This window comes from Stenotrophomonas sp. 05N37 (assembly GCF_056397365.1).
Map to the genome: position 1 here is coordinate 110,987 of NZ_JBFTNG010000003.1, position 54,369 is coordinate 165,355.

Here is a 54,369-nt window from a genome sequence, read left to right on the forward strand (position 1 = left end):
CCGGCTTGCTGGCGGGGGAGGCGACGGTCCCTGGGGAGGGGGCCATCGTGGGGTATCGGGCCTGCGGGCACCGCCGTGGCGAGGCGGCGCTGCCGGCAGCTGCATATCCGGGGCTCGCCGCTGCCGCGACGCGGGGTCAGTCGCAGCGCACCTGGAATACCGGGCCGGCACCGATGAGCACCAGGGCCATGTAGTCGCTGTCCTTGGCCTTGCCCTTGAGCGTGGCGCCGGGAGTGAGGTGGAAGAGGCCGAAGCCACCGGTGGGCCGCACCAGCGCCTTGTCGATCTGGTCGGCATCGTCCTTGAAGAACCGGCCGATGTCGGCGCGGGTCGATACCTGCAGGGCGGTGTCGTCGCGCTGCCAGTGCGCGTCACGGCGGAAGGCGACGTAGTACTGGCCCTGCTGGTGTTCGATGCGGAACTCGGCCGGCGTGCGTGGACGGGTGGCAAAGCAGCCCAGCAGCGGGTCGGCGGAGAACGTGCCCACGCCACTGTCGCCGTTCCGGCAGGCGCTGAGCAGGAGCGGGGCGAGCAGCAACAGGCAAAGGCCGGGGCGCATGGCGGGCATCCTGGGCGGGTGTCGCCGGAGTGTAAGGGCGCCTCGCGCGGGCGGGCGTGTAGAGGTCGCGGGCCCGCGCGGGGTGTGCAGGCGCGCGCTTGAACTCGGCGGACAAGTGAACGAGGCTGGTCCACGGGATGTACCCGTCAGGAGCATGCATGCACAACGACAGCGACATGGGCACGGTCGGCCGGCCTCCGGTGAAGGCCACGGCGGCACGCGCGCCGTTGTTGGGGCTGCTCAGCTTCGCGGCACTCCCGCTGGGGGCCGCGGTGGCGTACGGCGCGCAGTGGGCCAACCACGGGGTGACTGCCGGCGCGAGCACCACCGGCGTGTCGATCGGCGTGCTCGCCTCTGCGGCAGTGGCGCTGCTGGCGGCGCTCGGATCGCGGGTGCGTCAGGAGCGCTGGGCGTGGCTGGGAATCGTGGGCGCGGTGGTGGGTGCCGCACCTCTGGCGCTGTTCATCGGTTCGATGCTGCTGCACCGCTGAGCGGGGCGGGGAGGCGGTTCACTTCCACGGTGACGTGGACCAGTTCCTCATGGATGGAGAGCGCGGCGCGCAGCTGATCGGCGCTCACCTCTGCCGTGGTGACCACGCTGGCCACCACCGCGTACTTGCCGCGGCCCACCTGCCACACGTGCAGGTCGGCCAACTGCGCCGGCCACGGCCCCTGCTCGATCACCTCGCGCACTTCGGCCACCACCGGTGCATCCATCTGCGCATCCAGCAGCACGCGGCCGGTATCGCGCAGCAGGCCGATGGCCCACACCGTGACCAGCACGGCACCGACCAGTCCCATCACCGGGTCCAGCCAGGCCGCGCCCCAGAACTTGCCGCCGACCAGTGCGGCGATGGCGAGCACCGAGGTGGCAGCGTCGGCGAGGACGTGCAGGTAGGCCGAGCGCAGGTTGAGGTCCTGCGCATGCGCGGCGTGGCCGTGGTCATGGGCATGGTCATGCGCGTGATGCCCGTGGTGGGCATGGCCGGTGTGCGCATGGCCGTGATCGTGGCCGTGGCCGTGGCTGTCGCGCAGCCACCACGCGCACAGCAGGTTCACCGCCAGGCCGACCACCGCGATGGCGATGGCCTGGTCGTAGTGGATGGCGCTGGGGGAGAACAGCCGCTGCGCCGATTGCACCGCCATGAGCAGGGCGACACCCAGCAGGGCGATCGCGCTGGTGTAGCCGCCGAGGATCTCGATCTTCCAGGTGCCGAAGGCGAAGCGCGGGTCCTGCGCGTAGCGGCGGGCACACGCATAGGCGAACACGGCCAGGCCGAGGGCGAGTGCATGCGAACTCATGTGCCAGCCGTCGGCCAGCACGGCCATGGAGTTGAACCACCAGCCGCCCACGATCTCCACCCCCATCATGGCGGCGGTCAGCCACAGGGCGCGGCGCGTGTTGCGCTCGGCCAGCGGATTGCCGTCGTCGAAGCGGTGGCTGTGGCTGCGGGCATCGGCGGCAGCGGCGAGGGACATGATGGCGACTCGGTTGAGGTATACCCCCGTAGGGTATATTCTTCTGCCCCATGTCGCACGTCCAACACCAACGAAACCCGCTGCTGGCCCGGGTCCGGCGCATGGCCGGCCAGGTGGCCGCGCTCGAAACCTCGCTGCAGTCGACCGATGCCGATTGCACGGACGTGCTGATGCAGGCCGCGGCGGTACGCGGCGCGGCGCATGGCCTGCTGATGGCGCTGCTGGACGAGCACCTGCAGGAACACGTGGTCAGCCCGACCGACCCGGCCGAACGCGCCGCCGAGGCGCAGGTGCTGGTCAGGCTGCTGCGCGCCTACGGCAAATAGCGCGCCCGCTCAGTGGCGATGACGGCGCCACGCATTCCACGCATGGGTGGCGGCCAGCAGCAGGCTGCCGGCGACGGTCATCGGGGTTTCGCTGTCGTGGCTGGGCCAGCCGGCAGCGCCGGCCAGTAGCAGCAACAGCCCCACTACGGCGCTGGTGACCGCGGCCGCGGGCAGGCGCTGCTGCCGATGCGCGCGCCACAGGGCGAAGCCGGTCATGGGCGCGGCGACGGCCACGAACAGCCCGTGCACCCACTCGGCCTCTGCCCACACGCCCAACAGCGGCAGCGCCGCGGCCAACAGCGGCAGGGCCAGGCAATGCAGCAGGCACAGGCTGGAAAGGGCGATGGCGCTCGCATCGAGCAGGGTGGACGTACGCTTCATGGGTGGGGGCCCGGGATCAGTTAATGTTATAGAGTAACATTTCTAATGCGTGTCCGATGCCCGCCTTGCCATGCTGGCCAACCGCGTGGACCGGGTGGCGCGCTGTCCGGCGTGGACGCGGCCCCCGGACCGCACCGGCCGGCGTCGGGCATGTCGCGCGCACGCGGGTGGCGGCCGGGTTGGAAGACACCTCCCCGCTGCTGCCGGCACCGCGGGTGCCGTATACCGAGGTGGGCTGGGTACGCCAACCGGCAGATTGCTGGACCGCGCCGATGCCTGGCATGGAGAAGATGGACGACGCCGGCCAGGACCAGGCGATGCGCCGGATGTGGCACCCCTGGTTGGGCGATCGCCGCCCGTTGATCGGGGTGGAGATGGATGAGCGCACGGTGCGGCGGCGTTCGACGCCTGTCTGCTGATCGATGCGGAGATGCAGGCCGGGCCGATGCTGTGGCAGTTGCTGCCCGATGCCGTCCCGGCGTGGTCGCGCGGGTAACCCGACCACGCCGACATACTGCCTACACCACCGTCAGCGCCCAGCCTGCCTCGGCCGCGTCCAGGTAGTGGCTCACGCCGACCGCATCGAGCAGCGCCGGGTCGTGGGACACGATCATCAGCGTGCCGGGGTATCGGGTGAGCATCTGCTCCAGCGCGGCCAGCGAAGGCAGGTCGAGGTGGTTGCCCGGCTCATCCAGCAGCAGCAACTGCGGCGGATCGCGGGCATACAGCACGGCGGCCAGCGCGGTCTTCAGGCGCTCGCCGCCGCTGAGGGTGGACAGCGGACGCAGGCAGCGATCGCCCGCCAGGCCGAGCAGGGCGAGTTGGGTGCGCAGCGTTGCCTCGCTGGCGTCGGGATGCGCGTCCTGCAGCAGTGACAGGGCCGTGGCCTGGGCCGGCAACGCGGACAGCGACTGGTCGAGCAGCGCCGTGCGCGCAGCCACCGTGCACTGGCCGGCCTCGGCGCCGAGCTGCCCGGCAAGCAGCCGCAGCAGCGTCGACTTGCCGCTGCCGTTGCGGCCCCGCACGCCGATGCGCTGGCCGCGCTGCACGCACACGCTGATGCGCTGCCACGGCGGGGCCACCCACGGCAGCTGCACGTCGACCAGTTCGGCCACGCGCTGCGGACCGGGATCGGCCAGGGTGGGCGCCAGCAGCGCGATCTCCACCGCCTCCTCCACCTGTGCGGCAGCGTCGCGCACGCGCGCGTCCACGCTGGCAGCGCGCTCTACCTGCCGGGCCTGCCAGCGCCCGGTGCTGTTCTCGCTGCGGTTCTTCATGCCACCGAGCAGGATCGGTGCCTGGTTGGCGGTGCGGGCCGTACGCTGCGCGCGTGACTGGCGGTGCTCGATGCGCTCGCGTTGTTCGCGCTGATCGTCCTGCAGTTGGCGACGCTCGCGCCGGCGCAGCGCAAGCACCGCATCGGCAGCGGCGCGTTCGTCCTGTTTCTGGCCTGCATACAAGGCGTAGTTGCCGCCATAGCTGCGCAGCCCGGCCGGGGAGAGTTCGACGATGCGCTGCATCGCGCCGAGCACGCTGCGGTCGTGGCTGATCACGATCAGGCCACCGCGCCACCCGGCCAGGGCGTCGAGCAGGCGGGTGCGGTGGGTACTGTCGAGGTGGTTGCTGGGCTCGTCGAGAATCAGCGCATCGGCGTTGGACAACAGCGCACCGGCCAGCGCCACCTGCATGGCCTGGCCACCGCTGAGCGAGGCCGCCGGGCGTGCCGGATCCAGCGCGGGCAGGCCCAGCCGCGTCCACTGCGCCTGCAGTTGGTCGCGGATGTCCCAGCGCTCGCCGACCGTGGCGAAATCGTCCGGATCGACGCTGCCGGCCTCGATGCGGGTCAGGGCGTGCAGCAGCGGGGCGACCCCGGCGAGGGCGGCAATGCTGCCGGCCGGTGGCCCGGCGTGCTGGGCCAGCAGGTGGACCCGGCCCTGGCGTTGGACCTGCCCGCTGCTGGGTGTGCGCTGGCCCGCGAGCAGGCCAGCGAGCACGCTCTTGCCCACACCGTTGCGGCCGACCAGGCCGGTCGGAGTGGTATCGAACTGGGTGCTGATATCGGAAAACAGGACCCGCCCATCGGGCAGGGTGCAGGTCACGCGGTCGAGCGTGAGCGAGAATGCGGTCATGCGACCTCCATGGATGCCGTGGATGCTCCCCGCGAAGGCGGGAAGGTCACTGGCCGTCTGGCGACGGCGGGGCATCAATGGCGCATGCGGGCATACCTCATTACACAGGCGACTGGCTGTCGCGCGGCCAGTATAGGTTTGCCGTGGCCGCAGGCGGTGAATGGCGGCTGTTCAGCAGCTCACGCCGGTGAGCCGGGCGCTGACGAAATCGATGAACACCCGCAGCTTGGGCAGCACGTGGCGGCCCGAGGGCCACAGCAGGTGGAAGGTGCCACAGGCATGGATCTGCTCGGGCAGCACCCGCGCCAGGCGGCCGTCGGCCAACGCCTCGCGCACCGAGTGCTCGGGGATGTAGCCGATGCCGCGCCCGGCCAGGGCGAACGCCAGGCGCGCTTCGATGGTGTTGGAGACCATCGCCACCGGCAGCTCCAGCGCGGGCGCGCCGGGTTCGCGCGGGAGCGGCCACGGTTCCAGTTTGCCGCTGGTGGGAAAGCGGTAGTGCAGGCAGTCGTGCTGCAGCAGGTCCGACGGTGTCTGCGGGATGCCGCGCCGCGCCAGGTAATCCGGCGAGGCGACCAGATAACGCGGGAATACCCCGAGCCGGCGTGCGCTGAGCCGCGAGTCGGAGGGCTCGCCGACCCGCAGCACGGCGTCGAACCCCTCTTCGATCACATCGACCATGCGGTCGTCGAAATCCAGTTCCAGGCGGATGCCGGGGTAGGCGGCCATGAAGTCGGACAGGATCGGCAGCGACAGGTCGCCGACCAGCGGCAGGCTCAACCGCAGCGTGCCGCAGGGAGCGGCCGCCTGCTGGGCCAGTTCGGTCCGGCCGGCGTCGAGCTCGTCGAGGATGCGCCGGCAGCGCAGCAGGAAGCGCTCGCCCTCGGCGGTGAGAGTGACGCTGCGCGTGCTGCGGTGGAACAGGCGCACGCCCAAGGCCTGTTCCAGCCGGGTGACGGTCTTGCCCGTGGCCGAGGCGGACACGCCGAGCAGGCGCCCGGTCTCGACGAAGCTGCGGGTGTCGGCCACGTGCACGAAGGTTTGCAGGTTGCCCATGTTTTCCAGCGCGGACATGGCCGTACCAAGGGGGAAAGCGGCCACTTTAGCCGCCCTGGGGCCGCTGGCGCCCCTCGAGATGGGACGCAGTGGTGCGTCGGGACGGCCCTCGGCCGGATCCCTTGCTGGTATGGGGTTGTCCATCATTGCGGAATCTGGTGTCCGGAATGTCTGGAGCGCTGCCTGGGTGTTTGCCGGGGCAGTGAAGGCCGAGGATGGCGCTCCCCTCCTGCTGGACCGTCCCCCATGTCCTCCGTCCTGGACCTCCCTGCCGTTGCCGCTGCCGATCCGCGCCTGGCGCCGGTCGATGCCGTGCTGTCTGCCGCCCATGCCCGCCACCAGATCGTGGGCGCGGTGGTGCTGGTGCGCCGGCACGGCCAGCTCGTCCACGCCAGCGCCAGCGGTTGGGCCGATCGCGAGCGGCAGCGGTCAATGTCGCGCGATGCGCTGTTCCGGCTGGCCTCGGTCAGCAAGCCGATCGTGACCGCCGCGGCGATGCGGTTGGTGGCGCAGGGCCTGCTGTCGCTGGATGCGCCGATCACCGACTGGCTGCCCGACTTCCGCCCGGCGCTGGCCGACGGCCGCCGCCCGGACATCACCCTGCGCCATCTGCTCAGCCACAGCGCGGGGCTGGGCTATCGCTTCCTGGATGCCGACGCCGACGGCCCGCATGCACGGGCGGGCGTCAGCGACGGCATGGATGACAGCCCGGTCAGCCTGCGCGAGAACCTGCAGCGGATCGCACGGGTGCCGCTGCTGTTTGCGCCGGGTACGGCGTGGCGGTACTCGCTGGGCGTGGACGTGGCTGGCGCGCTGCTGGAGGCGGCCACCGGCGTGCCGCTGGCGCAGGTGGTGCGCGAGCAGGTGAGCCTGCCGCTGGGGATGCAGGACACCGGCTTCCATACCGACAGCCCGGCGCGGTTGGTCACGCCTTATGTCACCGACACGCCGCAGCCGCACCGGCTGGCCGAGGGCGAGGTGGTGGCGCCGTTCGAGGGCAGCGCCGGCATCCGTTACAGCCTGGCCCGTGCAAGCGATCCGGCGGCGTTCGCCTCGGCGGGCGGCGGCATGGTCGGCACGGCCGACGACGTCATGCGTCTGCTCGAGGCGTTGCGTGGGGAGTCGCGCCGCGATTGGTTGCCGGCGACGGCCGTGGCGGCGATGGCGCGCGCGCAGGTGGGCGAGCAGGGACCGCCGGATGCGCCGGGCTGGGGCTTCGGACTGGGCTTTGCGGTATTGGACGATGCCGGTCCGACGGCCACGCCGCAGGCGCCCGGCAGCTGGCGCTGGGGCGGCGCGTACGGGCACAGCTGGTTCGTGGACCCGGCGCGTGGGCTGAGCGTGGTGGCCCTCACCAATACCTTGTACGAAGGCATGCACGGCGCGTTCGTCGAGCAACTGCGCGATGCGGTGTACGCCGCGCTGGAGGTGTCGGCATGAGTGGCGCAGGCATGCATGGAGACGCTGGCACCGCCGCACTGGCGGTCGAGTCGGCCGCGTCCGCGCGCCTGCCGCTGGCGGGATTGCTGGCCCTGGCCTGCGCGGGCTTTGTGACCATCCTGACCGAGGCGTTGCCGGCCGGCCTGCTGTCGCCGATGAGCGCCGACCTGGGCGTGAGCCGCGCGCTGGTGGGCCAGTTGGTGACCATCTATGCGATCGGCTCGCTGGTGGCGGCCCTGCCGATGACCGCGCTGACCCAGCGCCTGCCACGTCGCCCGCTGCTGCTGGCCGCGATCGCCGGCTTCGTGGTGGTCAATACCCTCACCGCCTTCACCCACCAGTACGCGGTGATGTTGGTGGCGCGCTTCATCGCCGGGATCAGCGCAGGCCTGCTGTGGTCGCTGGTGGCCGGCTATGCCAGCCGCATGGTGGTGCCGCGGCTGCAGGGCCGCGCCATCGCGGTGGCGATGGTGGGCACGCCGCTGGCGTTGTCGTTGGGCATCCCGGCCGGCACGTTGCTGGGCCAGACCATCGGCTGGCGCTGGGCATTCGGGTTGATGTCGCTGCTCAGCGTGGGCCTGCTGCTGTGGGCGCGGTTGGCATTGCCGGCGTTGTCGGCACCGGGCGCGGGGGCGCGGCAGCGGCTGGGGGATGTGTGGCGGCTGCCGGGCATGCGCGCGGCGCTGCTGACGATGTTCCTGTACGTCCTGGCGCACAACGTGCTGTACACCTACATCGAACCGTTCGCCGCGCTGGCCGGTGCCGCGCCGTGGCTGGACCGCCTGCTGCTGGTGTTCGGCGTGGCCGCGCTGCTGGGCATCTGGATCACCGGGATCTGGGTGGACCGCTGGCTGCGCGTGCTGGTGATCGCCAGTACGGTGGCCTTCGCCGTGGCGGCCACGGCGTTCGCGCTGTGGCCGACCTCGCCGTGGGTGCTGGTGCTGGGCACGGTGCTGTGGGGCGTGGCCTTTGGTGGCGTGGCGACCCAGTTCCAGACCGCCGTGGCACGCCGCGCCGGGGCGGCGGGCGACATCGCGCAGTCGTTCGTGGTGACCGGTTGGAACCTGGCCATCGCCATCGGTGGCGTGGTGGGCGGGGTGATGCTGGAAACCCTGGGCGAACGCTGGCTGCCGGGCGTGCTGCTGGTATTGCTGGTGATGACGCTGATGGTGGTGGTGCGGCGGCCGCGTGCCTGGGCGCCCGCCGTGCATTGACAGGGAAAGGCCGCCGGGCATGGCCCGGCGCTATCGCCTTGCGTTGAAAACAACGGGTCGGGATGGGGCGCTATGCTGGGATCTGGATGAGGGGTTGGAGTCTGGCGTGCGCCGTACCGTGTTGCGATGGATGGGAATGGGCATGCTGGCCGTGGCCGGCGTGGTGCAGGCAGCGCCGGACCAGCGCATCGCGCTGACCATCGACGATCTGCCCTGGCAGCGGCTGGATGAGCGCAACGACCCGGAACTGGCGCAGCGCTATGCGCAGCTGCTGGCCGCGCTGACCGCCGCGCAGGTGCCGGTGGTGGGCTTCGTCAACGAGGTCAAACTGGAGCAGGGCGGCCAGGTGCAGCCGGCACGCGTGCAGATGCTGCGCGACTGGCGCGATGCCGGGTTGGAACTGGGCAACCACACGCGTGGCCATGTCGACCTGCACGCGATCGGGCTGGAGGCCTACGAGCAGGACATCCTCGACGGGGAGAAGACCCTGCGCCCGTTGTTGGCCGAGCGCGGCCAGGCGCCGCGCTGGTTCCGCCATCCTTACCTGCGCGCGGGGCGCACGCCACAGCAACGCGCCGCGCTGGCGACCTTCCTGGACCAGCACGGTTACCGGATCGCGCCGGTCACGGTGGACAACAGCGAATGGATCTGGGCGTTCGCCTACGACCACGTGCGCGATACCGAGACCGATCCGGCGCTGCGCGAGGCGCGCCTGCGGCAGCTGCGGCGTGGCTACGTGCCCTACATGCTCAACAAACTCGACTACTACGAGGATCAGTCGCGGCAGCTGTTCGGGCGCTTGCCGGCCCAGGTATGGCTGATGCACGCCAATGCGTTGAACGCCGACAGCATCGGCGAGCTGATCGCGGCCACCCGGCGCCGCGGCTATACGTTCATCACCCTCGAACAGGCGCTGCAGGACCCGGTCTACGCGCATGCCGATGGCTACAACGGCGCCGGCGGCATCAGCTGGATCCACCGCTGGGCGATGGCCGAGGGCAAGCCGCGCAGTTTCTATGCCGGCGAACCCAAGGTGCCACGCTGGGTATTGGCGTTGGCGGGCATCGCCGACGAATGAAGGCGCGCGCGCTCAGTCCTCGACGGCGTTGTTGGGGTTCTGCATGTTTTCCGGCGCCTTGCCGTACTGCTGCAGGCGCTGGTGGTGGAAGGCGATGAAGGCGTCCGGTGGCAAGGGCCGGGAGAACAGCCAGCCTTGGCCGAAGTCGACCTGGCGCGCCTGCAGGTAGGCCAGCTGGGCCGGGGTTTCGATGCCTTCGGCGACGATGGACAGGCCCAGCGTCTTGGCCATGTCGATGATGTGCGAGGTGACCGGGCTGGTGGCGCTGTCGGTGCCGATGGCATCGATGAAGGACTTGTCGATCTTCAGCGCGTCCAGCGGCAACTGCTGCAGGTACTGCAGGCTGGAATAGCCCACGCCGAAGTCATCGATGGCCACGCAGTGCCCGGCGCGGCGCGCGACCGCCAGGGTGTTGCGCGCGCGCTGTACATCGATGAAGCCCCGCTCGGTGGCTTCCAGCCAGATCTGCTGGGGATGGATGTCGGTGCCGGCCAACTGGCGCGTGAGCACCTTCAGCGCCCGCCCGCTGCTGACATCGCTGGCGGACAGGTTGATGGCGATGTGCACGCTGCGGTCCTGGACCAGCAGATCGCGCATGTCCTCGATCACCCGCTCGATCACCTGGTCGGTGAGCGCGTCGATCAGGCCGTGTTCTTCGGCCAGGGGGATGAACAGGTCCGGGCGCACCTGGGTGCCATCGGGGCGGGCCCAGCGCACCAGCGACTCGGCGCCGATGCAGATGCCGGTGTCCAGCTCGATGATGGGTTGGTAGTGCATGAAGAACTCGCGCCGGCGCACCGCGGTGGCCAGCTCGGCCGGCAGCGACAACCGTCGGCGCGACAGCCAGACCACCCCGCCCACCGCTGCCAGCGCGCCCAGCACGCCCAGCGGGATGAACTGGCGGAACTGCTGGCGGAAGCTGGCGATCAGGTCGGTACGCGGCGCGGTGGCGATGGCCAGCCACTCCTGGTCCTGGGCGGTGGCGTACAGGGTGTGGCCGTCCATGCCGCTGTGCGGTTCGCGCAGCAGGCGCTGCAGAAGCTGCTGGTCGAGGATGGCCTGCTGGGCGATCAGGCGCCCGTCCGGGCTGGCAACGGCCAGGCGGACGTTCGGGTCGGTGATGACATCCACGAAGCGTTCGGGATCCATCAGGATGTCGTACCGGTCCAGCTTGACCGCAATCAGGGCGGTGCCATCGCCGGCGATCGGGTGCACGTCCAGGGTGATGCCGGCGCCATCGGCGGTGATGTGGTCCGGGGTCGGCTCGGGCACGTGGTTGTCCATCATCCCCCACGAGGTGCAGCGCAGCCGCCCGTCCTCGAAGTAGCCGATCTGCTCGGCCGAGCGGGTGCCCAGGGTCAGGCTGCGCATGAGCTGCAGGTGCTCGGGCGAACACGGCGGCAGGGTGCTCTGGTTGAGCCGGCGCAGCGCCACCAGCCCGGTCTCGTACGCGCGGTGGGCGCGCAGCAGGGTGCGTTCGGCGGTGACCTGCAGGCGGTCGTGCTCGGCATCGGTGGCCCGGCTCCAGGTGGCATAGGCCACCGAGGCGATCGGCACGAGCGCGCCGAGCAGGGCGAACAGCACGGTGGCGGCGATGATCCTGGGGCGGTTCAAGCAGACCTCGATGCCGGGAGGGTGGGGGACGTCGAACGCCATGGCCGGCGGCGGCTGATCGATGCCCCCGGTGCGCTATATCACCATTTGTGGGCGGCGATGGGAATCGGAATACCCCGCACGCGTCCGCCCGGGCAGGTCCGGCCGGGCCGGCCGGTGCCGGGCGCCGGGGCAAAGCCGACGCTGCCTGCACGCGGCAGTGGTCAAACCGGCGGCGCTCTTCTATGTTCCTAGCCATCGCCCTGCTGGCCCGCATCCATGTCCGATCCGACCGTTCCCCCCGACCACCTCCGGCGCAGCCTCTCCAACCGACACCTGCAGCTGATCGCCATTGGCGGGGCCATCGGCACCGGGCTGTTCATGGGATCGGGCAAGACCATCAGCCTGGCCGGCCCGTCGATCATCCTGGTCTACCTGATCATCGGCGCGATGCTGTTCTTCGTGATGCGCGCGATGGGCGAGCTGCTGCTGTCCAACCTGGCGTACAAGTCCTTCATCGACTTCTCCACCGACCTGCTGGGCCCCTGGGCCGGGTTCTTCTGTGGATGGACCTACTGGTTCTGCTGGATCATCACCGCGATCGCCGATGTGATCGCCATCGCCGCCTACGCGCAGTTCTGGTTTCCCGACCTGGCGCCCTGGATACCGGCGCTGCTGTGCGTGATCCTGCTGCTCAGCCTGAACCTGGTGACGGTCAAGCTGTTCGGCGAAATGGAGTTCTGGTTCGCGCTGATCAAGATCATCGCCATCTGCGCGCTGATCATCACCGGCTTCGGGCTGGTGGCGTGGGGCTTCACCGCGCCGTCGGGCCACCAGGCCTCGTTCGCCAACCTGTGGAATGACGGCGGCATGTTCCCGATGGGCCTGGCCGGCTTCTTCGCCGGGTTCCAGATCGCGGTCTTCGCCTTCGTCGGCATCGAGCTGGTGGGCACCACGGCCGCCGAAACCGCCGACCCCGAGCGCAACCTGCCCAAGGCCATCAACTCGATCCCGATCCGCATCATCGTGTTCTACGTGCTGGCGCTGATCGCGATCATGGCGGTCACCCCGTGGCGCGAGGTGGTGCCGGGCAAGAGCCCGTTCGTGGAGCTGTTCGTGCTGGCCGGCATCCCGGCCGCGGCGAGCCTGATCAACTTCGTGGTGCTCACCTCGGCCACCTCGTCGGCCAACAGCGGCATCTTCTCGACCAGCCGGATGATGTACGGCCTGGCCGAGGAGGGGCACGCCCCGGGCATGTTCGCGCGCCTGTCGCGGGCGGCGGTGCCGGCGCGCGGGCTGTTGTTCTCCTGCGTCTGCCTGCTGCTGGGGGCGATGCTGATCTACCTGATCCCCAACCTGGTCACCGCCTTCACCCTGGTCACCACGCTGGCGGCGGTGCTGTTCATGTTCGTATGGTCGCTGATCCTGTGCTCGTACATCGTGTACCGCCGCCGGCGCCCGGACCTGCATGCGGCCTCGCGGTTCAAGATGCCCGGCGGCATCGCCATGTGCGTGGTCTGCCTGGCGTTCTTCGGCTTCGTGCTGGTGCTGCTGACCCTGCAGCCGGACACCCTGTACGCGCTGGCGATCAGCCCGCTGTGGTTCCTGCTGCTGGGCTTGGGCTACGCCGGCAAGCGCCTGGCGGGCGGCGGTCGCTGACGCGCCCCCGGGCCCGCCATGGCGGCGGGCCCGGTATTCACCTTCGGTTCGCGGCCACCGCCGGATGATCGCGCCGCACGACCTGCGTGCCCCGAACCGAGCCCATGAAACCGACCCTGCCTGCCGCGTTGGCCCTGTTGTCGTTGCTGCTGCCCTGGCCGGTGGCGGCGCGCACGGTGTACCGCTGCGTGCAGAACAACACGGTCAGCCTGGCGACCGCGCCGGAACCCGGCTCGCGCTGCACCGCCCAGCAGGTGGATGACAACGCGGTGCAGACCCCCAACCTCTGGGGCAACATGGGCGTGTTCAGCGGCACCTTGTACGAGCGCGAGCAGGACGGGGCGATGGTGTATTCCACGCGCAACCTGCCCGGCTCGCGGGTGTTCCTGAAGTTCACCGTGGCCACCCCGCCGGGCGAGCCGGCCCATGAAGGGCTGGGCAAGGTGGGCACGCCGCAACTCAACCGCCACGTCAGGCAGTTCAAGGCCGCGGCCAAGGCCACCGGCGTGGACGATGCATGGCTGCGCGCGATCGCGCATGCCGAAAGCGGCTTCGATGCCGGCGCGGTGTCGCCCAAGGGCGCCCAGGGCGTGATGCAGCTCATGCCCGACACCGCCACCGAATTCGGCGTGGCCGACCCGCTCTCCGCCGAACAGTCGATCAACGGCGGGGCGCGCTACATGAAGGCGCTGCTGAAACGCTACAAGGGCGACCGCACCCTGGCCGCGGCGGCCTACAACGCCGGCATCGGCGCGGTGACGCGCTACAAGGGCGTGCCGCCGTATGCCGAAACGCTCGCCTACGTGGAGAAGGTCAGCGCGTTGTACCAGCGCTACCGCGAGGCGATGGGGTTCAAGCTGGAGACGCCGGCGAAGTAGTCGGGGCGCGGTGCCGGCTCAGCGCGTGTCGTCGTCGCCGTACAACGCATAGCGTTCGATGCGCCCGACCTGCCGCACCGCGGCCTGCACGTCGGGGCGCTGCTTGAGCTGGCGCCAGCGCGCGGTGCGCGCGGCATCGCCTGGCAACGCCGGCACGGTGCGCATGTCCTGCAATGACAGCAGCGCATCGACGCGCGTACGCGGCGAGGCCAGCATCGCCATCAGCGCGGTCGCCGCGTCGTCCATGCGGTCGTCGGCCAGCAGGCCTTCCAGTGGGTTCTGCGGGGCCTGCGCACGCACCGCGGCCAGGGCCGTGCGCGCGCGATCGGCCCTGGCCGCGTCACGCAGTTGCAGCGCGCTGACCAGCTCGACCAGTGCGCGGGTGCTTTCGCCATACGCGCTGACGTCGCCGAGCCCGCTGACCTCGGCGAGCGCCGGCTCGGGCTGCTCCAGGCCGGCCAGCAACACGCCCAGGTTCAACCGTTGGCTGACGGTATCGCCGGTCGGATCGGCCGCGCGCACGGCCAGCCGCAGGGACGCGACGGCCTGCGCATGCTCGCCACGCCGGCGCAGCGCGGTGGCGCGCTGGTCCAGCAGCCAGGCCACGCTGCGGCGCTGCTCCGCCGGCAGCGCCTCGGGCCCTGCAGCGATGGCGAGCAGCGGTTCGGTCAGGGTCAGCACCTCCTCCTCCCGCCCGGCGACCAGCAGCAGCCGGCCGAACTCGGTGGTGAGGTCGTTGAACTGCGGGGTGCGCCGGAGGGTGTCGGACAACGACGCGATGCGCGCATGCACGGCGCGGACCGGGTCCAGGCGCGGATCATCGCGCTTCAGGTACGGATCGAAGCGCTTGTCGCTGCGCAACGCGATCAACTCACGGGGGCCGTCGATGCGGGACAGCGTAGTGGCCAGCGCCTCGGCCTCGCCGGCGTCGGCCTGCAGGGTGGCCAGGCTCAGCCACAGGTCGTCCGGTTCCACGCCATCGGACGTCCAGCCCTTGTCGAACAGCGCCTGCAGGAAGGGGCGCAGGCGCGCAGGCTGGTCACGCAGGTGCGCGGCCAGCGCCCATGCGAGTGCCGTGCGCAGGGTGGGCGTGCCCGGTTCGGTCTGTACCGCCCGGATGATGCTGTCCGCGCCCTGGTCGAGTTCGCCCGCATCGATCTGCAGCGAGCCGAGGAAGTAGCGCGCCAGGCTGTTGGACGGGTCCAGCCGCAGCGCTTCCCGCACGCGCTGCCTGGCCAGGGTCCACTGCTCCAGCGTGCCGGCCGTCCAGGCCGCCGCCATCCACACCGCGCTGCGCTGCGTGTCATCGAGCAGGGTCAGGCGCGGGTCCTGCAGCAACCGGTCGAACGCTTCGCCCGCACCGCGCGCATCGCCCTGTTGGCCCTGTTCGGCCGCGGCATCCAGTGCGGCGGCCAGGTCGGCCGGTACCGGCACCAGTGGCCGTGCGGCGCTGGCCGGGGCCGGGGCATGCGGCGCGGCGTGCACGCCGGGTGCGGCGTGCAGCGCAAGCAGAAGGGCGAGGGTAAGGCCGGCACCTCGGGTCATCGTTGCATCCTTGCCTCCATGGCGGTGGCCCGATTGAACCCCGGAAGCACGGCGCGCACAAGCCGCGCCGCTACGCCTCACCGCCAGGCGCTGCGACCGTAGATCGGCTGGGTTTCGATGCGGCCGACGGCCCGTGCCGCGGCCAGCACGTCCGCGCGCCGCAGCAGCTGTTGCCAGCGTCTGTCGTTGGCCACGTCGCCGGCCATCGGTGCCAGCATGCGGAAGTCCTGCATCAGCAGCAGGGCGTCCTGGCGGTGCGCCGTGGTCTGCAGGTCGGCGATCAACTGCCGCGCTGCATCGTCGATGCGGTCTTCAGTGAGCAGCACGTCCACGTAAGCGGCGCGGCCTTCGCCCTGGTTGGCCTGCAGCCAGGCGCGCGCCTGCGCCGAGCGGTCGGCATCGCCCAGGGTGCGGTAGGCACTGAAGCGGATCCACTGGCGCATGTACTCGCCGAACATCGGCGCAGGGTCCAGGCCGGCGATCGCCTCCAATGCGCGCTCGGGCTGCTCCCGTGCCAGGTACCAGCTGGCCAGGTAGAGCTGCAGCAGCGGGTTGCCGGGGGCCTCCGCCTCGCCAAGGCTCGCGGCCAGCAGCAGCGTGGCCTCCGCGGCGTCATCGCGGCCCAGGCGGTGTTCGGCCGTCGCGCGATGGCTCAGCACCCAGGCCGCGTAATCGGCGCCGACGAAGCTGCGCGGTGCGTTCGGCGCGGACAGGCGCGTGTACAGCGTCTCGCTGGTGGACAGCACCTGTTCGTGCTCGCCGATCAGCAGCAGGGTGTCGGTGAAGTCGGCGACGCGGTCACTGCGCTCGGGCCGCAGCAGTCCTTCCACCCGCAAGGCATCGGTGTAGCGGCGGGCGGAGTGCAGCGGATCGAAGCGTGGGTCGCGGCGGTCGACCACGGCGTCGAAGCGCTTGTCGGTGCGCAGGGCGACCACCTCCATCGGCGTATCGATGCGCGCCACGGTCGCGGCCAGGCGCTCGCGCTGGCCGGCGTCGGCCTGCAGCACGGCCAGCTGCAGCCACAGCGACGTCGGCTCGATGCCCTCGTCCTTCCAGTCGCGGTCGAACAATACCTGCAGCAGCTCGCGCCGTGCATCGGGCTGGTCCTGCAGCACGTCGACCAGCGCATGCGCCATCTGGATGTCGACGTCGCCCAGCATCGCATCGGACGCACGCAGTGCGCGGGTGATCAACCGGGTGCCTTCCAGCATGTCTTCCTGCCACAGCAGGAGGCGGCCCAGCACGTAGAGGGCGCGCGGGTCGTCCGGCGCCTGCTGCAGCGCCGCGTCCAGGTAGGTGCGGGCCTGCGCCGCCTGGCGTGCGTTGAAGGCGGTGCGCCCGGCGGTGATCAGGCCGTCCAGGCGCAGTGGCTCGGACAGCAGCGCGGTATCGGGATCGGCGAAGGCGCGTTCGAAGCCGAGCAGCGCGCCGACGCTGTCACCGCGTTCGGCCAGGGTGATGCTGTCCACGATGGCCGCCGCCGCGTCTTCCCGCAGGGTGCCGGTGGGTGCGGCAGGGCTGTCGGGGCCGGCCAGCGCCGGGGTAGCAGACAGCGCCAGCAGCAAACAGCCGGTGAGGCGATGGCGCAGGCTTGGCATGGATCATCCTTCCGTGGAGAGAACGACGATTGAACCCGGAACACCGGGGTGACACAAGCGCAAGGGGTTTGCACGCACACGGGCAACGTTTAAGGTCGTGGCCCGGATGCATGCAAGGAACGCAATGAAACGTTGGCAGTGGATGGTGGTGGCGGTGGTGGTGGCCACTGCGGCAGGGCTGGCGTGGACCTTCCTTCCCACGGCCGTGCAGGCGCCGGTGGCACGCGGCCCGGCACCGACCCCACTGGGCTGGCAGGCGCATATCGAGACCGCGGCCGGTGACGGCGTGGATGGCCTGCGCGACGGCGCCGGCGCGCAGGCACGCTTCGCCGACCCCTATGCGCTGGCCCTGGATGGCAACGGGGTTGCCTACATTGCCGACGCGGGCGACAACAACCGCATCCGCCGGCTGCATCCGGACGGGCGTGTGGACACGCTGGCCGGCACCGGCGAAGGCTGGCGCGATGGCCCTGCATTGCAGGCACAGTTCAACACGCCCTCGGGTATCGCCCTGGATGCGGCGGGCAACGTCTACGTGGCCGATACCGGCAACCATCGAATCCGCCGGATCGGCACCGACGGCAACGTGACCACCGTGGCCGGTGATGGCCAGCCGGGGTTCGCCGACGGCGCGGCCCTGCAGGCGCGCTTCGACGGGCCGATGGGCGTGGCCGTCGATGCGACCGGCCGCGTGTACGTGGCCGACACCTACAACGACCGTATCCGCGTGATCGAACCGGATGGCAACGTGCGTACGCTGGCCGGTGGCGACGCGCCGGGCAACGTGGACGGCATCGGCGCGGAAACACGGCTGGACACGCCGGTGGCGCTGGCGCTGGACGCGCACGGCAACCTGCTCATCGCCGACCTGTACAACGATGCGATCCGGCGCCTTTCCCCCGATGGCACGCTGCGCACCCAGGTGGTCGGCGGTGGGGTGCTCAGCGGGCCGCTCTCGGTGGCGGTCACCCACGATGACGTGCTGTACGTGGGCGACATCAACGGCAAGGTGGTGCAGGTGTCCCCGCAGGGCCATCAGGTGGCACTGGCCGGGGTAGCCCCGCAGCCGCGCTTTGCCCGCCCCAGCGGGGTGGCCCTGGACGCGCAGGGCGGGCTGTACCTGGCGGACGCGGCGGCCTACCGCATCCACCGGCTGCGTGCCGCCGCCGATGGCAGTGCGCCCGCACCGGCGGTGACCGGCCCGGCGCCGGACGCGCCCCTGCCGGCCACCGCAGGCCGTTGGCCACTGGCACCGCAGGACGGTTGGCATGAAGTGGTGGGCACGCTGGGCGAGGTGCGCGGCAACTTCAGCGGCGAGAGCCGCCACCACCTGCACGGCGGCTTCGACATCCGCGGTGATGTCGGCCAGCGCGTGCTGGCCGTCGCCGATGGCAAGGTCGACAGCGCGGCGGCGAGCTGGGCGGTGGGCGGGCAGGGCGAGGGCCTGGCGCTGGGGCGGCTGAAGTACATCCACATGCAGGTCGGGCGCGACCCACGCGGGCAGCCCTTCGACGCGCGCTGGCAGCCACTGCTGGACCTGGATGGCAAGCTGGAACGCATCCGCGTCCGTCGCGGCACCCGCTTCCGCGTGGGCGAACCGCTGGGCAGCATCAACCGCATGGCGCACGTGCACCTGAGCGTGGGTGCCAGTGGCTTCGAACGCAATGCCGTGGCGCTGGGCTTTACCGGCTATGCCGACCGCTTCGCCCCGCGCATCACCGCGGTGGAACTGCTGGACGACCTGGACCAGCCGATCAGGGCCGCCGCCGGCGGACGCGTGCCGGTGCCGCGCCAGGGGCCGGGCGTGCAGATCGTGGTGGAAGCGTGGGACCAGGTGGACCGCAACCTGCCGCGCCGGCGCCTGGGCGCCTACCAGGTGGGCTACCAGATCCTCGACGCGCAGGGCCAGCCGCTGCCGGGCTACGAGCAGCCGCGTTTCAACATCGTGTTCAACCGCATGCCGCCGGAAAACAGCGCCACCGTGGTGGCCTATGCGCCGGACAGCGGCATCACCGTGCACGGCAGCGCGGTCACCCGCTTCCGCTACCTGGTCAGCAACACCGTGCGCGACGGCGTGGTGGAGACCGGTCGCTGGCAGCCGGATGCGCTGCCGGCGGGCGACTACGTGATCCGCGCCAGTGTGCGCGACTACAGCGGCAACGAAGGCGTGGGCGCGCGCGAGCTGAAGATCACGTTGTTGCCGTAAGCGTGCGTTCCAGACCGACGCGCGCGCGCTCGGCCTGCATGTCGGCAAGGGGACGCACTTCGATGCTGCCGAAGCGCGACCACGGGAACTGCCGGGCGATGGCGAGCGCCTGCGCATGGTCGCGCGCGTTGATCAGGTTGAAGCCGGCCAGCAGTTCGTGGGTTTCGGCGAACGGGCCGTCGGTGACCCGGGCCTGGCCCTGGCGGGTGCGCAGCGTACGCGCGCTGTCCACCGGCGCCAGTTGCTGGGCCAACACCAGCGTGCCATCCGCCTGCAGTGCGTCGGCGTGCTGCAGGCAGTCGCGCATCAGGCGGTCGTATTCCTCGGCGGGCAGGGCCTGCAGCAGGCCTTCATCGATGTAGATCAGCAGCAGGAATTGCATGGCCGAACGCTCCGGGGACGGGGCGATCATCATGCCCCAGGCGCCGCAGCGACGGTGTTGCAGCGCGACAGGACTTACCTGTTCAGGCTGTCGGCCCGGCGCGCCCACCGCATCGCCGGAATATTTTTTGCGCCGGTGTGTCGATTTCCGGGCCCGTGCAACGTTGTACTCCATGAAGGGCCCGGGTCCCGGGCCTGTCCGGCAGGAGACAACGATGAAAGTGATGGTCCTGGTCAAGGCGACCGAGGAAACCGAGGCCGGCCTGATGCCGACCGAGCAGGAAATCCGCGCCATGGGCGCCTACAACGAACAGCTGGTGCAGGCCGGGATCATGCTGGCGGGCGAGGGCCTGCACCCGACCTCGCGCGCCCGTCGCGTGGCCTTCGGCAGCGAGCCGCCACGGGTGATCGACGGCCCGTTCGCCGAGACCCGCGAGCTGGTCTGCGGGTTCTGGCTCTGGCAGGTGCGGTCGCTGGACGAGGCCACCGAATGGCTCAAGCGCGCCCCGTTCGCCCCCGGCGATGTGGTCGAACTGCGCCCGATCCTCAGTCCCGAGGATTTCGGCGCCGCCTTCACCCCGGAACTACAGGCGCAGGAACAGCGTCTGCGCGAGCAGATCGGCGCCGCCGACTGACCCATTTCTCCCTGGAGCACACCCATGAAACTGATTCCGTTCCTTGGCTTCAACGGCAAGACCCACGAGGCGATGGCCTTCTACGCGCAGGTCCTCGGCGGCAAGGTCACCTCGGAGATGAAGTACCGCGACATGCCGCCCATGGAGGGCGCCGAGGGCTGCGGCGAGATGCCGCCGGAGACGCTCGACCACGTGGCCCACAGCCAGCTGGAGGTGGATGGCGCGATCCTGATGGCCGCCGATGGCCCATCCAGCGGTGGCGAGAACAGCACCACCATCAACATCGATGTGGACACGGTGGAAGAGGCCGAGCGCGTGTTCAAGGCCTTGGCCGACGGCGGCGAGGTGAAGATGCCGATCGGCGAGACGTTCTGGGCGCATCGCTGGGGCTTCCTGATCGACCGTTACGGCAAGCCGTGGATGGTCAACTGCATGAAACAGCCCTGAGTCCCGCCAAGGAACGACACCATGACCGCACCCCTGCAGATGATCTTCGTCAACCTTCCCGTGCGCGACCTGGAGGCCTCCAAGGCCTTCTTCGCGGCGCTGGGTTACGCCTTCAACCCCACCTTCACCAATGAGAATGCGGCCTGCATGATCATCAGCGACAGCATCTTCGTCATGCTGCTGGTGGAGCCCTTCTTCAGCGGATTCACGCCCAAGCCGATCAGCGATGCACGCAGCAGCACCGAGGTGATCACCTGCCTGTCGGCGGAGAGTCGTAACGCGGTCGACGCGCTGGTGGACGCGGCGCTCACGGCCGGGGCGAGCGAACCGATGCCGGCGCGCGACTACGGGTTCATGTACCAGCGCGGCTTCCAGGACCTGGATGGCCACCTGTGGGAAATCGCGCACATGGATGGCGAGCCGGGATAAGGCCTACGCGGGCGATGGCGGCGGACTTGTGCCAGGCCGCCGCCGATGCTCTGATCCGCGCATGGACACCGCGCTTTCGCAACGACTGGACACGCTCTGGCGGATGGAATCGCCGGCCCTGATCGCACGCCTGGCGCGGATGCTGCGCGGCGATGTAGGACGTGCCGAAGAACTGGCCCAGGACACCTGGCTGGCCGCGCTGGAGCGTTGGCCCGCGCACGGCATCCCGGACAACCCCGGAGCGTGGCTGATGACCACCGCGCGCAACCGTGCCATCGACGTGCTGCGCCAGCACCAGCGCGTGGCCGGCCAGCATGCGCTGCACGGCAGTGCGCTGGAACCGCTGCCGCTGCCCGCGCCGGACGACAGCGCAGTGCTGGAAGACGACATCGGCGATGACCTGCTGCGGCTGATGTTCGTGGCCTGCCACCCGGTGCTGGCGGCCGATGCGCGCGTGGCACTCACCCTGCGCCTGCTTGGCGGGCTGACCACCGACGAGATCGCGCGTGCCTTCCTGGCCCCGGAACCCACCATCGCCCAGCGCATCGTGCGCGCCAAGCGCACGCTGGCGCAGAAGAACGTGCCGTTTGAAGTGCCGCGCCAGGCTGCCCTGCCGGAGCGGCTGGCCTCGGTGCTGGAGGTGGTCTACCTGATCTTCAACGAGGGCTACGCGGCCAGTGCCGGCGATGACTGGATGCGCCCGGCGTTATGCGACGAGGCATTGCGGCTGGGCCGCGTGCTGGCCCATCGCCTGCCGACCTGGCCACAGGTACAGGGCCTGCTGGCGCTGATGGAACTGCAGGCCTCGCGGCTTGCCGCGCGCACCGATGCCGGTGGTGCCCCGATCCTGTTACCCGACCAGGACCGCGCGCGGTGGGACTGGCTGCAGATCGCGCGCGGCCAGGCGGCACTGCAGCAGGCGGTGGCGCTGGGGGGAGGCGATGATCCCTACGTGCTGCAGGCCGCCATCGCCGAGTGCCACGCGCGTGCGCGCCGCAGCGCGGACACCGACTGGACGCGGATGGCGACGTTGTACGCGCGGCTTGCCGAACGGCAACCGTCGCCGGTGGTCGAGCTCAACCGCGCCGTCGCGGTGTCGCGGGCGCAGGGCGCAGCGGCGGCCTGGCCGCTGGTCGAGCGGTTGGGTGCCGATGCCCGCCTGCGCGACTACGCGCCACTGGCGGCGGTGCAGGGCGACCTGTTGGCCCAATTGGGGCGGCCCGAGCAGGCACGGGCCGCATTCGAACGTGCCGCCGCGCTGACCGCCAACGGCCGCGAGAAGGCCCTGCTGCTGGCGCGCGCGGCGGCCGTGTAGAGCGGCACTGCACCGGGCGACGGCGCTGGCCTACACTCGTACGATTGTCGGTCAGTCATGAGGTGCAGCGTGAAGCGTGTGGTAATCAGCCTGTTGGCGTTGTCGGTGTCGTCGGCCTTGATGGCCGCCACCCCCAAATTCGATGGCGCGCGGATCTCCGCCGACGTCAAGGAGCTGGCCTCCGACGCCTACGAGGGGCGCTCGCCGGCCACCGCCGGCGAAGAAAAGACCATCGCCTTCCTGAGCCGGCAGTTCGCCGCGGCGGGCCTGCAGCCGGGTGGCGACCTCAAGGACGGCAAGCGCCTGTGGACCCAGGCCGTGCCGCTGCTCAAGGGCGATATCGTCGGCACGCCGAGCCTGTCGCTGACCAGCAAGGGCACGCCGCAGGCGCTGAGCCAGGGCAAGGAAATCGCCGTGCGCGCCGCGATGAACGGTGCCAGCGAGGTGGACATCAGGAACGCGCCGCTGGTGTTCCTCGGCTATGGCGTCAAGGCCGGCGAGCGCAACTGGGACGACTTCAAGGGCGTGGACCTGAAGGGCAAGATCGCCGTCGTGCTGATCAACGACCCCGACTTCGAGAGCGGCCAGGGCGACTTCGACGGCAAGGGCATGACCTATTACGGGCGCTGGACCTACAAGTACGAAGAAGGCGCGCGCCAGGGCGCGCTCGGCGTGCTGATCGTGCACGAGACCGCCCCGGCCTCCTACGGCTGGGCCACGGTGGCCGGTTCCAACACCAACACCATGTTCGATGTGGTCCGCGACAAGCCCGCCGAGGCCCACCCACTGCTGGAGGGCTGGATCCAGCGTGACCTGGCGGTGGACCTGTTCAAGCGCGCGGGGCTGGATTTCGAGGCGCTCAAGGCGCAGGCCCAGCGCCGCGATTTCAAGCCGGTCGAGCTCAAGGGCGAGACCTTCTCGGCCAAATACGCGGTCAAGACCGAGGTGATCACCTCGCACAACGTGGCCGCGCGCCTGGAAGGCAGCCGGCATCCGGACGAGACCGTGGTGTACAGCGCGCACTGGGACCACATCGGCGTGGGCAAGCCCGACGCCACCGGCGACACCATCTTCAACGGCGCGCTGGACAACGCCAGCGGCACCGCCTCGCTGGTCGAACTGGCCCGCGGCTTTGCCAAGGGCAAGCGCCCGGAGCGGTCGGTGCTGTTCCTGGCGGTCACCGCCGAGGAGAAGGGCCTGCTCGGCTCGGAGTACTACGCCAGCCATCCGCTGTACCCGCTGAGCAAGACCGTGGCGGTGATCAACATGGACGGCATGGCGCCGTTCGGCCCGTCGCGCGACTTCGGCATCTACGGGTCGGCCAAGCTGGAACTGCTGGACCAGCTCAAGGACGTGGCCAAGGGCTGGGACATCCGCTACACCCCGGACCCGAAGCCGGAAGCCGGCCTGTTCTTCCGCTCGGACCACTTCCCGTTCGCCAAGCGCGGCGTGCCGGCGGTGTCGTACTCGGCCGGGCAGGACTGGGTGGACGGCGGCGTGGCCGCGGGCAAGGCCGCCTCGGATGACTACACCGCCAAGCGCTACCACCAGCAGGGCGACCAGTGGCAGCCGGACTGGACCTTCGCCGGTGCCTCGCGCGACCTGGAAGTGCTGTACACGCTGGGCAACCAGTTGGCCAACGCGCGGGCCTGGCCGAACTGGAGCAATGATTCCCAGTTCCGCGCCCCGCGCGATGCCAGCGCCGCCGAGCGCAACTGACCTACTGCCCCGCCGGTGCCGCCGGCGGGGCGCGCGGCCCCCCGGCGCGGGGCCGGTGCCCCCGCCGCAGCCATCGACACGGGTGCGGCCGGCCGCTGGCCGGCTTCATCCCCGCATTCCCCGCCTTCGTCGCATGCCGCTTGTTCCCGCTGGCGGCAGGGCTATGCTCGCCTCACTCCCTATGTGAAGACGCCGCCGTGTTCGCCAGCCTCGCTCTGATTCTCCGCATCCTGTTGGCCTGGGCCGCCGCCATCGTCGTGGCCGGCTTCGTCTGGAGTGGCATCTTCAGCGGCATGGACGACGGCCCCGGTTGGGTCTTCGGGCTGCTGGCGATGTTCCTGGTGGTCACCGCGATCGGCAGCTGCATCACCCATATCCGCCGGGTCTGGTTGATCGCCGGTCGCCTGGACGGCACCACCCTGTCCAGCCGGCAGCGCCGCCAGATCGAACTGCCGATGGACGCCGGCCCGGCGTTTGCGCTGGTGGAAAAAGCCATCGCCGAACTGCCCCGCGTGGAAAACATCGAAAGTGCCGCCGGCAGCCTGCAGGTGCGGGCCTGCGTGCGCCGCGTGGACCCCTACAACGGCCGCCCGCCATCGCGCTGGAACCTGCCGGCACGGCTGGCGATCCGCCACAACAGCGTGCTGGCCACGGTGACCCCGGGGCAGGGCACCAGCAGTGTCACCCTGCTGTTCGAGCCGGACGCCGGGGTCTGGGCCGACCTGCTGGCGGTGGACGAGGGCAGCAACCATGAAAACGCCGAAGCGGTCACCCGCGCGATCACCCGCCGTGTGTCCGAGCAGCGCCGCGACGAGCAGGCCGCCGCCGAACAGACCGCGACCGAAAAAGAACTCTCGGTGGCCAAGCTCAACCTGCTGCACGCCCAGGTGGAACCGCACTTCCTCTACAACACCCTGGCCAACGCACAGGTGCTGACCCGCACCGACCCGCCGCGTGCCGACCAGATGCTGGGCCACCTCATCCAGTACCTGCGCAGCTCGCTGCCCAGTGTCGACGAGTCGATGTCCACCCTGGGCGTGGAACTGGAACGCACCCAGGCCTACCTGGAAATCCTGAAGATCCGCATGGGGGCGCGGCTGGCGCTGCAGGTGGACGTGCCGCCGGCGCTGCTCGGGCTGCCACTGCCGTCGATGGCCCTGCAGACCCTGGTGGAGAATGCGATCAAGCACGGGCTGGAACCCAAGCCCGGTGGCGGCACGGTGTGGATCATCGCGCGCGCCTTCGATGACCATGTCACCCTCACCGTGGCCGACGACGGCCTTGGCTTCGGCCAGGGCGGCAGCAGCGGTACCGGCATCGGCCTGAAGAACCTGCGCGAGCGCCTGCGCCTGACCTGCGGCGAGCGCGCCGGCGTGGCCATCGTGTCCAACTTCCCCAGCGGCGTGGCCGCCACCATCACCCTGCCGCGCGATGCGCGCGAGGCCATCCATGCAGCTTGATGCCCTGATCGCCGAAGACGAAGACCTGCTGCGCCAGTCGCTGGTCGCCCAGTTGCAGCGGCTGTGGCCGGAACTGCGCCTGGTGGCCGAGTGCGAAGACGGCGCCTGCGCGCTGGAAAAGCTGGCCGAACTGAAACCGGACCTGGCCTTCCTGGACATCCGCATGCCCGGCATCACCGGCATCGACGTGGCCCGCGCGCTGCCGGAGATCAGCCCACGCACCCAGGTGGTGTTCGTCACCGCCTACGACCAGTACGCGATCGATGCGTTCGAGCAGGGCGCGATGGACTACCTGCTCAAGCCGGTCAGCGACGAGCGCCTGCTGGCCACCCGTGAGCGGATCCTGGCGCGCCTGCAGCAGGGCCGGCCGGACAGCGCCATGCTCGAACAGCTGCTGCAGCGCCTCGGCCAGGGCGGCGCAGCGGCCGCGGGCACGCCCCCGCTGGCGTGGATCACCGCCAGCAACGGCCGCGACACCCAACTGATCATGCTGGAGGACGTGCTGTACTTCCGCGCCGACAGCAAGTACACCACGGTGGTGACCGAGCAGGGCGAAAGCCTGCTGCGCACGCCCCTGCGCGAACTGCTGGAGGTGCTCGATCCGCAGCGCTTCCGCCAGGTGCACCGTTCCACCATCGTCAACATGAAGGCGGTGGCCGCCGTCAGCCGCGACGACAGCGGGCGCGGCCAGCTCAAGCTCAAGCACCGTGCCGAGGTGCTGAGCGTCAGCCAGCCGTTCATGAGCCTGTTCCGCGGTATGTGATTCCCCGTCCATCGCAACGTTGGAGCGACCATGCGCCACCTCCCGATCCTGTGCGTCATGCTGCTGGCCCTGGCCGGTTGCGAGCAGTCCAGCAATACCTCGGTCACGCGCGTGCGCGCCAATGGCGTGGACACGCTGTACAGCACCTCCACGGTGGTGGACGGGGTGGCGCAGTTCGCCTGTATCGCCAGCAGCAGCGGCCAGTGCCACTACCTGGTGCTGGCACCGGGCTGCAAGGCCGATGCGGCCTGCGCACAGCCGCCCGTGCGGCGCCTGTCGGTGGCGGTGGGCAAGACCGAACGGGTGCCGGACCTGCCCAAGGGCTTCGGCCAATGCGTGAGCGAGCAGCCCAAAGAACAATGCCACCGTGAGTGATCACGGTGGCATTGTGGCTCCCCCCGCTTTCCGGGATGGTCAGAAGGCTGGTTGCAGGTGCAGGTCGCCGCGGCTGTCCTGATCGCCGACGTGGTTGAGCTGGCCGACCAGTTCGGAGTGCTGCTTCATGCGGCCGATCTCGCGCATGATGCGGATGTCCTCATGGCGCAGCTCGCGACGGGCGGTGACGGCCTGCTTGTAGTCGAGCACTTCGGGGTAATGCTGGGCCATGTCCAGCGCCTCGGCGACGCACTCCACGCTGTCAGCGTCGGAGGTGATCCGGGCACGGCTGTTGAAGGCCTTCATCCAGCGCTCGAAGCCGGCGGTATGGTCGAACATGTTGGCCATGAACCAGATCACGAACAGGATCGAGATCCACGAGCCGAACACGATCACCACGCGGGTGAAGGTGATATGGAAGTCGTCTTTCCAGAGGTAGTTGCTGATCAGCCCGAGGATCAGCAGGGACGACGCCTGCCAGCCCACGATCGAGGCCATCAGCCATTGGCCCTTGGCCTTGGCCAGCACATCCACTTCCTCGCGGATCTGCTGCTCGCTCTTGTTACGCCAATGCGCGACCTGTTTTTCGAACGGACTCCCGTAGAGCTCGTTGTCCTGCAACAGCAAACCCAAACCCTTGAACAAAGCGATCATGACGTGCTCCTTCTGGAACGTGCGACAGCGCATTGGACGAACTTGAGGCGGATTCAGTTCTAGCACTTCCAGCGGGCCGTGCAATGGGGGCGGTGCGAAGCCGCCGCGCCCGGTTTTCTGAATGGGCGGGCGGTGCTGCAGCGCGTCATTGCGCCTGCGGCCTGCGACAAGATGTCGCAGGAAAAAACATGCTGCGGCCGCACATGAAACCGGCGCTGAGCACGCAGGCTCGCTGGCGACCCCGGGATCGGCCAGAATCGTGGCCGACCGCGCAGGCTGCGGTCGTTTCCCACCGATTGGACCCCCTGTGAGGCCGCCGTTGCTGCACCGTCTTTCCCGCCCGATCACCGCGCCGATCCGGCGCTGGGTCCTGGGCGCCTTCCCGCGTGGCCAGAGTGGTATCGATTACGACCAGCCGCTGGGCGATCCCGGCTGGTTCGGCCCGCACAGCGCAACCTGGCGGGTGCACTCGGAGTTTCCGGGGATGCTGGCCGGTGGCCTGTGCGCGTTGATGCTGCAGACCCTGCATCCGCTGGCGCTGGCCGGGGTGTACGACCATTCCAACTTCCGCGAGGACCTGGTCGGGCGGCTGCGCCGGACCACGGCATTCGTGGCCGGCACCAGCTATGCGCCGACCGGCGAGGTGGAGGCACTGGTGACCAAGGTCAGGCGTATTCATGCGCGGGTACGCGGTCAATTGCCCGATGGGCGCGTGTACGCGGCCGATGATCCGGCACTGCTGACGTGGGTGCATGTCACCGAGGCCTATGGCTTCCTGCAGGGCTGCCGGCGCTATTGCCGCGACGTGCCGGTGGCGGTCGCGGACCAGTACTACGGCGAGTACAAGCGGGTGGCCGAGGCGCTGGGCGCCACGGAGGTGCCGGCCACCGAAGCGGAGGTGGACGCCTACTTTGCCCGGCAGCTGCCGCAGTTGAGCTTCGATGCGCGCTCGCGCGAGGTGTTGGGGGTGTTGTCGGGCATCCGCCTGCCGGTGCCGATGGCGGGGTTGTCGCGCGAGCTGTTCCTGGGGGCGGGGGCAGCCCTGGTCCCGGACTGGGCCGCGGCGATGCTCGAGCGCACGCCCCTGCAACGCGCGCAGGCACGCACATCCGCCCACGTGCTGCGCGCGATGGCGCCGTTGTTCCGGCGCGCACTGCAGGATGGCCTGGCCACGCGCGCGTGCACGCGGATGGGCGTGCCGGTGAGCGTGTTGGGCGAGTGGGGGTGAGGCATAAAAGCCTTCTGCCCTGCCCACCAGGGGCAGGGCGGGGGGGCTCGCGGGGCACGCCGAAAATCCCGCTCCGCGGCCCGGCCCAGACGCTGGGCTGGGCGTCAGTCGCATGAAGAACACATAGCGAAGAAGCACAAAGCGAAGAAGCACAAAGCGAAGAAGTGGATAGGCGCAGTTTGAGACTCACAGTCCAATGCAGGGCTGCGTGGTGATAGCGCATCGGCTGTTTCGTTGCGCACCGGCACACTGTCAAAGGGTGGGTACGGGTGGGAGTGCGGGACCGTCATGCGCCATGGATGGCGCATGTCGAGCCCCCAGGGATGGGTTCACGGCGTGTCCCGCACTCCCACCCGTACCCGCCCCAGCCAGCAAAGCCCGGCACTCGCCGCTGTTGCTGTTGCTGTCGCTCTGGCTTCTGCGCTTCACTGCAGAAACCCACAGCAGCAAAAAAAACGAGCGCCGAAGCGCCCGTTTTTCTGCATCTCATCGCAACGCGATAAAACCCCTCACCACACCTTGACCCGCTTGTCCGGCGCCAGATACAGCTTCTGGCCTTCCTTCACCTCGAACGCCGGGTACCACGCGTCCAGATTGCGCACCGTCAGCGCGCGGAACTGGCCCGGCGCGTGCACGTTGGTCAGCAGCGAATTGCGCAGCGCCTGCTCGCGCGCCTTGCTGCGCCACGCCTGCGCGAAGCCCAGGAAGAAGCGCTGGTCCGGCGTGAAGCCCTCCAGCGTCTGCCCCGGCTTGCCCTGCAGCGACAACTGGTAGGCATCGTAGGCCGTCGCCAGGCCCGCCACGTCGGCGATGTTTTCACCCAGCGTCAGCCGCCCATTCACCGACACCCCCGGGAACGGCTGGTAGCTGCTGAACTGCGCGGCCAGCGCATCGCCGGCGGCGTTGAACTTCTTCAGATCGTCCGCCGTCCACCAGTTGTGCAGCTTGCCCGTCTCATCGAACAGCGCACCGGCATTATCGAACCCATGGCTGATCTCATGGCCGATCACCGCACCGATCGCACCGTAGTTGACCGCATCGTCGGCCGCACCATCGAAGAACGGCGGCTGCAGGATCGCGGCCGGGAACACCAGGCGGTTCTCCAGCGGCACGTTCATCGCGTTGATCGTCTGCGGCAGCATCGCCCACTCGCTGTGGTCCACCGGCTGGCCGAGCTTGGCGATATTGCGCTGGTACTCGAACTGCTCGGCGCGCGCCGCGTTGCCCAGCGCATCGTCGCGCTTGATCTCAAGGCCCGTGTAGTCGCGCCACTTGTCCGGGTAGCCCATGCCCACCGTCAGCCCGGCCACCTTGGCCTTGGCATGCGCCTTGGTCTGCGGCGACATCCAGTCCAGCGCATCGATGCGCTTGGCGAAGGCGGCGATGATGTTCCTGGCCATCTCATCGGCGCGGGCCTTGGTGGCCGGGTCGAAGTGGCGCTCCACGTACAGCTTGCCGATCGCCTCGCCCACCGCGTGGTTGCTGTCATCCACCGCACGCTTCCAGCGCTCGCTCTGCTGCGGCGTGCCGTTGAGGGTGGTGCCGTGGAAGGCGAAGCGCGCGTCGGCGAACGCCTTGGGCAGGTACGGTGCAGCGCGGTCCAGCGCGTGGAAGGCCAGGTAGTCCTTCCACACCTCCAGCGGCTCGGTGGCCACCAGGCGCGAGATCCCGGCCACCGCCTTGGGCTGCCACACGATGAAGTCCTGCTGCTCGCCCAGCTTGGCCCCGGCCAGGAAGGCGGCCCAGTCCATGCCCGGCGCCTTGGCGCTCAGGTCGGCCTGCCTCCAGGCGTTGGCGCCCTTGGCCACATCGTTGGTTTCTTCCTGGGTGGCATGCGCCTGCGCGATCTTGGTCTCCAGGGCCAGGATGCGCTGCGCCTTGGCCGCCGGATCGGCCACCCCGGCCAGCTGCAGCACCTGCGCGATGTAGGCCTGGTACTGCTTGCGCAGCTCGGCCATGCGCCCGCCCTGCAGGTAGAAGTCACGGTCCGGCAGGCCCAGGCCGCCCTGCACCAGGTACGGCGCGTTGCGGTCCGGCTGCAGCAGGTCCACCGACACCCACACCCCGAACAGGCGGTCGGTGTAGAAGTTGGTCGCATTCAGCAGATCCACGTCGGCGCGCAGGGTGCCGCCCAGGGTGGTCGCCAGCGCGGCCTTGTCGGCAATCCCGCCGATCGCGTCCAGCTCCGGCTTGACCGCCGCCACGCCGCGCGACTCGATCCCGGCCTCGTCCATGAAGGCGGCGTAGTAATCGCCGATCAGCTTGGCCTCGCCGGTAGCCTTGGTATCGGCCGCGGCGCCTTCCAGGATGGCGCGCGTATCGGCCAGGGTCTTCTCGGAAATGACGTTGAAGCTGCCATAGCTGGAACGGTCGGCCGGAATCTCGGTGTTCTTCACCCAGGTGCCGTTGGCGAAGCCGAAGAAGTCGTCACCGGCGGCGACGCTGCGGTCCATCCCGGCGGCATCGAAGCCGAAGCTGCCCAGCTGCGGTTTGGGCGCGGCCGGGGCGGCGGCGGCCTTGTCCGGGGTGGTCGCCGCCGGGGCGGCCGGCTCGCGGTCGCAGGCGCTCAGGCCCAGCGACAGGCTGGCGGCAATGGCAAGCATCAGGGTGGGGCGGCGCAGCTTGGACATGGACTTCTCAGGCAACGGGAAAACCCCAAGTCTAATCCTCCCCGCCGGGCTTGTTACCCCCGCCACCGCAGGCCAGGGCCGCAACCGCCCGATCCGGCAACGCCGGCCCTTCCCGTGTCGCGCGCGCTGGTGCATGCTGGCCGCACAGGATTCCGCCCCGGCCGGCCGACCGTATGTTTGTTGCCGCCGGGACATCAAGAATCCCAGGCTTCGGCCGCTCAGGTTTGGGGAAACCAGGAAGCGTTTACGCATGAAGTCAGCCCATTGCAGCGGGAGAGGTCGTCGATGCCCGCGTTGAAGCACGCATTGGCGCGGCCGCTGCGTACGCTCGTGTGGCTGGGCGCCAGCCTGGGCGTACTGCTGGCGATCGGCCTGGCGATGATGCTGGCCAGCGATTACCAGCGCCGCCAGGAAGCCGCGCAGCGCCAGAGTTCGGCGCTGGCCGCCGGCTCGCAGCGCCTGTTGCGGCTGGAGCTGCGCAACCTCGAACGGGCCATGCTGGGCATTGCCGAGGACGGCGCGCTGCTGTTCGAGCGCGTCCCCGGCCAGGCCCCGGACCTGCTCGACGACGCGATCAGCGGCGTGCTGCAGCGCCATGCCGAGCTGGACAGCATCGTGGTGGTGGACCAGTACGGGCGCGCACTGACCAGTGGCAGCGGCGATCTGTACCTGCCGCTGTGGGCGGTCGATGCCAACCGCGGCATCGAGAGCCGGCTGTACCTGGGGCCGCCGCAGCAGCGCAACGCGCAGCGCTGGGTGCTGCCGCTGGCGCTGCGCATGGGCGACGACCGCTGGCTGCTGAGCCGGCTGCATACCAGCGAACTGCAGTCGATCATCGGCGGCCTGGATACCGGGCAGCACGGGGTCATCTCGATCACCGATTCGCAGGGGTATGTGCTGGCGCGCAGCCCGGACACCGTCGGGCTCACCGGCCAACGCTTCCACCTCGGCAGGCGCGACATGCTGCGCCGCGACGCGGTGACCCCGCTGGGCATCGAAACCAGCACCATCGACAACGTCGAGCGCATTTCCACCCTGACCACGCTGGGCCAGTATCCGATCGCGGTGTACGCCGGGCTGGGCCGCGAAGACGTGCTGGCGCCGTGGTGGCCCTACCTGCACGCCTCCGTGGTGCTGTACCTGCTGTACTGGGGCGTGTTCGCGCTGGTGTACGTCAGCCTGCGCCGCGCCACCCGCAGCCAGGATGCGCTGACCGAGGAGCTGCGCACCCACCACGCCGAACTGCTGATGGCGCACCAGGTGGGCAAGGTCTGCACCTGGTACGTGGACGAGGATGCCTCGCTGCTGCGCTGGTCGTCCCTGGCGCGCGAGATCTTCGGCATCGACATCGAAAGCCTGCCGGTGGCCGCGTTCTTCGCCCGGGTGCATCGCGAGGATGCCGAGCGCATGCAGCTGGCCTTCGACAATGCCTTCGCCGGCAACGGCGTGCTGGATGAAATGTTCCGCGTGGTCCTTCCCGGCGGTGCGGTGCGCTGGGTCTCGGCACGCGGCCAGCGCGTAGCGGTGGTGGACCGCCAGCGGCGCATGATCGGCGCGCTCACCGACGTCAGCGAGCGCGTCCAGGCGCTGGCCCGGGTGCAGCAGGCCGAGCGCCAGTTCCGCCTGCTGTTCGACCGCAACCCGGCGCCGTTCTGGGTGTTCGACCCGGACACGCTGCGCTTCATGGAGGTCAACGAGGCCGCGGTGCAGCAGTACGGCTACAGCCGCGATGAGTTCCTCTCGATGAGCATCCTCGACATCCGCCCGCGCGAAGGCTGGGACGAGATCCGCGGGGCGATCTCGCGGGCCACGCTGGGCGATCCGCAGGATGCGCAGGTGCGCATGCACCGGCGCAAGGACGGCACCCTGTTCGAAGTGCGCGCGCACCTGTCACGGCTGGATTTCGACGGGCGCCAGGCCTGCCTGGTGCTGGCCGAGGACATCAGCGACCGGCTCGCCTACGAGCGCGACCTGGCCTACCACGCCACCCACAACCCGGCCACCGGCCTGCTCAACACGCGCGCGCTGGCCGCGCAGCTGGACGAGGAGGGCGGCAGTTACACCATCGCCTACGTCCAGTTCCGCGGGCTGCAGCTGGTGGCCGATACGCTCGGCCGTGAAGTGGGCGAGGTGGTGCTGCAGGCGATGGCCAAGCGCCTGGGCGGGCTCGGCACGCGCTATGGCCTGCTCGCGTTCCAGCCGGCGGAGGATTTCATCTTCGCCATCCGCGACGACCACGAGCGCCAGACCGCGCTGGATACGCTGGTGCAGACCGTGTCCGAGCCGGTGCGCGGGCAGGACTGGCTGCACCAGTTCGAGCCGCGGATCGGCGTGGCGGTGAAGTTCGATGGCGACAACGTGCCGGCCGAACAGGTGATCGGCATGGCCGCGCAGGCCGCGCATGCCGCGCGCGACGAAGGCAGCGTGATCGCCTGGTTCGACAACACGGTCACCTCGCGCCTGGCCGAGCGGCTGCGCCTGGCCGGGCGCATCCACAGTGCGATCGACAGCGAATTCGAGCTGTACTTCCAGCCGATCTGCCATGCCAGCGATGGCACGCCGGCGGCGCTGGAGGCCTTGCTGCGCTGGCCGCAGGCCGATGGCAGCTTCATTCCGCCGGGCGAGTTCATCCAGTTGTGCGAGGACACCGGGCTGATCCTGGCGCTGGGCCGCTGGGTGATCCGGGCGGCGGCGCAGGCACAGCGGCAACTGGCCGATGCCGGCTGGGCGCTGCCGATCGCGGTCAACGTGTCGGCCGTGCAGTTCTTCAACAGCGACCTGGTGGCCGAGTTCGCCCGTGCCAGCCAGGAATTCGGGCTGGAACGCGGCGCGCTGCACGTGGAGCTCACCGAGAGCAGCCTGATGCGCAAGCCGGCCCAGGCCAAGCAGACCATGCAGCGCCTGCACGAGCAGGGCGTGTGCATTTCGCTGGATGATTTCGGCACCGGCTACTCGAACATGTCCTACCTGCAGCACCTGCCGCTGGACATCCTGAAGATCGATCGCTGCTTCGTGGCCGACGTGGAAACCAACCCGCGCAATGCCTCGATCTGCCGCGCCCTGCTGTCGTTGGGCCACAGCATGGGCCTGACCGTGATCGCCGAAGGCGTGGAAACGCCGGGCCAGCACCAGTGGCTGGCCGCGCACGGCTGCGACCAGGTGCAGGGCTACCTGCTGGGGCGGCCCGCGCCGCTGGCGAAGGTGATCGCGCGGCTGGAAACCGCCGACGCCACCTGAGGCCCGTCGCCGGCGGCCGCCGTCAGCCCAGCGCGTCCACCAGGTAGTCGATGAAGCTGCGCACCTTCGGCGCCAGGTGGCTGCGGCTGGTGTAGACGGCGAAGATGCCGATCGGGGCCACGTCCCACTCCGGCAGCAGGCGTTCCAGCCGGCCCTCGGCCAGCGCGTCGCCGACCAGGAAATCCGGCTGCAGGATGATGCCCATGCCAGCCAGTGCCGCTTCGCGCAGTACGTCGCCGTTGTTGGCGCGCAGGCCGCCGTGCACGGCCACCGTGACCTCGCCGCCCGGACCGCGCAGCGGCCAGCCGTCGCCGCCACCCCAGTAGCTGTAGCCCAGGCATTCGTGCGCGGCCAGGTCTTCCGGGCGCTGCGGCCGGCCGTGCAGGTCCAGGTAGGCCGGCGCGGCGCACAGGGTGATGTGGGTGTCGGCCAGCTTGCGTGCGATCAGGGCGGGGTTGGGCTGGCGGGTGATCCGGATGGCCACGTCGTAACCTTCCTCCACCATGTCCACCAGCCGGTCGGACAGCGACACCTCCAGCGTCACCTGCGGGTAGCGCGCCCGGTAGCCGGCCAGCAGCGGGCCGAGCCGGGCGATCCCGTAGCTGACCGGCGCGTTGACCCGCAGCACCCCGGAGGGCTCCAGTGCCTGGGCGCCGATGCTGGCCTCCAGCGCATCGAACTGGGCCAGCAACTGCACGCACTGCGCGTAATAGGCCGCGCCGGTACTGGTCGGGCTGACCCGACGCGTGGTGCGGTTGAGCAGGCGCGTGGACAGGCGCTTTTCCAGCGCGGCGATCTGCCGGGTCACCCCCGCCGTGGACATGTCCAGGGCCTGCGCGGCGGCGCTGAAGCCGTTGCGCTCGACCACGGCCACGAAAACCCGCATCGCCTCGAGAGTGTCCATTATTTCGAATCCGGTAATAAACAGCGTCGGGTGATCGTATTTATCGCCACGGCAGCGCGCAATAAGCTGATCCCATCCTAGTCCGCGAGGTGTTCCATGCAAACGACCCCCGTCCCTGCGCCCGCGCTTGCCGCGTTCGGTCCGACCCTGCTGCGTTGGGGCCTGGGCACGCTGTTCCTGGTCCACGGCCTGACCAAGCTGCTGGTATTCACCCCGGCCGGCACGGCGGCCTATTTCCAGTCGCTGGGCCTGCCCGCTGCGCTTGGTTACCTGACCATCGCGCTGGAACTGACCCTGGCCGCGGCCCTGCTGCTCGGCATCTACGCGCGCTGGGTCGGGCTGGTGGGCGTGCCGTTGTTGCTGGGCACCATCGTCAGCGTGCACGGCGCCCATGGCTTCAGCTTCGCCAATGCCGGCGGCGGTTGGGAATACCCCGCGTTCTGGGCGCTCGCGCTGCTGGTGCTGTTCTGCATCGGCGATGGCAAGTGGACGCTTGCCTCGCGCTGAGCGCCGCCTTTTCGATGCCCCCCTCATGGAGCCTGTGATGTCCCGTCTGCCTTCGTTGTACATCTCCCATGGATCGCCGATGACCGCGCTCAACCCGGGCCTGGTCGGTGAACGCCTGGCGGCGCTGGCGGCGCAGTTGCCGCGTCCGCGCGCCATCGTGATGGCGTCGGCGCACTGGCTCACCCACCAGCCGGCCGTGGGTGGCCACCCGCGGCCGCCCACCATCCACGACTTCGGCGGTTTCCCGCAGGCGCTGTTCGACCTGCAGTACCCGGCGCCGGGCGAGCCTGCCCTGGCCGCTGACATCGCCGCGCGCCTGGACGCTGCCGGGCTGCGCAGCGCCATCGACGCGCGGCGTGGCCTGGACCACGGCGCCTGGGTGCCGCTGCGCTTCCTGTACCCGCAGGCCGACATCCCGGTGGTGCCGCTGGCCATCCAGCCGCTGCTGGGGCCGGCCCACCAGTTCGCGCTGGGCCGTGCGCTGGCGCCGCTGCGCGAGCAGGGCGTGCTGCTGGTCGGCTCGGGCAGCATCACCCACAACCTGCACGACTGGGGCAGCTACCAGGACGGCAAGGACGCGCCCTACGTGCGGCCCTTCATCGACTGGGTGGAGCAGCGCCTGCAGGCCGACGACAGTGCCGCGTTGCTGGATTACCGGGCGCGCGCACCGCATGCGGTGCAGGCCCATCCCACCGACGAGCACCTGCAGCCGCTGCACTTTGCGATGGGCGCGGCCGGTGGCGACGCGCTGGGTGCGCAGCGCATCGACGCGGGCATCGACGCCGGGTTCCTGGCGATGGACATCTATCGCTTCGACGGCGCCGCGGCATGAGCGCGCTGCATGCCGTGGTGCGGCCGGCCACCGGCGCGGCGCAGGGGCTGGTGGTGCTGTTGCATGGCGTGGGCAGCAACGAGCGTTCGCTGCTCGGGCTTGCACAGGGGCTGGACCCGCGCCTGCAGGTGGCGCTGCCGCGCGCGCCGCTGGCGTTCGGGCCGGATGCGTTCGGCTGGTTCAGCGTGCGGTTCGGCGCGCAGGGGCCGGTGATCGATCCCGGCCAGGCCGAGGCCAGCCGGCAGTTGCTGATCGACTACGTGCGCCGGCTGCAGGCGCAACAGGGCGTGGATGCCGCGCACACGCTGGTGGCCGGTTTCAGCCAGGGCGGCATCATGAGTGCCGGCGTGGCCCTCACCGCACCGCGGGTGGCGCAGCGGTTTGCGGTCCTCTCCGGCCGCATCCTGCCCGAGATCGCCGCGCACATTCCGGCCGACATCGCCGCGCACGGCGTGCAGGGATTGATCCTGCATGGAAAACAGGACAGCAAGCTGCCGTTCGCGCTGGCCACCGCGGCATCGGCGCGGCTGCAGGCGCTGGGCGTGGCGCATGCGTTGCACGGCTACCCGGCCGATCACACGCTGACCCCGGCGATGCAGGCCGATTTCCACGCCTGGAGCGCACGCCAGCTGCTGGCGGCGGCGTGATCCGGCGCGTTCCCGGCATTCGCGTGGGCGGGAGGGTGTGGTAGTTTTTTTGCAGTTTCCGGCGCCGGCTGCCTGCAGCCTCCCCTCGCGCCGCCACTGGAAAATGCATGCATACCATTGAAGTCGTACTGGCGATGCTGGTGGCCGTGGTGGCCAGCGGCTACCTGGTCCGGGTGTTGCCCCTGTCCTTGCCGCTGCCGCTGGTGCAGATCGGGCTTGGCGCGGTGATTGCCGGGGTGTTCAACCGTGGCCACGCACTCGAGCCGGAGATGTTCTTCCTGCTGTTCCTGCCGCCGCTGCTGTTCCTCGATGGTTGGCGCATCCCCAAGCAAGGCCTGTTCCGCGACAAGGGCGTGATCCTGGAGCTGGCGTTCGGGCTGGTGGTGTTCACCGTGATCGGCGCCGGCTTCCTGATCCACTGGATGATTCCGGTGATGCCGCTGGCGGTGGCCTTCGCGCTGGCCGCGATCATCTCCCCGACCGACCCGGTCGCGGTGAGTTCGATCGCCTCGCGCGCCCCCATCCCCAAGCGGTTGATGCACATCCTGGAGGGCGAGTCGTTGTTGAACGATGCCTCCGGCCTGGTCTGTTTCCGCTTCGCGGTGGCGGCCGTGATGACCGGCAGTTTCTCGCTGGCCACCGCCTCGATGACCTTCCTGTGGGTAGCCCTGGCCGGCCTGGCGATCGGCGTGGCGGTCACCTTGGGCGTGTCCACCTTCCAGCGCTGGCTGTGGCGGCGCTTCGGCGAAGAACCGGGCGCGGCGCTGCTGGTCAACCTGCTGATCCCGTTCGCGGCCTACCTGCTGGCCGAAGAAGCCAATGCCTCGGGCATCCTCTCGGCGGTGGCCGCCGGCATCACCATGAGCTACGTCGAACTGACCGGCCGCGTGTCGGGCAGCATGCGCGTGCAGCGCGCGGCGGTGTGGGGGATGCTGCAGTTCAGCTTCAACGGCATCATGTTCGTGCTGCTCGGCGAACAGCTGCCGGGCATCGTCGACCGCGCGATCACCACCGTCAGCGAGAGCGGGCACCACAGCGCGTGGTGGCTGCTGGTGTACGTGGTGGTGATCAACCTGGCGCTGGTGCTGCTGCGCCTGGCCTGGGTGTGGCTGTCGCTGCGCTGGAGCGTGCTGCGCGCACGCCATCGCGGCGAGGTCCGGCAAGGCACCTCGTGGCGGATCGTGGTGGCCACCTCGGTGGCCGGCGTACGCGGCGCGATCACCCTGGCCGGCGTGCTCACGCTGCCGTTGTTCCTGCCCGATGGCAGCGCGTTCCCCGCACGCGACCTGGTGATCTTCCTGGCGGCGGCGGTGATCCTGTTCTCGCTGGTGGGGGCAAGCGTTGCCCTGCCGCGCCTGCTCAAGGGGCTGGAATTGCCGGCCGATTCGGGCGAACGCAAGGCCGAGGACCTGGCCCGGCGGCTGGCCTCCAAGGCGGCACTGGCCGGGGTGGAGCGCATGCGCCAGCAGCTGGTGCAGAACCAGACCACCGAGAACGTGCAGCTGTACAACGACGCCGCCTCGCGGGTGAGCCTGCTGTACCAGCGCAATCTTGAAAAGGACGATGGCCCGGATGCGGACCCGGAGAAGGTGCAGCGCATGGAACAGGGCTATCGCCAGCTGCGCGGGGCCGGGCTCACCGCCGAACGCGAGGAGCTGTTCCGGCTGACCCGGCGCGGCACGATTTCCGACGAGGTCTCGCGCAAGCTGATCCGCAACCTGGACCTGCTGGAAACGCGCCAGCGCGATTGAAATTACGCCCGCGTCCGCGCCTGGACCGCGTACAGCCACCCCACGGGTGGCTGCGTTCCGGGCCGGGCATGCGCCGGGCATCCGGCATCGCGCCAGTCGCCCGGCATCGCGGCAGCCACCCATGGGGTGGCGCCACGCAGGGGCCTTGGATCAGGCGTCCGGCTTCTGGTCCAGGTAATACGCCACCACGGTGCCCTTGATCTTGATGGTCATCGGGTTGCCACGGCGGTCGCGGGCCTTGCCGGCCTGCACGCGGATCCAGCCTTCGCTGACCGAATATTCTTCGACGTTGTCGCGCTCGACCTCGTTGAAGCGGATGCCGACCCCGCGCTCCAGGGCGGCGGCGTCATGGAAGGGGCTGGTCGGGTTGATCGCCAGGTGGTCGGGAGGGGTATCGCTCATGGTCAGTCAGTTGTGATGGCCAACACGGCCATCTTCCAGGCGCACAGGATAAACCGCGGCGCGCCCGGCGCCGAATTTCGCTTCCTGACAACGCCGCTGCACGGCAGAATGCCCGCCTGCCTCAAGGAACTACCCGCCATGCCTGACAACAGCGACTATTTCGACTTCGAAGAAGACGAGCGCGATTTCGACGAAGACGATTTCGAGGCGCGGATCTGGAATCTGTTCGTGTTGATCAACCCCGGCGACGAGGAGCTGGGCCTGCAGCAGTTCAACCGCTGGCGCGAGGCGGTGCTGGAGGCGGGCGAGGAGATCGACGAGGACGCCGACTGGCTGCCGCCGCTGATGGCGGCGATCGCCTGGCAGTCCGGTTTCGAGGTGGATCGCGGCGATGCCGATGCCCTGATGTCGGCGGTCAACGAGCTGTCCGCGCGCTGGAACCTGCAGCTGGACTGGGGCGGCGACCTCGACGACGAGGACTTCGCGGCCCGCGTCGATGCGCCGGTGCTGATGGCGACCGCCTACGACCGCCTGCGCGAGCACAACTATTCGCTGTGGAGCGTGGACACCGGCAACGGTGGCCTGGCCGGGTGGATGGCGCTCAGCCGTGACGACGACGCCATGCTGGCGCTGTGCTCGCTGCTGGGCGTGGAAGTGCGGCCGGGCAGCGACCCGTTCTGAAGACGCCACCGGTAGCGCCGACCGTTGGTCGGCGGCTCCGGGCATCCGGCGGCCACGACCCCTGACTGCAGGTGCCGGCCAACGGCCGGCAGGCAGCGTGCGCTGACAGGTTGATGAGGTTGCCGGCCAACGGCCGGCAGGCAGCGTGCGCTGACAGGTTGCTGAGGTTGCCGGCCAACGGCCGGCACTACGTTTGGTATTGCGTGCGCGCGTTGGCGATGACCGCTTTGACCAGCGCCCGATCGGTGTGGCGCGAAATGGCGTGCGCGCCCAGTGCGATCGCCTGCGCACGCAGCGGCGCGGGCACGTCGTAGTGGGCCCCACTGGGGCGGTTCTGGAACGCCCGCCGGGGAATCCCGAGCTGCGCCGCCATGGCGTGCAGCTCGGGCAGGGTGTCGGCCATCAGATGCGCCCAGCGCTCGCCGCGCCAGGGGTGGACCGCATCGTCGATATAGACCGTCACCGGGTGGCCGTGGCTCAGGCCTGCGGCTTGTCGTCGCTGGCGGCCGGCGTGGCGTCGGCAGCGACCGCGGCCTCGGCCGGCTCCACGACCTGCGCGTCTTCGGCGGTGGCATCGGCGTCGCCTTCGTCGCCGTCCTCACCTTCCACGCCCTCGAACTCGGACACCAACTGGGCCAGGTATTCGTCGGCGGTCTTGCCTTCGTCGGCGGCAAGGTCATCGATCAGCTGCTGCAGCTGGGTCGAGTATTCCAGGTTGACCTTGCGGCCTTCCTTCTCCTGCACGTTGGACAGGTGCTTGAGCATGGCCAGCATCGGCACCGGGTTGTCGGCGTTGCCCATGGTCTGGCCGCCGATGGCCAGCAGCCATTCGGTGCCCTGCAGGCCGATCGCGGCCACGACCTGGCCCTCTTCGTTGGTCAGCACGGCATGGTTCTGCACCGGCTGCTGGGCGTTGAGGCGGTTGATCGGGCGCTTGGGCTGCAGCTTCTTGCGCTTGTCGCGCTTGGCCTTGGACTGCTTGGACATGGTGGCGTCTATCTACACAGGGAAAGACCGCCATTGTAATGGGGGTTGGCCATTGCCGTCGGCACGGGTGGCAATGGGGCGGTCGCGGCCAGGGTCGCCTCGACGAAGCGGGGGAACGACGGCCGCGGCTGGGTCGCGTCCCGCCCGCCCGCCGGTGTTCCGCCCACGCCCGGGAAACGCATGACCTGCAACGACATGGCGCCCGGATGCGGCCGCTGCGCTGACGATCCAGGTGCAGTCGGCCTGGGCGCGACCCTGCCAAGGCGGCGCGCGCGTCGCCCCGTCGGGCGCGCGTCCGAGCGTCCGCGCAACCGCATGGCCGACCACCGACCACCCCGTACCGCTCAGGGCGTGGTCGGCGGTGCCTGGGCGGCCTGGATGTCGGCGTCGGCGGCGGTGGGCGACAGCGCCAGCTCCTGGCCGGCACCGGCCAGCGCGGCGGCTTCGGCGGCCTTGGTCATCACCACGATGCTGATCCGGCGGTTGATCGGGTTGTCCGGCTGGGCCTTGTCGAACAGCACCGAGGAAGACAGGCCGACCACGCGGGTCACCTTGTCCTCGGTCATGCCGCCGTCGAGCAGTGCACGGCGGGCGGCGTTGGCGCGGTCGGCGCTGAGCTCCCAGTTGCTGTAGCCGTGCACGGCGTTGTACGCGGTGGTGTCGGTGTGGCCGGTGATGCTGATCCGGTTCGGCACGTGATTGATGAACTGCGACAGCTCGCGCAGGATGTCGCGCGTATACGGCTTGAGCGCGGCACTGCCCATGTCGAACATCGGCCGGTTCTGCTTGTCCACGATCTGGATGCGCAGGCCTTCCGGGGTGAGGTCCAGCAGCAGCTGGTCCTTGAACGGTTCCAGGGCCTGGCTCTTGCTGATCGCCTCCTGAAGTTCCTTCATCAGCGCTTCCAGCTGCTGCTTGTCGCGCGCCTGCTGGTCCACCGGCTGCGGCACCGCTTCCTGCTTGTTCTGGAAGGGGTCGTTGCTGTTGCCACGGGAGATGTCGGTCGCCCCGCCCAGCTTGATCATCGACGTACTGGCGCCGCCCGGGCCAGCCATGCCGGGGGCCGGGGTCGAACTCTGCCCGGCCAGCGGGCTGGGGTTGCGGAAGTACTCGGAAATGGCCGCGCGCTCGGGCTTGGTGGTGGCCGCCATCAGCCACAGCACCAGGAAGAAGGCCATCATCGCGGTCACGAAGTCGGCGTAGGCGACCTTCCACGCGCCGCCATGGTGGGCGGCATGGCCGGCCTTGCGGACCCGGCGGACGATGACGGTGGGTTTGTTCTCGGCCATGGCGGTGCCTTACTTGACCGTCTTGAGGTGCTGTTCGAACTCGCTGAAGCCCGGGCGCACGTTGGATGGCAGGGTCTTGCGCGCGAATTCGAGGGCGATCTTCGGGTTGTAGCCGCGCAGGCAGGCCAACAGCGCCGTCTTCACCGACTCGTAGATGCGGCTGTCCTGCTCGGCACGTGCTTCCACCGCGGCCGCCAGCGGGCTGACGAAACCGTAGGCCAGCAGGATGCCGAGGAAGGTGCCGACCAGCGCGCCGGCCACGTGGGCGCCGACTTCGGTGATCTCACCGCCGATCGAGCCCATGGTGATCACGATGCCCAGCACCGCGGCCACGATGCCGAAGCCGGGCAGTCCATCGGACACCTTGTTGAGCACCGCCGAGGGCTGCATCGCTTCGGCGTGGTGCTTTTCCAGCTCCAGCTCCAGCAACGGCTCCAGCTCGTGCGGCTCGATGTTGCTGCCGATCATCAGGCGCAGGCAGTCGGTGATGAAGTCGACCAGGTGGTGGTCGGCCTGCACCTTGGGGTAGTTGGCGAAGATGCTGCTTTCGGCCGGGCGCTCGACGTGGTCTTCCAGCGCCATGAAGCCCTCGCGGCGGGCCTTGTTGAGCAGTTCGTAGAGCAGGCTCAGGACGTCGATGTAATCCTGCTGCTTGTAGGCCGGGCCCTTGAACACGCCCACGGTGGCCTGCAGGGTCTGCTTGACGGTCTTGATCGGAGTGCCGACCAGGAACGCGCCCAGTGCCGCCCCCCCGATGATGACCAGTTCGTACGGCTGCCACAGGGCGGCCAGCTTGCCGTGCGCGCCGATATAGCCGCCCAGCACGCTGATGATGACGACGAGGAATCCAACGAAGATGAGCATGGGCCGACGCGGAGGGAGTAGGGGATACCTCTCCTTGTCGGCCCGGATTCAGGTTTTCTGAAGGGGGCCGTTCGCTCAACGTCACACTTTTGCCCCCCGGGCCGCGCGGGCCGACGGCCCGCACTTGCCCGCCTGGGGGGCCTGGCCGGTTCACACCGCCGGGCTCAGCCGGCCGGTTGGGCCTCGGCGCCGCCGCGCTGCAGCGGGTCCGGATAGGCCTGGCCATTGGCGGTGAACGCCAGCGAGACCGAATTCAGGCAATGCCGCTCGTGGGTCGGCGGCGGGCCATCGGGAAACACATGGCCGAGATGGCTGTCACACCGCGCGCAAACGATTTCGGTACGGATCATGCCGTGGCTGATGTCGCGGATCTCGCGCACGTGGGCCGGGTCGAACGGGGCAAAGAAGCTCGGCCAGCCGGTGCCGGAGTCGAACTTGGTGCTGGAACGGAACAGCGGCAGCCCGCACAGGCGGCAGCCGTAGACGCCGTCCTGCTTGTTGTCCAGGAAGACGCCGCAGAACGGGGCTTCGGTGCCGTGCTGGAGCAGCACGCGGCGCTCATCGGCGCTCAGGCCGGCTTCCAGGGCCTGGCGCTGGGCGTCGCTGGGGGGGGAGAGATCGAAGGCGGTCATGGCGGTTCCTCGCGGGGGTGGGTTCAAGATTGGGTCGGCGGCGGGTGCTTCAACCCGGGCGGTGTGGATCGGCGTTGTTCATGGTGCTGATACCCGCGTGGGTGCAAGGTGGAGCCCTGATTCCCGCTGGAGCACGCCATGTCCCGCCACCCCTGCCTCGCCGTCGCGCTGCTGGTGCTGTTGCCGGCGGCGGCCATGGCGCAGATCGGCCCGCCGCCGAGCCCGACCAAAACCCGCCCGGTGGTGGTCTCCCAGCCTGCCCCGACGCCGCTGCCCACGCCGGTGCGTCCGGCCCCGGCCGACAGCCTGTCCGGGCAGATGGCGCCGGTGAAGTCCGACAGCCAGGTCCAGCAGCAGCTGCGCACCCACCCGATCCAGGCCCAGGGCGACGGGCCGGCGCAACCGATCCAGGGCCCGACCCTGCAGCCCAAGGTGTACGACCGCCACGGCCGCATCATTCCCGGCGCCAGGCAGGTCGGCCCCAACCGCGTGCTGGATACGCGCACCGGCAAGTATTACGACGCCATCCCCAGCGGCAACGGCCAGCAGATCAAGCCGTAAATTCTGGTGGGGTCGATCCCGGGTCGACGGCACGGGGTGCTGCATGGATGGACGGCAGGGCGACCTTGAACGCAGGTGCCGTGCGCAGCACGCGCGTCACCTCGTTCGGCCTCATCCGTTCGTCGGCGCGTAACACGGTCGGCAGTTGGCCAGGCTTGCGACATCAGGCCTGTCTCGCGCCATCACCTGTGCCTCGTACGATCACCTCTGTCCCGCAGCGTGACTCTGTCCCGCGACGCGCGGTCGACTGCGCGTGGACATGCGGCGAGCGCTGCCCGCATGTGCATGTGCATGTGCATGAGTACAAGCACAGCGCCGCCTCCATGAACGCCCCACAACCAGGCCACGCAGTCATCTCCATCAACGATGCCGCTCACTGTTTTTTCGCCTGCGATTAACCGTTTTTCCCGGACCCTGTACGTGCGCCGGAACGCGGCGTATTCCAAGGTTTTTCCGAAGAGTGCAATCATGACCAACCAGCAGAACCAGAAGGGCGGCAAAATGCCGCAGCAGGAACAGCAGGGCAGTCAGCAGCACCAGAAGGCCGGCCAGCAGAACCAGCAGCAGTGGGACCAGCAGAACCAGAAAGGCAAACAGCCCGACCAGCAGCGTCACCCCGACTCCAAGCAACAGCGCTGACGCGCGCGAGGCATGATCGAAGGCGGTGCGCGCAAGCGCGCCGCCTTTTGCATTCCCGGCTCAGTCCGGGATCGGCAGGGTCAGCGTTTCCTTGACCTCTTCCATCACGATGTAGCTCTTGGATTCGCGCACATGCGGCAGGGTCAGCAGGGTGCTGCCGAGCAGCTTGCGGTAGGAGGCCATCTCGCTGATGCGCGCCTTGAGCAGGTAATCGAAATCGCCCGAGACCAGGTGGCATTCCAGCACGTTGGGCAGCTTCAACGCGGCGCGCCGGAACTCCTCGAAGATGTCGCCGGACTTGTAGGCCAGGCTGATCTCCACGAAGACCAGCAGGCTGGCCTTGAGGTAGTGAGGATCGAGCTTGGCGTAGTAGCCGGTGATCGCCCCGTCGCGCTCCAGCCGGCGCACGCGCTCGGTGCAGGGCGTGGTCGACAGCCCCACCCGCTCGCCCAGTTCCGTGAAGGAAATGCGGCCCTCGGCCTGCAGGATGCGCAGGATCTTGCGGTCGATCTTGTCCAGTTCGCGGGGGCGTACGGCCATGGGCGTCATCCAGGCATGGGGGTTGGCGAGACAATACCCTGCAAGCAATCCTAAAAACAGGAGAAATGCTTGGTTTGGCCGGAATATACTTGCCCAATTATGGTCCCGGCACGCGCCAGTGCAGGGAATGATCGGGTTGGAGAAGCAGCATGCGCGTTCTAGTCCTTGGCAGCGGCGTCATCGGCACCACCAGTGCCTGGTACCTGCGGCAGGCCGGGTTTGAAGTCACGGTCGTGGACCGCCAGCCCGGTCCGGCGCTGGAAACCAGTTTCGCCAACGCCGGCCAGCTGTCGTTCGGCTACACCTCGCCGTGGGCCGCCCCGGGCGTGCCGCTGAAGGCGGTCAAATGGCTGTTCTCCGAGCACGCGCCGCTGGCGATCCGACCCGGCCTGGATTGGCGCCAGTACGCGTGGCTGGCGGAGATGCTGCGCAACTGCACCCACGAGCGCTACGCGATCAACAAGGCGCGCATGGTGCGGATGTCCGAGTACAGCCGCGACTGCCTGAACGAACTGCGCCGTGAGACCGGCATCGAATTCGAAGGGCGCGACCTGGGCACCACCCAGCTGTTCCGCACCCAGCAGCAGTTGGATGCCTCCGCACAGGACATCGAGGTGCTGGCGCAGTACGGGGTGCCCTACAAGGTGCTCGACCGCGAGGGCATCATCGCCCACGAACCGGCCTTGGCCGGCGTGGCCGACACGCTCGTCGGCGCGCTGTGGCTGCCGCGCGACCAGACCGGCGACTGCCAGCTGTTCACCCTTCGCCTGGCGCAGATGTGCGTGGACGCCGGGGTCGAGTTCCGCTTCGACCAGGACATCGCCGGCCTGCAGACCGACGGCGACCGCATTACCGGCGTGCGCATCGACGGCACGCTGGAAACCGCCGACCGCTACGTGGTCGCACTCGGCAGCTATTCGCCGTCGCTGGTGGACCCGCTCGGCCTGCGCCTGCCGGTGTACCCGCTCAAGGGGTATTCGCTGACCCTGCCGATCACCAACGCGGCGATGGCCCCGACCTCGACCATCCTGGACGAGAGCTACAAGGTGGCCGTGACCCGCTTCGACGACCGCATCCGCGTCGGTGGCATGGCCGAAGTGGGCGGGTTCGACCTGTCACTGTCGCCGCGCCGCCGCGCCACCCTGGAAAAGGTGGTCGGCGACCTGTACCCGCATGGCGGCGACCTGTCGCGCGCCGAGTTCTGGACCGGGCTGCGCCCGGCCACCCCGGATGGCACGCCGGTGATCGGCGCCACCCCGTACCGCAACCTGTTCCTCAACACCGGCCACGGCACGCTGGGCTGGACCATGGCCTGCGGTTCGGGCCGTTACCTGGCCGACCTGATGAGCGCGCGCCAGCCGCAGATCAGCACCGAAGGTCTGGATATCTTCCGTTACGGCCATGCCGCCGCATCCGTTGTTCATAGTGAGCCCAAAGCATGCGCCCAGCCCGCGCGTTGATCGACCTGGACGCGTTGCGCGCCAATTTCCGCCTCGCCCGTGAACTCGGTGGCGGTCGCAAGACCCTGGCCGCGATCAAGGCCGATGCCTACGGCCATGGCGCCATCGACTGCGCGCGCGCGCTGCAGGGCGAGGCCGATGCGTTCGGCGTGGCCTGCATCGAAGAAGCGCTGGAACTGCGCCAGGCCGGCATCACCACGCCCATCGTGCTGCTGGAAGGGTTCTTCGACGCCGACGAATTGCCCCTGATCGTGCAGCACGATCTGTGGTTCGCAGTGGGCACGCCGTGGCAGGTGGAGGCGGTGGCGGCGTTCCAGACCACCGCGACGCTGCGGATCTGGCTGAAACTGGACAGCGGCATGCACCGGCTGGGGCTGTCGCCGGCGGACTTCCGCGCCGCGCATGCGCGCCTGTCCGCGCTGCCGCAGGTGGGGCCGATGGTGCTGATGAGCCACATGGCACGCGCCGACGAACTGGACAGCCCGCGCACGCGCGAGCAGGCCGAGCTGTTCGCCGCCACGATCGCGGGCCTGGCCGGCGAGACCAGCCTGTGCAACTCGCCGGCCCTGCTGGGCTGGCCGGACGTGCGCAGTGACTGGGTGCGTCCGGGCCTGATGCTGTATGGCGCCAACCCGCTGCCCGGGCACCCGGAACTGAGTGCGCGGCTGCGCCCGGTGATGACGATGCAGTCGACGATCTTCGCGGTGCGTGAGATCGGGGTCGGCGAACCGGTCGGCTATGGGGCGCGCTTCGTCGCCGAACGTCCCACCCGGGTCGGGGTGGTGGCGCTGGGCTATGCCGATGGGTATCCGCAGTTCGCCCCGAACGGCACGCCGGTGGTGATCGACGGGCAGCCGGGCCGCCTGATCGGGCGGGTCTCGATGGACATGCTGACCGTGGACCTTACCGACCTGCCGCAGGCCGGGCTGGGCAGCCGCGTCACCCTGTGGGGCGACGCGCCGCGGCTGGACGTGCTGGCGCCGCTATGCGGGGTGAGTGCCTACCAGCTGCCCTGCGCGGTGAAGCGGGTCCCGCACGCGCTGCTGGGCGCCTGAGGGCGCCTGCGCGGCCCTGACGCGCCTGGCAGCCCCGGGCGGAGACAGCGCCCGATCCGCGCCGCCCGTCGGCGCCCACGCCAGCACCTGACGGCCTCAGTTGCTGGCCGTCGCCTGCGCACGCAGGTCGCGGCGGACCCAGTCGTCCAGCAGCCGCTTCTCATAGCGCAGCGGATCGGTATCGCTCTGCATCCCGATGTTGTGCAGGTAGCCGTTGTCGACCAGCTTGCGCTCGCCTTCGCCCAGCACCCGGCCCTGGGCGTCCTTGAGCGTGTAGGTCAGCGTGATCCGCGGCGGGTACACATCGCGCAGGATCCGGATGTCGTTGCCGCGCGGTCCGTGCCAGGGCTCGTAATCGCCGGCGCGCTTGATATCGGTAAAGGTCACGGCCAGCTGCTGGCCCGGCTGCAGCTGCTTGCCGGCCGAGGTGCGCACGTACTGCGCCAGCTGCTGCACCCAGTTGCCGCGCTCGGCCTCGAAGCGGTTGTTGCTGGCGCGGATCTCGGTGAACTGGGCCGGATCGGTCCAATTGACCTGTACCGGACCCTCCCCGCTCAGGGCCCGGGGGGCATCGGCGGCGGTTACCGAGCGCGGTCCGGCCGCCGCGGTCGTACCGACCAGCAGCAGGCAGGCCAGGGCACCGGCCATCCAGGGAGTGCGGTTCATGGGGATTCCTCGGTCGCGATCACGGATGGGATCGAGGCCGAGTGTGATCCCGATGCTCCGGCGGGACAATCGCCGGCGGCGCCGCCGGTCGGCCCGGTTGGCGCGAATTCACCCAGGTCAATCCCACCCATGGCGCTTGACGCTACGAATACGCGCTCTGGAAGATGCTGTGTCTCTCCGTTTCGCCGATTGCCCCATTGACGCCCTTGTCCAGCCTGCCCGCTTCCACGCTTGAACGACCTCCCTTCATGGCGCCTGCATCCGATCCTGGCATGTACCGCAGCATGCTGGAGCAGATGAATGCCGGCTTCTGCGTGATCGAGGTGCTGTTCGAGCAGGAACAGGCGGTGGACTACCGCTTCCTGGAGGTCAACGACGCCTTCGAACGCAACACCGGCCTGGTGGGGGCACCGGGCCAGCAGGTGAGCGTCATGGTGCCGGGGCATGAGAGCGACTGGTTCCGCCTCTACGGGCAGGTCGCCCTGACCGGCCAACCGCAGCAGTTCGAGCTGGAGGCCCGCGCCTTGGGGCGCTGGTATTCGGTGGAGGCGGTGCGGGTGGGCGAGCCGGGCGACCACCGCGTCGCCGTTGTGTTCTTCGACATCTCCAGCCGCAAGCAGATCGAAGTGGAACTGGCCGAGAGCGAGGCGCGCTTCAGCGCGCTGGCCGATGGCCTGCCGATGCCGGTGTGGGTGCTCGACGAGCGCGGCCATGCCCGTTTCGTCAACAGCGCTTTCACCGAATTCTTCGGCGGCGATGAACGGGTGCCCGAAGACGTCTGGCGTGGCCTGGTGCATCCCGACGATGCCTCGGTGTTCGACTACGAACTGCAGGAAGCCCTGAAGGCGCAGCGCTCCATGCATGCGCTGGTGCGTGGCCGTCGTGCCGATGGCCAGTGGCGCTGGCTGGAAATGAACGCGCGCCCGCGTTTCTCGCGGATGGGCCGGTTCATCGGCCTGGCCGGCAGCAGCCCGGACGTGACCGAACGCCGCGAAATCGAAATGGCGCGCGAGGAACTGTTGCAGTCCGAGCGCGCCGCGCGCAGTGCCGCCGAAAACATGGCGCGGCTGAAGGACGAGTTCCTGGCCACGCTGTCGCACGAGCTGCGCACCCCGCTCACCACCATCCTGGGCTGGAGCGAGCTGCTGCTGCAGCGCGTGGACGACACCAGCCCGCTGTTCAAGGGCCTGGGCGTGATCGCCAACAGCGCGATGGCGCAGAAGCGGTTGATCTCGGACATGCTCGACCTGAGCAGCATGCTGCTGGGCAAGGTGCAGCTGGAAGTGGAAGTGCTGGACCTGCGCGTGCAGCTCACCGAAGCGATGCGCGCCCAGGAACTGGTCGCCGAAGGCAAGGCGCTGCAGATGCGCCTGGACCTGCCCGAGACGCCGGCCCTGGTGCTCGGCGATGCCACGCGCCTGCAGCAGGTGCTGTGGAACCTGCTCTCCAATGCCATCAAGTTCACCCCGGCCGAAGGCACCGTGGCCGTCACCCTTCGCGAGGATGGCGGCCACTGGTCGATCAGCGTGGCCGACACCGGCGACGGCATCGCCCCGGAATTCCTGCGCCATCTGTTCAGCCGGTTCCGCCAGGCCGACGGCACCACCACCCGCCGCCATGGCGGCCTCGGGCTGGGGCTGGCAATCGCCCAGCAACTGGTGGAGCTGCACGGCGGCGTGGTGTCGGCCAGCAGTGATGGCCATGGGCACGGCGCCACCTTCACCGTGCGCCTGCCGGGCTACCAGCCGCATGCCGATGGCCGGCCGCTGCGCGAAGTGTTCAGCGGCCCGATCAGCGAGCAGGTGATCGAGCCGTACCCGCTCAAGGGCCTGCGCCTGCTGGCGGTGGAAGACCAGCCCGAAGTGCTGGAGTACCTGCGCCGGTTGCTCGAGGAGCAAGGCGCCGAAGTCACCGCGGCCGCGTCGGCCGGCGAGGCGCTGGCGCTGCTGGACCAGGGCGGCCACGCGGGGATCGACGTACTGCTTACCGACATCGGCATGCCCGGCATGGATGGCTACGGCCTGGTGCGGACCCTGCGCGAGGATATCGGCGTGGAAGCGGCGGAACTGCCCGCCGTCGCGGTGACCGCACTGGCGCGCGCCGATGACCGCAAGCGCGCGCTGGCCTCCGGCTTCCAGGAGCACGTGGCCAAGCCCTATTCCGTGGCGCAGCTGGTGTCGGCGGTGCGCAGCGTGCTGGGCGGGCAGCGCCGCTGACCGTCTCCCGATCCGAATCGCGCGTGCCGCTCACCCCCGGGTGGGTGGCCACGCATGTTCATGCCAGAGGAGTCCCTCATGTCCCGTTACGCCCCGCACATCCACACCGATCCGGCTGAAATCGCCGCGCTGGAGGCCTTGCTGCCCCAGCTGCACGGGCAGACCCGGGTGGAACTGACCCTCGACGACGGCAGCCGCGTGCTGGGCACGGTAGCGGTGCAGCCGACCCTCCAGCAGTATCGCGATGCCGACGAGAACGAAGGCAGCAACGGCCAGTTGCGGCTGGACGACCTGGATGCGCCGGTGCAGCAGCATCTGGTCTGGTTGGACCGGATCACGGCGATCCGGCAGTTGCCGCCAGTGGAATAGCCGGTTCTCCGGCGGGGTACCGGCCGATGGCCGGTACCTGCCGGGGGCCCTCAGTGCTGGAACACTTCCGGCTCGGCTTCGAAACGGCGCGCGTAGGCGCGTTCATCGGCTACCCGCGCCACCTCGTCGTCGGCCATGTCCGGCGCACCGTATACCGCATAGGCCACGCTGCCATCGGACTGCTTGCCCACCTGGTGCAGGCGGTAGCGCGAGTGCCCGCCGCCGGTGTCCTGCGGGTAGTGCACCGGGGGCTGGGCGCCCTCGATGTCCATTTCGCTGTTGTCCACCACGCCACCGACAAACAATGCACGCATGAGCCATCTCCATCGCAAGTGAGCCTCCACCCTGACGGTTGGGATGTTGGCAGGGGATCAACGCCGCGTTGAATAAACGCAAATCGGGGCACGGCGGGGGCGATCCGGGCGAACCGGTAGAATGGCGGTCTCTTTCAAGATGTGCCCCCCGATGGCTGCCCAGCACGACGCTCCCCTGGAAACCCTGTTCCTGCCGTTCGCCAGTGGCGTGCTGTCCTGGCCCGCCGGCCCCGTGTTGTTCCTGCGCGCCCGCGATGGCTGGCCGCTGCGCGAGCACGCCCAGCCGGGCCAACTGGTCTGCGAGCAGAGCTTCCGCCCGTTTGCCGACGCCCTGGAAGCCAATGGCTGGACCGTGCGCGACGAGCAGCAGCTGGCCGATGACCCCACCCGTTACGCAGTGGTGCTGGTGCTGCCACCGCGCCAGCGTGAAGAGGCCAAGGCCCTGTTCGCCCGCGCCGTGGCGCTGGCCGCCCCGGGCGGGATCGTGGTGGCCTGCCAGCACAACAACGAGGGCGCGCGCTCCGGCGAAGGCGACCTGCAGCAGCTGACCGGGCTGGGCGGCAAGCTCACCAAGAACCATTGCCGGGCCTACTGGACCGCGCCGCTGAACGGCCAGCACGACGCCGCGCTGGCGCAGCGCTGGGCCACCCTGGACGCACCCCGCGCGATCCTCGGCGGGCGCTTCCAGAGCCGACCGGGCATCTTTGCCTGGGATCGCATCGACCCGGCTTCGGCGCTGCTGGTGGAGCAGCTGCCGGCCGATCTGGCCGGGCGCGGTGCCGATCTCGGTGCCGGCTTCGGGTACCTGTCGGCCGAAGTGCTGGCGCGCTGCCCGGGCGTGACCGCGCTGGACCTGTACGAGGCCGAAGGCCGCGCGCTGGCGTTGGCCCGGGAAAACCTGGCCAGGCTCGACAAGCCGGCCACCCTGGCCTACCACTGGCAGGATGTCACTGCCGGGATCGAGGCCGAGTACGACTTCATCGTCACCAATCCGCCGTTCCACACCCCGTCGCGCGCCGACCGCCCCGACATCGGCCAGCGCTTCATCGCCGTGGCCGCGCAGGCGCTGCGCCCGGGCGGGCGGATGTGGCTGGTGGCCAACCGCCACCTGCCGTATGAGCAGATCCTCAACGAAAGCTTCGGCCAGGTCCGCGTGGCCGCCGAGCGCGATGGCTTCAAGCTGATCGAAGCGACCAAGGCCAGCAAGAGCGCCACCCCGGCCCGTGCCCCGCGCAGCACCGAGCCGAAGTGGGGCCGCGGAGGCCGCGCATGAAGCTGGTCAAGTTGTTGGCCAACCTGGGCTATGGCAGCCGCAAGCAGGTGCAGGGCATGTTCCGCGAGGGCCTGGTCACCGATGCCGAAGGCGAGGTGCTGTACGCCGACGACGTGGTCGCGCACGAGGCGATCCGGGTCGAGGGCGAGCCGCTGGACCCGCCGCAGGGGCTCACCCTGATGCTGCACAAGCCGCGCGGCTACACCTGTTCGACCAAGGACAAGGGCCGGTTGATCTACGACCTGCTGCCGCCGCGGTACCGCGACCGCGCGCCGGTGCTGTCCTCGGTGGGCCGCCTGGACCGCGACACCAGCGGCCTGCTGCTGATGACCGACGACGGCGCGCTGCTGCATCGCATCGTGTCGCCCAAGTCGCGCCTGGACAAGGCCTACGAGGTGACCCTGGCCGAGGACCTGCGCGGCGATGAGGCCGCACGCTTCGCCAGCGGCACGCTGCTGCTGGAATCCGACGACAAGCCGCTGTTGCCGGCCGAGCTGGAGGTGCGGTCGCCGCGCGAGGCCGAGCTGGTGCTGCACGAAGGGCGTTACCACCAGGTGCGGCGCATGTTCGCGGCGGTCGGCAACCACGTCGAGGCGCTGCACCGCAGCCGCGTCGGCGGGCTGACCCTGGGCGGGCTGGGCGAAGGCCAGTGGCGCATGCTCGACGCGGCCGACCTGGACACACTGTTCAACGTGCCATGAGTGCGATCGCGGCGCTGCCGTTCCTGCCTGACGCGGTCATCTTCGACATGGATGGCCTGATGATCGACAGCGAGCGGGTGTCGATCGCGTGCTGGAGCCAGGCCGCGCAGGAACTGGGGCTGCCCATCGAGGATGGCTTCTGGCTGCGCCTGGTCGGGCTGGGTGATCGCGACTGCGAGCGCCTGTTGCTGCAGCACATCGAGGCCGGGCAGGTGGCGGCGTTGTTCGCGCGCTGCCATGACCTGTACGAAGCACGCACGCATGCCGGGCTGCCGTTGCGGCCGGGCATCCTGGAACTTCTGCAGTTGTTGCGCGAGCACGACATCCCGCGCGCGGTGGCCACCTCGACCCGGCAGCCGCGCGCCTCGCGCAAGCTGGCGGCGTCCGGGTTGCTGGCGTTCTTCGACGTGGTGGTGACCAGCAGCGACGTGGCCCACCCCAAGCCGGCGCCGGACATCTACCTGCTGGCCGCGCGGAAGCTGGGCAAGGAGCCGGCGCGCTGCCTGGCGCTGGAGGATTCGCCGGCGGGTATCCGCGCAGCGGTCGGCGCGGGCATGACCGCGATCCAGGTCCCCGACCTGGTGCACCCCGACGAGGACCTGCGCGCGCTCGGCCACCGCATCGTCGGTTCGCTGGTGGACGCGCACGCATTGCTGCTGCCGCAC

Annotated in this window: 54 protein-coding genes (1 of these 54 running past the window's edge); 33 read left to right on the plus strand and 21 right to left on the minus strand. The window is 69.6% G+C overall.

Going from position 1 to position 54,369, the window contains the following annotated elements:
* Positions 1-136: 136 nt before the first annotated feature.
* Positions 137-559 (minus strand): hypothetical protein, encoded by a 423-nt coding sequence (locus tag AC1DGC_RS11105; protein WP_478047869.1) that lies wholly within the window; start codon positions 557-559, stop codon positions 137-139.
* A gap of 158 nt (positions 560-717) precedes the next feature.
* Here AC1DGC_RS11105 and AC1DGC_RS11110 point away from each other — a divergent pair, with 158 nt between their 5' ends.
* A complete protein-coding gene (locus tag AC1DGC_RS11110) occupies positions 718-1,050 on the plus strand; it encodes a hypothetical protein (protein WP_259207274.1) in 333 nt (110 codons plus the stop codon).
* Here AC1DGC_RS11110 and dmeF read toward each other — a convergent pair.
* Entirely contained in the window at positions 1,022-2,038 is a 1,017-nt protein-coding gene (dmeF, locus tag AC1DGC_RS11115; RefSeq protein ID WP_478047870.1) for a CDF family Co(II)/Ni(II) efflux transporter DmeF, read from the minus strand. The two genes, AC1DGC_RS11110 and dmeF, sit on opposite strands and share 29 nt — an antisense overlap.
* Before the next feature lie 50 nt (positions 2,039-2,088).
* Here dmeF and AC1DGC_RS11120 point away from each other — a divergent pair, with 50 nt between their 5' ends.
* A complete protein-coding gene (locus AC1DGC_RS11120; protein ID WP_394164292.1) occupies positions 2,089-2,364 on the plus strand; it encodes a metal/formaldehyde-sensitive transcriptional repressor in 276 nt (91 codons plus the stop codon).
* A gap of 9 nt (positions 2,365-2,373) precedes the next feature.
* On the opposite strand, the gene AC1DGC_RS11125 is transcribed toward AC1DGC_RS11120, so the two are convergent.
* Positions 2,374-2,745: a MerC family mercury resistance protein gene (locus AC1DGC_RS11125; protein ID WP_478047871.1), complete on the minus strand. Its 372-nt coding sequence runs from the start codon at positions 2,743-2,745 to the stop codon at positions 2,374-2,376.
* A 179-nt stretch (positions 2,746-2,924) separates the two neighbouring features.
* On the opposite strand from AC1DGC_RS11125, the gene AC1DGC_RS11130 reads away from it, so the two are divergent.
* Positions 2,925-3,164 carry a hypothetical protein gene (locus tag AC1DGC_RS11130; RefSeq protein ID WP_478047872.1) on the plus strand — a complete coding sequence of 80 codons (240 nt, stop codon included), beginning with the start codon at positions 2,925-2,927 and terminating at the stop codon, positions 3,162-3,164.
* A gap of 99 nt (positions 3,165-3,263) precedes the next feature.
* Here AC1DGC_RS11130 and AC1DGC_RS11135 read toward each other — a convergent pair whose 3' ends face one another.
* Positions 3,264-4,874 carry an ABC-F family ATP-binding cassette domain-containing protein gene (locus AC1DGC_RS11135; RefSeq protein ID WP_478047873.1) on the minus strand — a complete coding sequence of 537 codons (1,611 nt, stop codon included), beginning with the start codon at positions 4,872-4,874 and terminating at the stop codon, positions 3,264-3,266.
* Between the two features lie 171 nt (positions 4,875-5,045).
* Positions 5,046-5,948 carry a LysR family transcriptional regulator gene (locus AC1DGC_RS11140; RefSeq protein ID WP_478047874.1) on the minus strand — a complete coding sequence of 301 codons (903 nt, stop codon included), beginning with the start codon at positions 5,946-5,948 and terminating at the stop codon, positions 5,046-5,048.
* Positions 5,949-6,176: 228 nt separating this feature from the next.
* Between AC1DGC_RS11140 and AC1DGC_RS11145 the strand changes: the two genes are divergently transcribed.
* The 3 genes from AC1DGC_RS11145 (at position 6,177) to AC1DGC_RS11155 (ending at position 9,662) form a co-directional block, all read left to right on the plus strand.
* Positions 6,177-7,370, plus strand: a complete 1,194-nt coding sequence (locus tag AC1DGC_RS11145; RefSeq protein WP_478047875.1) for a serine hydrolase domain-containing protein — start codon at positions 6,177-6,179, stop codon at positions 7,368-7,370.
* 11 nt (positions 7,371-7,381) lie between these two features.
* Complete coding sequence (locus tag AC1DGC_RS11150; protein ID WP_478047998.1) at positions 7,382-8,584, plus strand: MFS transporter; 1,203 nt, start codon at positions 7,382-7,384, stop codon at positions 8,582-8,584.
* Positions 8,585-8,705: 121 nt separating this feature from the next.
* The gene (locus tag AC1DGC_RS11155) at positions 8,706-9,662 is read left to right on the plus strand and encodes a polysaccharide deacetylase family protein (protein ID WP_478047999.1); all 957 of its coding nucleotides are present in this window, start codon (positions 8,706-8,708) and stop codon (positions 9,660-9,662) included.
* A 12-nt stretch (positions 9,663-9,674) separates the two neighbouring features.
* Here the strand turns inward: AC1DGC_RS11155 and AC1DGC_RS11160 are convergent, their stop codons facing one another.
* Entirely contained in the window at positions 9,675-11,276 is a 1,602-nt protein-coding gene (locus tag AC1DGC_RS11160) for an EAL domain-containing protein (protein ID WP_259207256.1), read from the minus strand.
* Between the two features lie 258 nt (positions 11,277-11,534).
* On the opposite strand from AC1DGC_RS11160, the gene cycA reads away from it, so the two are divergent.
* Positions 11,535-12,914: a D-serine/D-alanine/glycine transporter gene (gene cycA, locus AC1DGC_RS11165; protein WP_259207255.1), complete on the plus strand. Its 1,380-nt coding sequence runs from the start codon at positions 11,535-11,537 to the stop codon at positions 12,912-12,914.
* Positions 12,915-13,018: 104 nt separating this feature from the next.
* Positions 13,019-13,792 (plus strand): lytic transglycosylase domain-containing protein, encoded by a 774-nt coding sequence (locus AC1DGC_RS11170; RefSeq protein WP_478047876.1) that lies wholly within the window; start codon positions 13,019-13,021, stop codon positions 13,790-13,792.
* A gap of 18 nt (positions 13,793-13,810) precedes the next feature.
* Here AC1DGC_RS11170 and AC1DGC_RS11175 read toward each other — a convergent pair whose 3' ends face one another.
* The gene (locus AC1DGC_RS11175; RefSeq protein ID WP_394164284.1) at positions 13,811-15,337 is read right to left on the minus strand and encodes a tetratricopeptide repeat protein; all 1,527 of its coding nucleotides are present in this window, start codon (positions 15,335-15,337) and stop codon (positions 13,811-13,813) included.
* 77 nt (positions 15,338-15,414) lie between these two features.
* Complete coding sequence (locus tag AC1DGC_RS11180) at positions 15,415-16,935, minus strand: tetratricopeptide repeat protein (RefSeq protein ID WP_478047877.1); 1,521 nt, start codon at positions 16,933-16,935, stop codon at positions 15,415-15,417.
* A gap of 124 nt (positions 16,936-17,059) precedes the next feature.
* Between AC1DGC_RS11180 and AC1DGC_RS11185 the strand changes: the two genes are divergently transcribed.
* Positions 17,060-19,141, plus strand: coding sequence for a gluconolaconase (locus AC1DGC_RS11185; RefSeq protein ID WP_478047878.1), 2,082 nt, complete (start codon positions 17,060-17,062; stop codon positions 19,139-19,141).
* Here the strand turns inward: AC1DGC_RS11185 and AC1DGC_RS11190 are convergent.
* On the minus strand, positions 19,125-19,523 hold the full coding sequence (locus AC1DGC_RS11190) for a YciI family protein (protein WP_478047879.1): 399 nt from the start codon (positions 19,521-19,523) through the stop codon (positions 19,125-19,127). The two genes, AC1DGC_RS11185 and AC1DGC_RS11190, sit on opposite strands and share 17 nt — an antisense overlap.
* A 214-nt stretch (positions 19,524-19,737) precedes the next feature.
* Here AC1DGC_RS11190 and AC1DGC_RS11195 point away from each other — a divergent pair, with 214 nt between their 5' ends.
* From AC1DGC_RS11195 to AC1DGC_RS11230, 8 genes are all read left to right on the plus strand, one after another.
* A complete protein-coding gene (locus tag AC1DGC_RS11195; protein WP_259207246.1) occupies positions 19,738-20,157 on the plus strand; it encodes a YciI family protein in 420 nt (139 codons plus the stop codon).
* A gap of 24 nt (positions 20,158-20,181) precedes the next feature.
* Entirely contained in the window at positions 20,182-20,604 is a 423-nt protein-coding gene (locus AC1DGC_RS11200; protein ID WP_478047880.1) for a VOC family protein, read from the plus strand.
* A 21-nt stretch (positions 20,605-20,625) separates the two neighbouring features.
* Entirely contained in the window at positions 20,626-21,033 is a 408-nt protein-coding gene (locus AC1DGC_RS11205; protein WP_259207243.1) for a VOC family protein, read from the plus strand.
* 61 nt (positions 21,034-21,094) lie between these two features.
* Positions 21,095-22,348, plus strand: coding sequence for an RNA polymerase sigma factor (locus tag AC1DGC_RS11210; RefSeq protein WP_478047881.1), 1,254 nt, complete (start codon positions 21,095-21,097; stop codon positions 22,346-22,348).
* A 69-nt stretch (positions 22,349-22,417) separates the two neighbouring features.
* Positions 22,418-24,067, plus strand: a complete 1,650-nt coding sequence (locus AC1DGC_RS11215; RefSeq protein WP_478047882.1) for a M28 family metallopeptidase — start codon at positions 22,418-22,420, stop codon at positions 24,065-24,067.
* 197 nt (positions 24,068-24,264) lie between these two features.
* On the plus strand, positions 24,265-25,527 hold the full coding sequence (locus AC1DGC_RS11220; protein WP_478047883.1) for a sensor histidine kinase: 1,263 nt from the start codon (positions 24,265-24,267) through the stop codon (positions 25,525-25,527).
* Entirely contained in the window at positions 25,517-26,290 is a 774-nt protein-coding gene (locus AC1DGC_RS11225) for a LytR/AlgR family response regulator transcription factor (RefSeq protein ID WP_394164276.1), read from the plus strand. The genes AC1DGC_RS11220 and AC1DGC_RS11225 overlap by 11 nt, the downstream gene beginning before the upstream one ends.
* Positions 26,291-26,320: 30 nt before the next feature.
* A complete protein-coding gene (locus AC1DGC_RS11230; protein WP_394164275.1) occupies positions 26,321-26,665 on the plus strand; it encodes a hypothetical protein in 345 nt (114 codons plus the stop codon).
* Positions 26,666-26,704: 39 nt separating this feature from the next.
* Here the strand turns inward: AC1DGC_RS11230 and AC1DGC_RS11235 are convergent, their stop codons facing one another.
* Complete coding sequence (locus AC1DGC_RS11235; protein ID WP_259207234.1) at positions 26,705-27,319, minus strand: hypothetical protein; 615 nt, start codon at positions 27,317-27,319, stop codon at positions 26,705-26,707.
* Between the two features lie 307 nt (positions 27,320-27,626).
* On the opposite strand from AC1DGC_RS11235, the gene AC1DGC_RS11240 reads away from it, so the two are divergent.
* On the plus strand, positions 27,627-28,547 hold the full coding sequence (locus AC1DGC_RS11240; protein WP_394164274.1) for an oxygenase MpaB family protein: 921 nt from the start codon (positions 27,627-27,629) through the stop codon (positions 28,545-28,547).
* Between the two features lie 509 nt (positions 28,548-29,056).
* Here AC1DGC_RS11240 and AC1DGC_RS11245 read toward each other — a convergent pair.
* Positions 29,057-31,177: a M13 family metallopeptidase gene (locus AC1DGC_RS11245; RefSeq protein ID WP_478047884.1), complete on the minus strand. Its 2,121-nt coding sequence runs from the start codon at positions 31,175-31,177 to the stop codon at positions 29,057-29,059.
* Between the two features lie 285 nt (positions 31,178-31,462).
* Between AC1DGC_RS11245 and AC1DGC_RS11250 the strand changes: the two genes are divergently transcribed.
* Positions 31,463-34,414 (plus strand): bifunctional diguanylate cyclase/phosphodiesterase, encoded by a 2,952-nt coding sequence (locus AC1DGC_RS11250; protein ID WP_259207231.1) that lies wholly within the window; start codon positions 31,463-31,465, stop codon positions 34,412-34,414.
* Between the two features lie 22 nt (positions 34,415-34,436).
* Here the strand turns inward: AC1DGC_RS11250 and AC1DGC_RS11255 are convergent, their stop codons facing one another.
* Positions 34,437-35,318 (minus strand): LysR family transcriptional regulator, encoded by an 882-nt coding sequence (locus AC1DGC_RS11255; RefSeq protein ID WP_478047885.1) that lies wholly within the window; start codon positions 35,316-35,318, stop codon positions 34,437-34,439.
* A gap of 96 nt (positions 35,319-35,414) precedes the next feature.
* Here AC1DGC_RS11255 and AC1DGC_RS11260 point away from each other — a divergent pair, with 96 nt between their 5' ends.
* The 4 genes from AC1DGC_RS11260 (at position 35,415) to AC1DGC_RS11275 (ending at position 39,055) form a co-directional block, all read left to right on the plus strand.
* Entirely contained in the window at positions 35,415-35,825 is a 411-nt protein-coding gene (locus tag AC1DGC_RS11260; RefSeq protein ID WP_478047886.1) for a DoxX family protein, read from the plus strand.
* A 37-nt stretch (positions 35,826-35,862) separates the two neighbouring features.
* A complete protein-coding gene (locus AC1DGC_RS11265; protein WP_478047887.1) occupies positions 35,863-36,657 on the plus strand; it encodes a dioxygenase family protein in 795 nt (264 codons plus the stop codon).
* Positions 36,654-37,304, plus strand: coding sequence for an alpha/beta hydrolase (locus AC1DGC_RS11270; protein WP_478047888.1), 651 nt, complete (start codon positions 36,654-36,656; stop codon positions 37,302-37,304). Before AC1DGC_RS11265 ends, AC1DGC_RS11270 begins: the two co-directional genes overlap by 4 nt.
* 107 nt (positions 37,305-37,411) lie before the next feature.
* Positions 37,412-39,055, plus strand: a complete 1,644-nt coding sequence (locus tag AC1DGC_RS11275) for a Na+/H+ antiporter (RefSeq protein WP_259207221.1) — start codon at positions 37,412-37,414, stop codon at positions 39,053-39,055.
* A gap of 150 nt (positions 39,056-39,205) precedes the next feature.
* Here the strand turns inward: AC1DGC_RS11275 and AC1DGC_RS11280 are convergent, their stop codons facing one another.
* Positions 39,206-39,457 carry a DUF3297 family protein gene (locus AC1DGC_RS11280; RefSeq protein ID WP_259207218.1) on the minus strand — a complete coding sequence of 84 codons (252 nt, stop codon included), beginning with the start codon at positions 39,455-39,457 and terminating at the stop codon, positions 39,206-39,208.
* Between the two features lie 138 nt (positions 39,458-39,595).
* On the opposite strand from AC1DGC_RS11280, the gene AC1DGC_RS11285 reads away from it, so the two are divergent.
* Entirely contained in the window at positions 39,596-40,138 is a 543-nt protein-coding gene (locus AC1DGC_RS11285; protein ID WP_259207215.1) for a DUF6630 family protein, read from the plus strand.
* 187 nt (positions 40,139-40,325) lie between these two features.
* On the opposite strand, the gene AC1DGC_RS11290 is transcribed toward AC1DGC_RS11285, so the two are convergent.
* The 5 genes from AC1DGC_RS11290 to msrB form a co-directional block, all read right to left on the minus strand.
* Entirely contained in the window at positions 40,326-40,601 is a 276-nt protein-coding gene (locus AC1DGC_RS11290) for a DUF4031 domain-containing protein (protein ID WP_259207213.1), read from the minus strand.
* Positions 40,602-40,615: 14 nt separating this feature from the next.
* Entirely contained in the window at positions 40,616-41,125 is a 510-nt protein-coding gene (locus AC1DGC_RS11295; protein ID WP_478047889.1) for a hypothetical protein, read from the minus strand.
* A gap of 344 nt (positions 41,126-41,469) precedes the next feature.
* Positions 41,470-42,414, minus strand: a complete 945-nt coding sequence (gene motB / locus AC1DGC_RS11300; protein ID WP_259207209.1) for a flagellar motor protein MotB — start codon at positions 42,412-42,414, stop codon at positions 41,470-41,472.
* Positions 42,415-42,423: 9 nt separating this feature from the next.
* The gene (gene motA, locus AC1DGC_RS11305; protein WP_259207208.1) at positions 42,424-43,278 is read right to left on the minus strand and encodes a flagellar motor stator protein MotA; all 855 of its coding nucleotides are present in this window, start codon (positions 43,276-43,278) and stop codon (positions 42,424-42,426) included.
* 164 nt (positions 43,279-43,442) lie between these two features.
* On the minus strand, positions 43,443-43,910 hold the full coding sequence (msrB, locus tag AC1DGC_RS11310) for a peptide-methionine (R)-S-oxide reductase MsrB (protein WP_259207206.1): 468 nt from the start codon (positions 43,908-43,910) through the stop codon (positions 43,443-43,445).
* A 138-nt stretch (positions 43,911-44,048) separates the two neighbouring features.
* Between msrB and AC1DGC_RS11315 the strand changes: the two genes are divergently transcribed.
* The gene (locus AC1DGC_RS11315) at positions 44,049-44,471 is read left to right on the plus strand and encodes a classical arabinogalactan protein 4 (RefSeq protein ID WP_478047890.1); all 423 of its coding nucleotides are present in this window, start codon (positions 44,049-44,051) and stop codon (positions 44,469-44,471) included.
* A 366-nt stretch (positions 44,472-44,837) separates the two neighbouring features.
* A complete protein-coding gene (locus AC1DGC_RS11320; RefSeq protein WP_478047891.1) occupies positions 44,838-45,110 on the plus strand; it encodes a hypothetical protein in 273 nt (90 codons plus the stop codon).
* A 60-nt stretch (positions 45,111-45,170) separates the two neighbouring features.
* Here the strand turns inward: AC1DGC_RS11320 and AC1DGC_RS11325 are convergent, their stop codons facing one another.
* Positions 45,171-45,650 (minus strand): Lrp/AsnC ligand binding domain-containing protein, encoded by a 480-nt coding sequence (locus tag AC1DGC_RS11325; protein ID WP_259207200.1) that lies wholly within the window; start codon positions 45,648-45,650, stop codon positions 45,171-45,173.
* A gap of 149 nt (positions 45,651-45,799) precedes the next feature.
* Here AC1DGC_RS11325 and AC1DGC_RS11330 point away from each other — a divergent pair, with 149 nt between their 5' ends.
* Both AC1DGC_RS11330 and alr read left to right on the plus strand, forming a co-directional pair.
* Positions 45,800-47,110, plus strand: coding sequence for a D-amino acid dehydrogenase (locus tag AC1DGC_RS11330; protein ID WP_478047892.1), 1,311 nt, complete (start codon positions 45,800-45,802; stop codon positions 47,108-47,110).
* Entirely contained in the window at positions 47,089-48,165 is a 1,077-nt protein-coding gene (alr, locus tag AC1DGC_RS11335; RefSeq protein ID WP_259207197.1) for an alanine racemase, read from the plus strand. The genes AC1DGC_RS11330 and alr overlap by 22 nt, the downstream gene beginning before the upstream one ends.
* A 96-nt stretch (positions 48,166-48,261) precedes the next feature.
* Here alr and AC1DGC_RS11340 read toward each other — a convergent pair whose 3' ends face one another.
* Positions 48,262-48,831, minus strand: coding sequence for a DUF3016 domain-containing protein (locus AC1DGC_RS11340; RefSeq protein ID WP_259207194.1), 570 nt, complete (start codon positions 48,829-48,831; stop codon positions 48,262-48,264).
* Positions 48,832-48,995: 164 nt separating this feature from the next.
* Between AC1DGC_RS11340 and AC1DGC_RS11345 the strand changes: the two genes are divergently transcribed.
* Positions 48,996-51,047, plus strand: coding sequence for a hybrid sensor histidine kinase/response regulator (locus tag AC1DGC_RS11345; RefSeq protein ID WP_394164264.1), 2,052 nt, complete (start codon positions 48,996-48,998; stop codon positions 51,045-51,047).
* A 78-nt stretch (positions 51,048-51,125) separates the two neighbouring features.
* A complete protein-coding gene (locus AC1DGC_RS11350) occupies positions 51,126-51,416 on the plus strand; it encodes a DUF3247 family protein (protein ID WP_259207191.1) in 291 nt (96 codons plus the stop codon).
* A gap of 50 nt (positions 51,417-51,466) precedes the next feature.
* Here AC1DGC_RS11350 and AC1DGC_RS11355 read toward each other — a convergent pair whose 3' ends face one another.
* The gene (locus AC1DGC_RS11355; RefSeq protein ID WP_259207190.1) at positions 51,467-51,730 is read right to left on the minus strand and encodes a hypothetical protein; all 264 of its coding nucleotides are present in this window, start codon (positions 51,728-51,730) and stop codon (positions 51,467-51,469) included.
* Positions 51,731-51,881: 151 nt separating this feature from the next.
* On the opposite strand from AC1DGC_RS11355, the gene AC1DGC_RS11360 reads away from it, so the two are divergent.
* The 3 genes in view from AC1DGC_RS11360 to AC1DGC_RS11370 are tightly spaced (each overlapping or abutting the next) and all read left to right on the plus strand, a layout consistent with a single transcriptional unit that may run on beyond the window.
* Entirely contained in the window at positions 51,882-53,003 is a 1,122-nt protein-coding gene (locus tag AC1DGC_RS11360; RefSeq protein ID WP_478047893.1) for a class I SAM-dependent methyltransferase, read from the plus strand.
* Positions 53,000-53,704 carry a pseudouridine synthase gene (locus AC1DGC_RS11365; RefSeq protein WP_259207186.1) on the plus strand — a complete coding sequence of 235 codons (705 nt, stop codon included), beginning with the start codon at positions 53,000-53,002 and terminating at the stop codon, positions 53,702-53,704. The genes AC1DGC_RS11360 and AC1DGC_RS11365 overlap by 4 nt, the downstream gene beginning before the upstream one ends.
* Positions 53,701-54,369 carry the 5' portion of an HAD family hydrolase gene (locus tag AC1DGC_RS11370; RefSeq protein ID WP_394164261.1) on the plus strand. 9 nt of this gene lie beyond the right edge of the window, so only the first 669 of its 678 coding nucleotides appear in the window; it begins with the start codon at positions 53,701-53,703; its stop codon lies off the right edge, out of view. Before AC1DGC_RS11365 ends, AC1DGC_RS11370 begins: the two co-directional genes overlap by 4 nt.

What these genes read in the sequence shown, in the direction of transcription:
- AC1DGC_RS11105 (WP_478047869.1), bottom strand. Translation starts at nt 559, where the DNA reads ATGCGCCCCGGCCTTTGCCTGTTGCTGCTCGCCCCGCTCCTGCTCAGC.
- AC1DGC_RS11110 (WP_259207274.1), top strand. Translation starts at nt 718, where the DNA reads ATGCACAACGACAGCGACATGGGCACGGTCGGCCGGCCTCCGGTGAAG.
- dmeF (WP_478047870.1), bottom strand. Translation starts at nt 2,038, where the DNA reads ATGTCCCTCGCCGCTGCCGCCGATGCCCGCAGCCACAGCCACCGCTTC.
- AC1DGC_RS11120 (WP_394164292.1), top strand. Translation starts at nt 2,089, where the DNA reads ATGTCGCACGTCCAACACCAACGAAACCCGCTGCTGGCCCGGGTCCGG.
- AC1DGC_RS11125 (WP_478047871.1), bottom strand. Translation starts at nt 2,745, where the DNA reads ATGAAGCGTACGTCCACCCTGCTCGATGCGAGCGCCATCGCCCTTTCC.
- AC1DGC_RS11135 (WP_478047873.1), bottom strand. Translation starts at nt 4,874, where the DNA reads ATGACCGCATTCTCGCTCACGCTCGACCGCGTGACCTGCACCCTGCCC.
- AC1DGC_RS11140 (WP_478047874.1), bottom strand. Translation starts at nt 5,948, where the DNA reads ATGTCCGCGCTGGAAAACATGGGCAACCTGCAAACCTTCGTGCACGTG.
- AC1DGC_RS11145 (WP_478047875.1), top strand. Translation starts at nt 6,177, where the DNA reads ATGTCCTCCGTCCTGGACCTCCCTGCCGTTGCCGCTGCCGATCCGCGC.
- AC1DGC_RS11150 (WP_478047998.1), top strand. Translation starts at nt 7,382, where the DNA reads ATGCATGGAGACGCTGGCACCGCCGCACTGGCGGTCGAGTCGGCCGCG.
- cycA (WP_259207255.1), top strand. Translation starts at nt 11,535, where the DNA reads ATGTCCGATCCGACCGTTCCCCCCGACCACCTCCGGCGCAGCCTCTCC.
- AC1DGC_RS11170 (WP_478047876.1), top strand. Translation starts at nt 13,019, where the DNA reads ATGAAACCGACCCTGCCTGCCGCGTTGGCCCTGTTGTCGTTGCTGCTG.
- AC1DGC_RS11175 (WP_394164284.1), bottom strand. Translation starts at nt 15,337, where the DNA reads ATGACCCGAGGTGCCGGCCTTACCCTCGCCCTTCTGCTTGCGCTGCAC.
- AC1DGC_RS11180 (WP_478047877.1), bottom strand. Translation starts at nt 16,935, where the DNA reads ATGCCAAGCCTGCGCCATCGCCTCACCGGCTGTTTGCTGCTGGCGCTG.
- AC1DGC_RS11185 (WP_478047878.1), top strand. Translation starts at nt 17,060, where the DNA reads ATGAAACGTTGGCAGTGGATGGTGGTGGCGGTGGTGGTGGCCACTGCG.
- AC1DGC_RS11190 (WP_478047879.1), bottom strand. Translation starts at nt 19,523, where the DNA reads ATGCAATTCCTGCTGCTGATCTACATCGATGAAGGCCTGCTGCAGGCC.
- AC1DGC_RS11195 (WP_259207246.1), top strand. Translation starts at nt 19,738, where the DNA reads ATGAAAGTGATGGTCCTGGTCAAGGCGACCGAGGAAACCGAGGCCGGC.
- AC1DGC_RS11200 (WP_478047880.1), top strand. Translation starts at nt 20,182, where the DNA reads ATGAAACTGATTCCGTTCCTTGGCTTCAACGGCAAGACCCACGAGGCG.
- AC1DGC_RS11205 (WP_259207243.1), top strand. Translation starts at nt 20,626, where the DNA reads ATGACCGCACCCCTGCAGATGATCTTCGTCAACCTTCCCGTGCGCGAC.
- AC1DGC_RS11210 (WP_478047881.1), top strand. Translation starts at nt 21,095, where the DNA reads ATGGACACCGCGCTTTCGCAACGACTGGACACGCTCTGGCGGATGGAA.
- AC1DGC_RS11225 (WP_394164276.1), top strand. Translation starts at nt 25,517, where the DNA reads ATGCAGCTTGATGCCCTGATCGCCGAAGACGAAGACCTGCTGCGCCAG.
- AC1DGC_RS11230 (WP_394164275.1), top strand. Translation starts at nt 26,321, where the DNA reads ATGCGCCACCTCCCGATCCTGTGCGTCATGCTGCTGGCCCTGGCCGGT.
- AC1DGC_RS11235 (WP_259207234.1), bottom strand. Translation starts at nt 27,319, where the DNA reads ATGATCGCTTTGTTCAAGGGTTTGGGTTTGCTGTTGCAGGACAACGAG.
- AC1DGC_RS11245 (WP_478047884.1), bottom strand. Translation starts at nt 31,177, where the DNA reads ATGTCCAAGCTGCGCCGCCCCACCCTGATGCTTGCCATTGCCGCCAGC.
- AC1DGC_RS11250 (WP_259207231.1), top strand. Translation starts at nt 31,463, where the DNA reads ATGCCCGCGTTGAAGCACGCATTGGCGCGGCCGCTGCGTACGCTCGTG.
- AC1DGC_RS11255 (WP_478047885.1), bottom strand. Translation starts at nt 35,318, where the DNA reads ATGGACACTCTCGAGGCGATGCGGGTTTTCGTGGCCGTGGTCGAGCGC.
- AC1DGC_RS11260 (WP_478047886.1), top strand. Translation starts at nt 35,415, where the DNA reads ATGCAAACGACCCCCGTCCCTGCGCCCGCGCTTGCCGCGTTCGGTCCG.
- AC1DGC_RS11265 (WP_478047887.1), top strand. Translation starts at nt 35,863, where the DNA reads ATGTCCCGTCTGCCTTCGTTGTACATCTCCCATGGATCGCCGATGACC.
- AC1DGC_RS11270 (WP_478047888.1), top strand. Translation starts at nt 36,654, where the DNA reads ATGAGCGCGCTGCATGCCGTGGTGCGGCCGGCCACCGGCGCGGCGCAG.
- AC1DGC_RS11275 (WP_259207221.1), top strand. Translation starts at nt 37,412, where the DNA reads ATGCATACCATTGAAGTCGTACTGGCGATGCTGGTGGCCGTGGTGGCC.
- AC1DGC_RS11280 (WP_259207218.1), bottom strand. Translation starts at nt 39,457, where the DNA reads ATGAGCGATACCCCTCCCGACCACCTGGCGATCAACCCGACCAGCCCC.
- AC1DGC_RS11285 (WP_259207215.1), top strand. Translation starts at nt 39,596, where the DNA reads ATGCCTGACAACAGCGACTATTTCGACTTCGAAGAAGACGAGCGCGAT.
- AC1DGC_RS11295 (WP_478047889.1), bottom strand. Translation starts at nt 41,125, where the DNA reads ATGTCCAAGCAGTCCAAGGCCAAGCGCGACAAGCGCAAGAAGCTGCAG.
- motB (WP_259207209.1), bottom strand. Translation starts at nt 42,414, where the DNA reads ATGGCCGAGAACAAACCCACCGTCATCGTCCGCCGGGTCCGCAAGGCC.
- motA (WP_259207208.1), bottom strand. Translation starts at nt 43,278, where the DNA reads ATGCTCATCTTCGTTGGATTCCTCGTCGTCATCATCAGCGTGCTGGGC.
- msrB (WP_259207206.1), bottom strand. Translation starts at nt 43,910, where the DNA reads ATGACCGCCTTCGATCTCTCCCCCCCCAGCGACGCCCAGCGCCAGGCC.
- AC1DGC_RS11315 (WP_478047890.1), top strand. Translation starts at nt 44,049, where the DNA reads ATGTCCCGCCACCCCTGCCTCGCCGTCGCGCTGCTGGTGCTGTTGCCG.
- AC1DGC_RS11320 (WP_478047891.1), top strand. Translation starts at nt 44,838, where the DNA reads ATGCCGCTCACTGTTTTTTCGCCTGCGATTAACCGTTTTTCCCGGACC.
- AC1DGC_RS11325 (WP_259207200.1), bottom strand. Translation starts at nt 45,650, where the DNA reads ATGGCCGTACGCCCCCGCGAACTGGACAAGATCGACCGCAAGATCCTG.
- AC1DGC_RS11330 (WP_478047892.1), top strand. Translation starts at nt 45,800, where the DNA reads ATGCGCGTTCTAGTCCTTGGCAGCGGCGTCATCGGCACCACCAGTGCC.
- alr (WP_259207197.1), top strand. Translation starts at nt 47,089, where the DNA reads ATGCGCCCAGCCCGCGCGTTGATCGACCTGGACGCGTTGCGCGCCAAT.
- AC1DGC_RS11340 (WP_259207194.1), bottom strand. Translation starts at nt 48,831, where the DNA reads ATGAACCGCACTCCCTGGATGGCCGGTGCCCTGGCCTGCCTGCTGCTG.
- AC1DGC_RS11345 (WP_394164264.1), top strand. Translation starts at nt 48,996, where the DNA reads ATGCTGTGTCTCTCCGTTTCGCCGATTGCCCCATTGACGCCCTTGTCC.
- AC1DGC_RS11350 (WP_259207191.1), top strand. Translation starts at nt 51,126, where the DNA reads ATGTCCCGTTACGCCCCGCACATCCACACCGATCCGGCTGAAATCGCC.
- AC1DGC_RS11355 (WP_259207190.1), bottom strand. Translation starts at nt 51,730, where the DNA reads ATGCGTGCATTGTTTGTCGGTGGCGTGGTGGACAACAGCGAAATGGAC.
- AC1DGC_RS11360 (WP_478047893.1), top strand. Translation starts at nt 51,882, where the DNA reads ATGGCTGCCCAGCACGACGCTCCCCTGGAAACCCTGTTCCTGCCGTTC.
- AC1DGC_RS11365 (WP_259207186.1), top strand. Translation starts at nt 53,000, where the DNA reads ATGAAGCTGGTCAAGTTGTTGGCCAACCTGGGCTATGGCAGCCGCAAG.